Origin of the sequence: Vibrio profundi (assembly GCF_005281835.1) — a bacterium.
GTDB lineage: Bacteria > Pseudomonadota > Gammaproteobacteria > Enterobacterales > Vibrionaceae > Vibrio > Vibrio profundi.
Map to the genome: position 1 here is coordinate 884,379 of NZ_RZIS01000001.1, position 57,671 is coordinate 942,049.

Annotated in this window: 47 protein-coding genes and 2 pseudogenes (1 of these 49 only partly in view); 27 read left to right on the top strand and 22 right to left on the bottom strand. The window is 43.0% G+C overall.

Annotated features, from left to right (window positions below; all coding sequences use genetic code 11):
• Positions 1 to 357, bottom strand: partial view of an Hsp70 family protein gene (locus ELZ11_RS04065; protein WP_137356082.1) — the 5' portion only. 1,575 nt of this gene lie to the left of the window's left edge; the window shows 357 of its 1,932 coding nt (coding positions 1–357); the start codon lies at positions 355 to 357; its stop codon lies beyond the left edge, outside the window.
• On the bottom strand, positions 357 to 989 hold the full coding sequence (locus ELZ11_RS04070; RefSeq protein WP_137356083.1) for a DUF2760 domain-containing protein: 633 nt from the start codon (positions 987 to 989) through the stop codon (positions 357 to 359). Before ELZ11_RS04070 ends, ELZ11_RS04065 begins: the two co-directional genes overlap by 1 nt.
• A 329-nt stretch (positions 990 to 1,318) precedes the next feature.
• Between ELZ11_RS04070 and ELZ11_RS04075 the strand changes: the two genes are divergently transcribed.
• Both ELZ11_RS04075 and ELZ11_RS04080 read left to right on the top strand, forming a co-directional pair.
• Complete coding sequence (locus ELZ11_RS04075; protein WP_137356084.1) at positions 1,319 to 2,857, top strand: sensor domain-containing diguanylate cyclase; 1,539 nt, start codon at positions 1,319 to 1,321, stop codon at positions 2,855 to 2,857.
• Positions 2,858 to 2,946: 89 nt separating this feature from the next.
• The gene (locus tag ELZ11_RS04080; RefSeq protein ID WP_137356085.1) at positions 2,947 to 3,477 is read left to right on the top strand and encodes a 3'-5' exonuclease; all 531 of its coding nucleotides are present in this window, start codon (positions 2,947 to 2,949) and stop codon (positions 3,475 to 3,477) included.
• 154 nt (positions 3,478 to 3,631) lie between these two features.
• Here ELZ11_RS04080 and ELZ11_RS04085 read toward each other — a convergent pair whose 3' ends face one another.
• On the bottom strand, positions 3,632 to 4,162 hold the full coding sequence (locus tag ELZ11_RS04085) for a cytochrome b/b6 domain-containing protein (RefSeq protein ID WP_137356086.1): 531 nt from the start codon (positions 4,160 to 4,162) through the stop codon (positions 3,632 to 3,634).
• 183 nt (positions 4,163 to 4,345) lie between these two features.
• On the opposite strand from ELZ11_RS04085, the gene ELZ11_RS04090 reads away from it, so the two are divergent.
• The 4 genes from ELZ11_RS04090 to ELZ11_RS04105 all read left to right on the top strand — a co-directional run bounded on the left by ELZ11_RS04090 (position 4,346) and on the right by ELZ11_RS04105 (position 6,652).
• Positions 4,346 to 4,702, top strand: a complete 357-nt coding sequence (locus ELZ11_RS04090) for an antibiotic biosynthesis monooxygenase family protein (protein WP_137356087.1) — start codon at positions 4,346 to 4,348, stop codon at positions 4,700 to 4,702.
• Positions 4,703 to 4,717: 15 nt separating this feature from the next.
• Complete coding sequence (locus tag ELZ11_RS04095) at positions 4,718 to 5,395, top strand: hypothetical protein (RefSeq protein WP_137356088.1); 678 nt, start codon at positions 4,718 to 4,720, stop codon at positions 5,393 to 5,395.
• A gap of 65 nt (positions 5,396 to 5,460) precedes the next feature.
• Complete coding sequence (locus ELZ11_RS04100) at positions 5,461 to 6,210, top strand: winged helix-turn-helix domain-containing protein (RefSeq protein WP_167494618.1); 750 nt, start codon at positions 5,461 to 5,463, stop codon at positions 6,208 to 6,210.
• Positions 6,211 to 6,214: 4 nt separating this feature from the next.
• Positions 6,215 to 6,652 carry a hypothetical protein gene (locus ELZ11_RS04105; protein WP_137356090.1) on the top strand — a complete coding sequence of 146 codons (438 nt, stop codon included), beginning with the start codon at positions 6,215 to 6,217 and terminating at the stop codon, positions 6,650 to 6,652.
• Positions 6,653 to 6,693: 41 nt separating this feature from the next.
• On the opposite strand, the gene ELZ11_RS04110 is transcribed toward ELZ11_RS04105, so the two are convergent.
• The 3 genes and pseudogenes from ELZ11_RS04110 to ELZ11_RS04120 form a co-directional block, all read right to left on the bottom strand.
• Positions 6,694 to 7,143: a tellurite resistance TerB family protein gene (locus ELZ11_RS04110; protein ID WP_137356091.1), complete on the bottom strand. Its 450-nt coding sequence runs from the start codon at positions 7,141 to 7,143 to the stop codon at positions 6,694 to 6,696.
• Between the two features lie 129 nt (positions 7,144 to 7,272).
• Positions 7,273 to 9,210, bottom strand: coding sequence for a metallophosphoesterase family protein (locus ELZ11_RS04115; RefSeq protein WP_137356257.1), 1,938 nt, complete (start codon positions 9,208 to 9,210; stop codon positions 7,273 to 7,275).
• Between the two features lie 54 nt (positions 9,211 to 9,264).
• A pseudogene (locus ELZ11_RS04120) lies at positions 9,265 to 9,648 on the bottom strand (VC1380 family protein); the annotation flags it as partial.
• An 84-nt stretch (positions 9,649 to 9,732) separates the two neighbouring features.
• Here ELZ11_RS04120 and ELZ11_RS04125 point away from each other — a divergent pair.
• The 4 genes from ELZ11_RS04125 (at position 9,733) to ELZ11_RS04140 (ending at position 16,665) form a co-directional block, all read left to right on the top strand.
• Complete coding sequence (locus ELZ11_RS04125; RefSeq protein WP_137356093.1) at positions 9,733 to 11,040, top strand: MipA/OmpV family protein; 1,308 nt, start codon at positions 9,733 to 9,735, stop codon at positions 11,038 to 11,040.
• A gap of 137 nt (positions 11,041 to 11,177) precedes the next feature.
• Entirely contained in the window at positions 11,178 to 15,119 is a 3,942-nt protein-coding gene (gene hrpA / locus ELZ11_RS04130; protein ID WP_137356094.1) for an ATP-dependent RNA helicase HrpA, read from the top strand.
• 97 nt (positions 15,120 to 15,216) lie between these two features.
• A complete protein-coding gene (locus ELZ11_RS04135; RefSeq protein ID WP_137356095.1) occupies positions 15,217 to 15,714 on the top strand; it encodes an outer membrane beta-barrel protein in 498 nt (165 codons plus the stop codon).
• 432 nt (positions 15,715 to 16,146) lie between these two features.
• Positions 16,147 to 16,665 carry an outer membrane beta-barrel protein gene (locus ELZ11_RS04140; protein ID WP_137356096.1) on the top strand — a complete coding sequence of 173 codons (519 nt, stop codon included), beginning with the start codon at positions 16,147 to 16,149 and terminating at the stop codon, positions 16,663 to 16,665.
• A 131-nt stretch (positions 16,666 to 16,796) separates the two neighbouring features.
• Here the strand turns inward: ELZ11_RS04140 and ELZ11_RS04145 are convergent, their stop codons facing one another.
• Together ELZ11_RS04145 and ELZ11_RS04150 are read right to left on the bottom strand one after the other, a co-directional pair.
• On the bottom strand, positions 16,797 to 17,510 hold the full coding sequence (locus tag ELZ11_RS04145) for a hypothetical protein (protein WP_137356097.1): 714 nt from the start codon (positions 17,508 to 17,510) through the stop codon (positions 16,797 to 16,799).
• Positions 17,431 to 18,195, bottom strand: a complete 765-nt coding sequence (locus tag ELZ11_RS04150; RefSeq protein ID WP_137356098.1) for a helix-turn-helix domain-containing protein — start codon at positions 18,193 to 18,195, stop codon at positions 17,431 to 17,433. Before ELZ11_RS04150 ends, ELZ11_RS04145 begins: the two co-directional genes overlap by 80 nt.
• Before the next feature lie 327 nt (positions 18,196 to 18,522).
• Here ELZ11_RS04150 and ELZ11_RS04155 point away from each other — a divergent pair, with 327 nt between their 5' ends.
• The 8 genes and pseudogenes from ELZ11_RS04155 to pheT all read left to right on the top strand — a co-directional run bounded on the left by ELZ11_RS04155 (position 18,523) and on the right by pheT (position 30,541).
• On the top strand, positions 18,523 to 19,710 hold the full coding sequence (locus tag ELZ11_RS04155; protein ID WP_137356099.1) for a hypothetical protein: 1,188 nt from the start codon (positions 18,523 to 18,525) through the stop codon (positions 19,708 to 19,710).
• Between the two features lie 308 nt (positions 19,711 to 20,018).
• Positions 20,019 to 20,804 (top strand): TetR/AcrR family transcriptional regulator, encoded by a 786-nt coding sequence (locus ELZ11_RS04160; protein ID WP_137356100.1) that lies wholly within the window; start codon positions 20,019 to 20,021, stop codon positions 20,802 to 20,804.
• A gap of 183 nt (positions 20,805 to 20,987) precedes the next feature.
• Complete coding sequence (locus tag ELZ11_RS04165; RefSeq protein ID WP_374939796.1) at positions 20,988 to 23,405, top strand: efflux RND transporter permease subunit; 2,418 nt, start codon at positions 20,988 to 20,990, stop codon at positions 23,403 to 23,405.
• Positions 23,406 to 23,539: 134 nt separating this feature from the next.
• Positions 23,540 to 24,265: pseudogene (locus ELZ11_RS04170) on the top strand (outer membrane lipoprotein-sorting protein); the annotation flags it as partial.
• Between the two features lie 9 nt (positions 24,266 to 24,274).
• Positions 24,275 to 25,471: a hypothetical protein gene (locus ELZ11_RS04175; protein ID WP_137356103.1), complete on the top strand. Its 1,197-nt coding sequence runs from the start codon at positions 24,275 to 24,277 to the stop codon at positions 25,469 to 25,471.
• Between the two features lie 202 nt (positions 25,472 to 25,673).
• Positions 25,674 to 26,783 carry a GGDEF domain-containing protein gene (locus ELZ11_RS04180; RefSeq protein WP_137356104.1) on the top strand — a complete coding sequence of 370 codons (1,110 nt, stop codon included), beginning with the start codon at positions 25,674 to 25,676 and terminating at the stop codon, positions 26,781 to 26,783.
• A 368-nt stretch (positions 26,784 to 27,151) separates the two neighbouring features.
• Complete coding sequence (pheS, locus tag ELZ11_RS04185) at positions 27,152 to 28,135, top strand: phenylalanine--tRNA ligase subunit alpha (RefSeq protein ID WP_004741591.1); 984 nt, start codon at positions 27,152 to 27,154, stop codon at positions 28,133 to 28,135.
• 18 nt (positions 28,136 to 28,153) lie between these two features.
• Complete coding sequence (gene pheT / locus ELZ11_RS04190) at positions 28,154 to 30,541, top strand: phenylalanine--tRNA ligase subunit beta (protein ID WP_137356105.1); 2,388 nt, start codon at positions 28,154 to 28,156, stop codon at positions 30,539 to 30,541.
• Between the two features lie 81 nt (positions 30,542 to 30,622).
• On the opposite strand, the gene ELZ11_RS04195 is transcribed toward pheT, so the two are convergent.
• Positions 30,623 to 33,439, bottom strand: coding sequence for a hypothetical protein (locus ELZ11_RS04195; RefSeq protein WP_137356106.1), 2,817 nt, complete (start codon positions 33,437 to 33,439; stop codon positions 30,623 to 30,625).
• Positions 33,432 to 34,337 (bottom strand): SIR2 family protein, encoded by a 906-nt coding sequence (locus ELZ11_RS04200; RefSeq protein WP_167494619.1) that lies wholly within the window; start codon positions 34,335 to 34,337, stop codon positions 33,432 to 33,434. Before ELZ11_RS04200 ends, ELZ11_RS04195 begins: the two co-directional genes overlap by 8 nt.
• A gap of 417 nt (positions 34,338 to 34,754) precedes the next feature.
• Here ELZ11_RS04200 and ELZ11_RS04205 point away from each other — a divergent pair, with 417 nt between their 5' ends.
• The gene (locus ELZ11_RS04205) at positions 34,755 to 35,627 is read left to right on the top strand and encodes an alpha/beta fold hydrolase (RefSeq protein WP_137356108.1); all 873 of its coding nucleotides are present in this window, start codon (positions 34,755 to 34,757) and stop codon (positions 35,625 to 35,627) included.
• A gap of 126 nt (positions 35,628 to 35,753) precedes the next feature.
• Here ELZ11_RS04205 and ELZ11_RS04210 read toward each other — a convergent pair whose 3' ends face one another.
• The 4 genes from ELZ11_RS04210 to ELZ11_RS04225 form a co-directional block, all read right to left on the bottom strand.
• Entirely contained in the window at positions 35,754 to 36,044 is a 291-nt protein-coding gene (locus ELZ11_RS04210) for a putative quinol monooxygenase (protein ID WP_137356109.1), read from the bottom strand.
• Between the two features lie 95 nt (positions 36,045 to 36,139).
• Complete coding sequence (locus ELZ11_RS04215; protein ID WP_244291592.1) at positions 36,140 to 37,051, bottom strand: helix-turn-helix domain-containing protein; 912 nt, start codon at positions 37,049 to 37,051, stop codon at positions 36,140 to 36,142.
• Between the two features lie 286 nt (positions 37,052 to 37,337).
• Positions 37,338 to 38,351 carry a metal-dependent hydrolase gene (locus ELZ11_RS04220; RefSeq protein WP_137356111.1) on the bottom strand — a complete coding sequence of 338 codons (1,014 nt, stop codon included), beginning with the start codon at positions 38,349 to 38,351 and terminating at the stop codon, positions 37,338 to 37,340.
• Positions 38,352 to 38,708: 357 nt separating this feature from the next.
• Positions 38,709 to 39,617, bottom strand: a complete 909-nt coding sequence (locus ELZ11_RS04225; RefSeq protein ID WP_137356112.1) for a dienelactone hydrolase family protein — start codon at positions 39,615 to 39,617, stop codon at positions 38,709 to 38,711.
• 792 nt (positions 39,618 to 40,409) lie between these two features.
• Here ELZ11_RS04225 and ELZ11_RS04230 point away from each other — a divergent pair.
• Complete coding sequence (locus tag ELZ11_RS04230; protein ID WP_137356113.1) at positions 40,410 to 41,552, top strand: MFS transporter; 1,143 nt, start codon at positions 40,410 to 40,412, stop codon at positions 41,550 to 41,552.
• Between the two features lie 10 nt (positions 41,553 to 41,562).
• On the opposite strand, the gene ELZ11_RS04235 is transcribed toward ELZ11_RS04230, so the two are convergent.
• The gene (locus ELZ11_RS04235) at positions 41,563 to 42,018 is read right to left on the bottom strand and encodes an Lrp/AsnC family transcriptional regulator (RefSeq protein WP_137356114.1); all 456 of its coding nucleotides are present in this window, start codon (positions 42,016 to 42,018) and stop codon (positions 41,563 to 41,565) included.
• Between the two features lie 142 nt (positions 42,019 to 42,160).
• Between ELZ11_RS04235 and ELZ11_RS04240 the strand changes: the two genes are divergently transcribed.
• Together ELZ11_RS04240 and ELZ11_RS04245 are read left to right on the top strand one after the other, a co-directional pair.
• Positions 42,161 to 43,972, top strand: coding sequence for a PLP-dependent transferase (locus tag ELZ11_RS04240; protein ID WP_137356115.1), 1,812 nt, complete (start codon positions 42,161 to 42,163; stop codon positions 43,970 to 43,972).
• 237 nt (positions 43,973 to 44,209) lie between these two features.
• Positions 44,210 to 45,646 carry an amidohydrolase family protein gene (locus ELZ11_RS04245; RefSeq protein WP_137356116.1) on the top strand — a complete coding sequence of 479 codons (1,437 nt, stop codon included), beginning with the start codon at positions 44,210 to 44,212 and terminating at the stop codon, positions 45,644 to 45,646.
• 152 nt (positions 45,647 to 45,798) lie between these two features.
• Here the strand turns inward: ELZ11_RS04245 and accD are convergent, their stop codons facing one another.
• Complete coding sequence (accD, locus tag ELZ11_RS04250; protein ID WP_137356117.1) at positions 45,799 to 46,668, bottom strand: acetyl-CoA carboxylase, carboxyltransferase subunit beta; 870 nt, start codon at positions 46,666 to 46,668, stop codon at positions 45,799 to 45,801.
• A gap of 125 nt (positions 46,669 to 46,793) precedes the next feature.
• Here accD and ELZ11_RS04255 point away from each other — a divergent pair, with 125 nt between their 5' ends.
• Positions 46,794 to 47,702 (top strand): LysR family transcriptional regulator, encoded by a 909-nt coding sequence (locus ELZ11_RS04255; RefSeq protein ID WP_137356118.1) that lies wholly within the window; start codon positions 46,794 to 46,796, stop codon positions 47,700 to 47,702.
• A gap of 55 nt (positions 47,703 to 47,757) precedes the next feature.
• Here ELZ11_RS04255 and ELZ11_RS04260 read toward each other — a convergent pair whose 3' ends face one another.
• Positions 47,758 to 48,606, bottom strand: a complete 849-nt coding sequence (locus tag ELZ11_RS04260; RefSeq protein ID WP_137356119.1) for an SDR family oxidoreductase — start codon at positions 48,604 to 48,606, stop codon at positions 47,758 to 47,760.
• A gap of 99 nt (positions 48,607 to 48,705) precedes the next feature.
• Here ELZ11_RS04260 and ELZ11_RS04265 point away from each other — a divergent pair, with 99 nt between their 5' ends.
• Together ELZ11_RS04265 and ELZ11_RS04270 are read left to right on the top strand one after the other, a co-directional pair.
• Positions 48,706 to 49,608 (top strand): LysR family transcriptional regulator, encoded by a 903-nt coding sequence (locus ELZ11_RS04265; RefSeq protein ID WP_137356120.1) that lies wholly within the window; start codon positions 48,706 to 48,708, stop codon positions 49,606 to 49,608.
• A 362-nt stretch (positions 49,609 to 49,970) separates the two neighbouring features.
• Positions 49,971 to 51,140 carry a hypothetical protein gene (locus ELZ11_RS04270; RefSeq protein WP_137356121.1) on the top strand — a complete coding sequence of 390 codons (1,170 nt, stop codon included), beginning with the start codon at positions 49,971 to 49,973 and terminating at the stop codon, positions 51,138 to 51,140.
• Positions 51,141 to 51,228: 88 nt separating this feature from the next.
• Here ELZ11_RS04270 and ELZ11_RS04275 read toward each other — a convergent pair whose 3' ends face one another.
• Positions 51,229 to 51,723, bottom strand: a complete 495-nt coding sequence (locus tag ELZ11_RS04275) for a YcxB family protein (RefSeq protein ID WP_137356122.1) — start codon at positions 51,721 to 51,723, stop codon at positions 51,229 to 51,231.
• Between the two features lie 526 nt (positions 51,724 to 52,249).
• On the opposite strand from ELZ11_RS04275, the gene ELZ11_RS04280 reads away from it, so the two are divergent.
• The gene (locus ELZ11_RS04280; RefSeq protein WP_167494620.1) at positions 52,250 to 53,077 is read left to right on the top strand and encodes a substrate-binding periplasmic protein; all 828 of its coding nucleotides are present in this window, start codon (positions 52,250 to 52,252) and stop codon (positions 53,075 to 53,077) included.
• 197 nt (positions 53,078 to 53,274) lie between these two features.
• Entirely contained in the window at positions 53,275 to 53,949 is a 675-nt protein-coding gene (locus tag ELZ11_RS04285; RefSeq protein WP_137356124.1) for a Crp/Fnr family transcriptional regulator, read from the top strand.
• Between the two features lie 62 nt (positions 53,950 to 54,011).
• Here ELZ11_RS04285 and tsgA read toward each other — a convergent pair whose 3' ends face one another.
• From tsgA to ELZ11_RS04305, 4 genes are all read right to left on the bottom strand, one after another.
• The gene (tsgA, locus tag ELZ11_RS04290; RefSeq protein WP_137356125.1) at positions 54,012 to 55,184 is read right to left on the bottom strand and encodes an MFS transporter TsgA; all 1,173 of its coding nucleotides are present in this window, start codon (positions 55,182 to 55,184) and stop codon (positions 54,012 to 54,014) included.
• Between the two features lie 76 nt (positions 55,185 to 55,260).
• Positions 55,261 to 55,968, bottom strand: coding sequence for a purine-nucleoside phosphorylase (deoD, locus tag ELZ11_RS04295; RefSeq protein WP_137356126.1), 708 nt, complete (start codon positions 55,966 to 55,968; stop codon positions 55,261 to 55,263).
• 501 nt (positions 55,969 to 56,469) lie between these two features.
• Positions 56,470 to 57,273, bottom strand: coding sequence for a type I methionyl aminopeptidase (gene map / locus ELZ11_RS04300; RefSeq protein ID WP_208746676.1), 804 nt, complete (start codon positions 57,271 to 57,273; stop codon positions 56,470 to 56,472).
• Positions 57,239 to 57,463 (bottom strand): ParD-like family protein, encoded by a 225-nt coding sequence (locus ELZ11_RS04305; RefSeq protein ID WP_137356127.1) that lies wholly within the window; start codon positions 57,461 to 57,463, stop codon positions 57,239 to 57,241. Before ELZ11_RS04305 ends, map begins: the two co-directional genes overlap by 35 nt.
• Between the last annotated feature and the right edge of the window lie 208 nt (positions 57,464 to 57,671).

The following is a 57,671-nucleotide window of genomic DNA, read 5'->3' on the forward strand; positions in this document are numbered from 1 at the left end:
GCGACGATTTACGCCACCGTGACATAGCCAAGACTTAGCACTAGCAACTAAACGAATTGGTGTTTTAGCACCAAGATTACGAGCGATAGCACCCACTAAAGCTGTCGGTTCTGATGACCACGGAAGAACACGTGAAGCTGGGTTCATTTCGTGTTCATGAGGCTGGTACAAGAAAGAGCCTAATTGGCTGCGTGTTTCTACCGTACCCGGCGCTGTTAGCTGAGGGATAGGCATGACTTCAACGCGCGCATCTTCATTCGTGGTATCGATGTAAGATAGAACGCAGTGCGTAGTACCTAAATCGATACCTACGCTGAACTTAGGTGTTTGCATCGCTTCTGTAGCATGTTGATCCATTACAGTTCTACCTCTGCTGGAGCGATAACCGAAGCGTCGTAGTTTTCCGCAAGTTTAGGTAAGTTCATTTCTGTTGCTTTCCAGCCTTTGTGAACTAATGTGCCATTGAATGGTGCGTTACCTGTAACGTTACCTGTTAGGCGAACTTCTTGTGGGTTAAAGCCTTCTGCGATAGTGATACGAGTTTCCTCGTCTTCAGTGCGAATGTGAGAAAGGCTTACATAATCGTTCAATACTTTCTGACCACCAGTGTGGATTACACGAGCAGCAGCGCCAACTTCTTCGTCAGAGAAAGAAGTTAGGTCTTCCTGTAGGAAGTCAATTAAACGCGCTTCTTGTTGCATGATAGACAGAAGTTGCATTGCAGAATCAGTAGATGCAGTAGCAAGTTTAGATTCTACTTCAACAACTTTCTCGATGACTTTTTCTACTTCAACAACTTTTTCTACTTCAACGATTTTCTCTACAGGTTTTTCTACTTCAACGATTTTTTCAACCGGTTTTTCAACAACTTTCTCGACTACTTTTGATTTACGCGATACGGCAATAAGTAGTAATAAAACGCTTGATGCAGATAAACCTGCGTGCAGCATGTCAAACGTTTGTGGGATTAGGTTTAAATCAAAGTTCATGGTGATTTCTCTTTAGATTGATTTAACGGTGCATTCGATATTTATTATGGAACGCACGACACCAACAAAAGGTGTCCGATTAAGCTTAAAATATTGGGGGGATACTAGCATATTCAAGGGATAACAGCTTAATTAAATGGAACGATTCAGGGCTTGAATTGGTTTGTTAGGTGAAAAAAACAGCTAAAATACGTCAAGTTTATTGATTCAAGTTATTGAGATGTTATTTCAATCGAAGATTACGAATGACGAGCGCAATCTTTAATAGAGAATGGTATTTTGTTCAGTTATCATTTTCTTGTCATCTCTAACTGAATTTGTGCTCTCTAATGCCTACTACCGCACACTCCGTGACTCAATTTAATCGGCTAACTTACTCTCTTTCTACGTTCGTCATTTCGCTGATTGTGACGCTTGTTTGTATTGTTATCACTTACCAAACTCAGCGTACATCCACGTACAACAATATCGCTAATCTGGCCGAGCGCCAGGTAGAAAGCCTACGTGTGTTTATAGAAAATGACATTGCCTATATTGGTTCTGGTGCGAACTTTTTCCACGCGAGTAAGAAAGAAGACTGGAAGCAATTTGATCTGTTTGCAGAGCACACAATAGCGGGGTCGAATAGCCTAGTGGGTTTGCAGTGGATGGAGAAAGTAGAAAGTGAAAATATAGAGTCGCATACCGCTGAGTTACAGCGTCGATTCCCTGATTTCGAATTGTATACCGTACCTAAGGACGGACCGGTGACGAAAGGGTATATATTAGGCGATAAAGCGGCGTTCATTGCCTCTGATATTTACCCTAAAACTCCTGATAACCTTGGCCTGTTGGGCTTTTATTCTTCCCGCGAACGGTTTGATTTAGTTATTGAGAATATTCTAGAAACGCGAGAAGCGAACCTATCGGATAAAGTAAGATTGTTACAAGACGGGCATGATAAAGACACTGAAAAGTCAGGCATGTTGGTGTATCACCCGGTGTTCGATGCTGCTAATGAACATTTACTCGGCGTTGTGATTGGGGTGGTGAGAACGACTTACTATTTCGAAAATTTGATTGCTAAAACGGCGGGCGAGCAAGCATTACTGGTTCGTGTGACAGACTTAGGTTTCGATGCTGAAGACGATCCGGTCTTTTTTCAAAGTGAAGGGTTTGATGACGCTGAAGGCATGAAGATCACCCGTACGATTGAATTACCTAATCGCAGCTGGCATGTCGATTTTAAAGTTATTAAGCCGTTAACGATGAGCAACAAGTTTGTTTTGCTAAGGGTGGCGCTTGGTGGCTTGACCATTTCTCTTATGTTGTCATATATCGTAAACCTGCAAACACGAGAGAAAGAGCGACTAGCCCAAATGCTCGATGAGCGTACTGAAGAGCTGAGGTTTTTAGTAGAGCACGATAGCTTAACCGAGCTCTATAACCGACGCGCTTTCAATATTCAGTTACCGCAATGGGTTAAAGGCAAAATGAGTTTTAGTTTGGTTGGTTTCGACATAGACAAATTTAAGGCAATCAATGACCAATATGGCCACCCAGTGGGAGACGATATGTTAAAACACGTGAGTCAACTTGTGTTAGGGCAGCTACGAACTGGCGACAAGCTGTTTCGGTTGGGTGGAGATGAATTTTGTATCTTGACGACCATCTCACAGGAAAAACAACTTGATGAATACCTCAATACCATTGGGCGGTTAGTAGCAAGAAGTCCCTTACAATATGAAGACCAGTTTTTGTATTGCTCATTAAGTTTGGGTGGTTCAGTTTACCGAGGCGAAAGCAGTGAATCATTGTTGAAAAAGGTCGATGGTTTGCTATATCAAAGCAAAATGAATGGCCGAAATCGTGTTTCAATTGGAGCCTAATTGAGCACTTAAACGTTCAAGAGTCGAGATCTAGCGTTGGCTCAGGTACAATTTCCCCAAAGATATTATTAGAGTGGCTAAGGCAACGTATGAATCACAATCGAGTGGTGTGTTTCGATTTAGAAATGTGCTGTTGGAATGAAAATGGTGTGGGAACAACTGGCGAGATCATTGAAGTCGGTTTGGCTGAAATCGATTTAGTGAAAGGTGAAATCGTCAAGCGCGCACAATATTACGTAAAGCCAGAACGCGACGAAGTTTCTCTGTTTTGTGCAGAATTGACAGGCATTACGCCGCGAAAAATTGAGAAGCAAGGGCGCCCATTAGCATCGGTTATCCAGTCGATGATTAAAAATTTTGGTGGGCCAAATAAGATTTATGCGGCGTGGGGGCGTGATGACCTTATCTTACACAAAGAGTGTGAAGAGAAAGGGGTCGAGGCTCCGTTTTCAGAGTTCATCAATTTGGCGACCTTGTATCGAATCCAAAATAGGCTCAAAGATAAGCGTATTGGTCATAAAGCGGCACAAGAAGCCAAAGATATTGAATGGGAAGGTAGGCAGCACTCAGGTTATGTCGACGCCTATAACTTAGCTAAGCTGGCATTAACTATGCTCTAATCGCGTTAATAGCTAAGGCTTTCAAGAAACCAGTTTCTATGTTCAAGAAGACCATCTACCTCATACGAGATAGATGGTTTTTTTATGCCTAAACGTTGTAAGTCGGTAAGTGGTGATTCGCTTTAAAGAAAATCGTTAGCAGGTAATAAGCGAATTATCTTCCTAGCATCTTATTGAGTTTATCTCCTTTATCAAAAAAGTGATGTTTTACTGCCCCTAGAATATGTAGCAATAGTAGGATGAGAAAAGCTTTTATTAAGGAGCTATGAACGAAAAATAGAGTTGAAAATAGCTCTCTTGGAGAGTCATATTCTGGTACTAGCCAAGCGTATAATTCAAAAAGTGGTGTGTCTATTAAAGCAATGCTTAACCCTGATAGAGCAATTAATATTAAGGAGAAAGCTTGAGCCCTTTGAGTTAAAGAAGCTAATAAGCTTCTATCAGGATTTGTACTGTTTTTTGAGAACGTTCGAATGAATAGAGTAATGCTAAAAATTAAAGCAGTTATTCCCAATGCTTGATGTATGAGTATTGTTGGAGACTTTTCCGTGAATGAGAGTATTCGATTAGATACGCCTCCTAGAATAATCGTAAGTATTATTACGCATAGTAACCCCCAATGTAAAATATCAATCGTTTTAGTGTTCAAGCTATACGGCTGGTTTTCTGATTTTTCTTTGAGCATGAGGTTTTTCCAGTTGTTTGAGTGTTTTCAGTCTACCTAAACTAGTAAATAGGTATTTATTGTTGGTAAGTTTTTAATATTAATTAAACTCTGTGTTTTTAATTAATATTAAAACTAGGGCGTGATTATTGTGAGCTTGTTTCAACGTGATAAATTTCGATTACCTAAATTAAGGAGGGTAATATGAAGACAATACTGAAACTTGTTCTATCTACAACGTTATTGAGCGTTAGTGCATGGGCTTGTGCTCAGCCGGTAATACTCATCAATACGTTTTCGGTCGCAGGAGAGAAAGAGGCTGAAACGCTTGCTTATTGGGAGGAAGCTCGAGACATCCTAGAGCAGCAGCCCGGTTATGTTTCGACGAAGTTGCACCGTTCACTTAGTACCGATGCCACGTACCGCTTTGTAAATGTGGCTGTTTGGCAAACGTCTAAGCAGTTTAAAGAGGCTATAGCGAATATGCAGGCGGTGCTACCAAAGTTAGCGTTAGAAGGTGTTTCCGCCGATCCAAATTTATACGAAGTGATCCGAGACTAGGGAGAGATACGAATAATGAAACACTTACGACTATTAATTTTAGCTTTTTTTAGTTTTTCTATTTCAATGAATACTTACGCTGCTGCATACGGTGTGTCAGTGGCATGGAAGACGCAAGATGCTCAAGCAGTATTTGAAGTCATGCCTTACCAGAAGAAAGCCTTTGCGAATTTAATTGATTCCGGCTTAATCCACGATATGTTTGTGATGGAAAGTCATATTGGCGAACAGTCATTTCCTATTATTAAATTTGTAATGGAAGCCGACAGTGAACAACAAGTCCGAGAAACTATAGGGAATCTTCCATTTCAGTTTAAAGAATTAGCAGAAATAACAGAAGTAAGAGAAATTGGTAATAAGTGGCTTGATATTGATGTTGTATTTAATAACTATGCTATTGAGTTGGTTTGGAAAGAACCAGAACAAAGAATATTTGTCGATCAAGTTATTAACCAAGACCTCCAAAAAGTAGTGGATTGGAGTGCGAAAGGGATTATTACTTCTGCGTATTTGATAAATAAAGATATAACAGGTGAGGATACAGAACTTTCTATGATTCGCCCAATATATTCGATTGCCGTACTAGCGAAAGACGAGCAGCATGCCCTGGATATCGCGAATGAATTGAATGCCGTTAAATTAGAGTTGGCAGATGTTAATATTAGTGAGCTAGGGTTTAAACTTACGTTGTAATAATAATCTAAATTTGATTTATATGTTATTCTAAGGCAAGTATGATTTCATTATTAACTTGCCTTATGAATAACGATAATAAATATAAAATTCAAATTACTGGCTTGTGCGTTAACACTGATAATTGCCTTGTTAGAAATGCTAAAACTCAGGAAGAAGTCTCGCTTTCTCTATCAGAGTGCCTAATTATTCAGCACTTAATTAATCACTTTCCTCAAACCGTTGAACGAGCCTACTTGCTAGAGCATTGCTGGCCGGGCAAGGTAGTGACTGGTAGCTCATTGAATGTTGCAGTAAAGAATATTCGTACTGCTCTTGAACAACTGACTTCTGAGTGCGAGATTCTTACGATTCAAAAACAGGGCTACTGCATTCGGGCAAAGGAGGTTTTGCCTACCGTTACTCATTGCTTGGCTCCATTGAGAAAGAGGGACAGCAAAACTGCATCACAGGAAGCTAACGCTAATGAGCTGACTAGTGACGTTCAAAAGTCGTCTTTTATTCAAATCAATCCTGATATTTTGTGGTTTAGTGCCGGGGTGTCCGTGAGTCTGCTCATTATCAGTGTGTTTGCTCATTTGGCGTTTTTCATGGACTACACAAGGTATAACGGGGTGGACGTTTATCATGATGGTGTTGAGCTGAATAGCGCCTTTAAGCGTCAGCTCGATGTAACAACCAGTACAGGCACTCAGGCGATTTACTTACATAGAATTGGCCTCGATTGTTCCAACGTTCAAACGGTCATTTTGGAACAAGGGCAGTGGCAGGAAGTCACGAGTCAATTTGATTCAGTCTCTTGCGTTAAGGGGTAGAAAGGTGAAACACAAATTCTGGTTTCCGATTATGTTGACGTTATTCACCATAGTAAGTACTGGGCTTGCCTCGAGCATAATGACGAAGAAGACTTATCAGTTTGGCGTGTCGTACGACCAACTCGGTTCAGAACGCGTCATGTTACGGCTTAAAAAAGGTCGGGTGAAAATGCAATATATCGCCTATGACTTGAATGGTTCGATTGTCGAAACGAAGCACTTATTCGGCGTGTTTTTGCGTTGGGGCAGTTACTACTATCTTTACCAACTTGAGCAGGAGCATGCGAAAAGCCCACAATCGTTTAATGTGAAAAACTTATTTATCCAACAAGTGGATGACAAGCACAGCGTCATGATTTCAGATCAGCGAGGCTTGTACATCACGAAACAGGGTAACCCCATTGAGCTTAAAGGGATCCTGTATGGAAGGGCGTTGAGCTAGCGGTTATATATTTATATGTCCGTTTGTTGGGCTAGAGTGGTCTACTTGTCGCCAATCACATTGAGCTTACTCCGAATAAACTCACTGTGATTGACATAAAGAAGCTCAGCCGCTTTACGAATTACTGAATCTTCAAGTGGGTCAATCTCACCATCCGCATGAGCCACTTCCCACATTCCTTCAACTAACTGAATGCGTACTTCGTGTGAAAGCTCACGCAGTTGCGACGTGAAATCATACAAAGAAGCTGACTGTTGTACTTGTTGCTCGGCTTGCTCTAGTAGTTGAACCGCGGCTTCATTATCTAAATTAAGTAGACGCTCCACTAGATGTTGCTTGGCTTCCTTTTCTTGCTGGTTGATTTGGTTATCCGCACCAGCGACTTCGCAAAGTAAGCATGCGATGGCTAGGTTTGGCGATATGGTTGGAGATTGCCCCAGATCGTTGCCATCAATCAGTTGTTTGAAAAGTGAAGTTATTGAATTAAACATGTAGCGCTCCAAAAGATAGACATACTTTAACTATTAGGGTGTGTGGGCTATATGACAAGTCACTTTACGGAAACTTTACATTGCAATACTGCTATTAGTGCGCCCTCAAGTTGATGAGGGCACGTAGCTTTATTTATGTTCAATAAAGTTCACTTGTTTGCTCTCACCCGTCAGTATTGATATCTCGGTTGGTTTGCCTTCGCTATCCAATCTTAATTCACCAATGGCGCTCTGATTGACCAATCGATAGTAGTTCTGATTGTCAGGGCTTCGTTTTTCCACTTTAAGGCGTTTTCGCTTAGTAAATAAATTCAATGGCGAGTGGGGGCTATAAAGCAATCTGTCAGAAATATCGCAGAACTTCAGTAAAGAATCAGGGAACTGATTTTTAATGCCGCTACAAGTAATTTGGTAGATGTTTGGGCTGTTCTTTCGGTAACGAAGTTTAATGTCATAAGCAAAAGAATAGTGAACATCGCCTGATAAAATGACAAAGTTTGTTGGTGTTTTTGTATGCGTAAAAATACTGATCAGAGTGTTGGCACTACCGGGGTGCGCCATCCAGTTTTCTGCGTCGATAACCAAGGGCTGGCCAAGAGTAGTCATTGTCTTTTGTAAGGTTTCGATGAACTTAACACCAAACATCGGGGCCGCAGACACAATGATCACTTTATCTTGATGCATGAGTTCATGCTGGAACTCAATGAGCGCTTCCCAATCCATTAACCCGGATGGCTTATTCATGCGCGACTCTGAACGCCAGCGTCGAGTTCGGGTATCGAGTACCACAACTTTTGGCGAAGAGTGAATAGTAAAATGCCACTTCTCAAAGCTATTCAGGTGTTGGAGAAATTGAACCTGTTTATCGCGATTAATCTCAGTAGAGCCCTGAGGCTTGTCAGTTGGGTTAACGTATATGGCTTGCGCGTCACTAATAAATTCTTTAGAGAAATTCTTAGGTTCATTGCCCCAGCCTTGGCATAACCAATAGGCGTAAAGCCCATTGCCAATCACTTGGGTTGCAAATTCGTTTTGGTTAGCGGCGAGTTCCCAGCCGACGGTTAGGTTCCAATCGTCGGTGACATCGTGATCGTCAAAGATCATGTACGTCGGAAGATGAGCCAAAAGACGCTGAACTTGCGGCAAGCCCTGGACGAATTCGTCAATATTGGCTTTTTCTTCACGCCATTTTTGCTGTTTTGCCGGAGATAATACATTCCCAGCATGCGTGAAGTTGTTGTCTCTCAGTCGCTCTGGGTTAATCAACGCCCATAATGTCGGCGACCAGACTAACAAATACATCGCGATAAACTCAGATAGGGTGATTAAATGGTTATCACACTCCGTTGAGCTGAAAATAGGGATCCTACGATTAGGTAAGATCTTATCTATCAGCGAGTCGGTTTTGCTGTAATGCGGCAAAATATCATCACGATGATAGAAATTGTTAGGATGAGCGAATAGGTCATCACTGCTGATTAACGTGTTATCTAAGCTGTCGTTTGGCAGCGATTCTTTTGCAAGCCCAAGTAGGTCGATCACTTGCCCAATCGCATCCAGTGTTGGCCCTGCCACATGATCAGCATAAATTTGGTCGCCGCTCATCATTAGCATGTCAGGGCGATCTTCTACTCGCTGACTAGCCACTTTGGTATCTGCAGCCACTAAGCTGTCTTTACTAGAGTGGTGTGGGTTGCGGCATGAGCCATGCAGAATGTAGTCGGCTTTAGTCGAGATGCGGAAGCTAACTCGGTTATTATCACCATAAAGAATATGAGGAGCCCAATCAGCCAAACACTCTGTGCCGCTCGTTATTTGGTATTCCAGCTCAACATCGGTTGGGAATTCGCCTTTTGCGTTGATGAGCGTAACCCAAGCGTGCTTTCCGACCTGAATGGATTGTATGTCGGTTTGGCTTGATTCATAGATGGGAGAGTCATGTTTGCCTGAGTAAAGCGAAAGCGTACCTTGAAAAGGCGCGCTGGTGGTTAGCCATAGGTTGACTTCACTGGCTGTAGTTTTACGTAATATCGGGCCTGCTAACAGAAAAGGCAGAGATGATTCCATTGTGATATGAGACGACAAAGTTATACCTGATTAATCGTTATCTGAATTGGGGTCTTCTAAAATTTCGATGACTTCTGAGCTAGAAAGTTCATGTCCCATTAAAAATAGGGCAAGCATAGCGTCGGCTTTGGTTTTCGTATCTGTGTGTTCATCTAGAATTTGCTCGAATCGATGGCGTATCATCGAGACTTCATGCTCAACAAAACCACGCCCTTCTTCATCGCCTTGATCTTCTTCAGGGGCGTTATCAAACTCTAAGAAAAGTAATTCACCATTTAACTGTGTATCGACTAACCTTTCAGGTAGCCACTCTTCGCCCATCACGACTTCTGGGTCTGAGTTTTCAGGTAAACTATTTAAAAGCTTTTGTAATTCTGAGACTTTCACAATTATTTCATTTATCCGACAATATCCTTTATTGTAACGGCCAAAAGCCACTTAACCTAAGGCTTGATCGCTCAATTGAGCAATAATTGTCTATTCAGTAACATAAAATCTATCAGTAAGAGTATTGAAAACAGAATGAAGCGCAAATATTCATCATCTTTGTTGTTAGCCAGTGCACTATTATTATCGAGTAATTCCATTCAGGCTGAAGAGCAGGATTGGGGGATTGCGGCAATGTATCGTACTGCAAGTATTCCTTTTGATACTTCTGGTGGCGACCAAACGGTCAGCTCCTTTGTTCCTATGATGTTTTTTGAAAACGACTATGTGTTTTTGAATGGTACGGAAGGTGGGGTATTTTTATATCAACCAGAAGACAGTGATTGGGAAATCAACGCGCTAACCCGTATGCGTTTTATCGATATCCCAGCGTCTTCACAGAATGCGATTGAAGGTGACACTGCAGATTTCGGTGGCCAACTTAGATATAAGTTCGATGAGAATTGGGCAATTGAAACCGAAATCATGTCCGACCCTGACTTTCGTTTTCACGGTAACTTAAGAGCCAGTGGTCATTATGAATTTGGTGACTGGGAAATATCCCCAAGTGCGACTTTTAGATATAAAGACGCTGACTTTAATAGCCATTACTACGCGTTTTCTGAATTGTCAGGCGAAAAAGTTGGTGGGGCAATTGATGTCAATGTTGGTGTAGAGGCTCGTTATCATGTGATATCGAACCTGTATCTCCTTGGCTCGACGAGCGTAACACGATTAGATGACAACGCGTATAACACTGATGCGGTTGAAGACCGTTACCAAGGTGAATTCTATGTCGGATTTGGCTTTTTCCAAGACAAGTCTAAAGCGCCAAAATCGGATTTAAGTAACAAGCCTTACCTACGTATTGCACATGGTTGGGCGACGCCGTCGAACATCGGCGATATTATGAAATTTAACAGCGAGAAGGATGAGTACAATAACCAATTGACTTCATTCTTCTACGGTCATCCATTAACAGATGAACTGTTTGGGTTTCCTTTGGATATCTATTTAACGCCGGGTATTGCGCACCATTGGTCTTCTGATGTTCAATCGAGCAGTACGGAATATGTGGTCGCGATTAAGGCTTATTACACCTTTGATTGGCCTACGCAATGGCGATTTGGTGTAGCGGAAGGCATGTCTTATATCGATTCGATTACTTACATCGAAGGCTCTGAGATGGAAAGAAAAGGCTATACGCCAAGCCACCTTCTTAACTACTTAGACTTCTCATTTGATGTCAATGTGGGTGATTTGATCGGTAAGAAAGACCTCGACAACATGTGGTTTGGTTATTCGCTTCATCACCGCTCGGCTATTTTCGAAAACGCTTCGCAGTTTGGTCGAATTAAAGGCGGCAGTAACTACAACACGATTTACGTTCAGTACGAATTTTAATTCATTCCGCACAGAACAAACGAAGCCTGAAAGCGTTGTGCTTTCAGGCTTTTTTAATTTCGAAGCTAATTTAGGCGCAGGTATCAATTGTGGTACACTTGCGCCAGTTTTTGTAAGAGAAAAGAATAGGACACGCTTTGACTTCGTCCCCTGAAAAAGCAGCGAACTCTCCGTCTGCTTCAAATAATAATGCTGCATCACTTCGTAAGGCACTGAATGAGTGCATGATGCGCGACCGATTTCGTTTAAGTAAACGCATAGCTGGCGCTAATAAGATTAAAAATGAAAAATCTAAGCATGCTGTTTTCGACGAAATCGCGTTAGACATTGCTAAATCTATGATGACCGCTACCGAGCGTGCATCTCACAAGCCTACCATTGAATATCCTGAAATTTTACCTGTGAGCCAAAAGCGCGATGATATCGCGAAAGCCATTGAAGAAAACCAAGTGGTTATCGTGGCGGGTGAAACAGGCTCGGGTAAAACCACTCAGCTCCCTAAGATTTGTTCTGAGTTAGGGCGTGGTCGATTTGGTTTGATTGGCCATACGCAGCCAAGACGACTTGCTGCGCGCTCCGTTGCGAACCGTATTGCCGATGAAATGGAAACGAAACTTGGTGAGTTTGTTGGTTATAAGGTTCGTTTTAACGACCAGATTTCTGATAATACACAAATCAAATTGATGACAGACGGTATCTTACTGGCTGAAATTCAACACGATCGATTCCTGAATCAATATGACACCATCATTATCGATGAAGCGCACGAACGTAGCCTAAACATCGATTTCATCATGGGTTACCTGAAAGAGCTGCTACCAAAGCGTCCTGATCTAAAAGTGGTCATCACGTCGGCAACGATTGACCCTGAACGTTTCTCGAAACACTTTAACGATGCGCCAATCATCGAAGTGTCGGGTCGCACTTATCCGGTTGATACTCGTTACCGCCCATTAAGCGGTGATGATAGCGACTCCGATCGTGACCAAATGGAAGGTATTTTTGAAGCGGTCGATGAACTTTGCGATGAAGGCTTAGGTGACATCCTGATCTTCATGAATGGTGAACGTGAAATTCGCGATACCGCTGACGCATTGAATAAACGTAATTTACGCGACACAGAAATCGTCCCACTGTACGCAAGATTATCGGCGGGTGAACAAAACCGCATATTCCAGTCTCATACAGGGCGTCGAATCGTACTGGCAACGAACGTTGCAGAAACATCATTAACGGTTCCGGGAATTCGCTACGTTATCGACCCGGGTACTGCGCGTATTAGCCGTTATAGCTACCGTACCAAAGTACAACGCTTGCCAATTGAGCCGATTTCTCAAGCGAGTGCCAATCAGCGTAAAGGTCGTTGTGGACGTGTCGCTGAAGGTATTTGTATTCGTTTGTACTCTGAAGAAGACTTTGAGTCGCGCCCAGAGTTTACCGATCCTGAGATTCTGCGTACTAACCTAGCGTCTGTAATCCTGCAGATGACGGCATTAGGGCTAGGCGACATTCAAGCTTTCCCATTTGTTGAAGCGCCAGATAAGCGCAACATTCAAGATGGTGTAAGGCTACTCGAAGAGTTAGGCGCCATTGCTGCTGACAATAAAAAATCTCGAGACGGTGACGCGAAGAAGAAGCTGACTGCAATTGGTCGCCAGCTTGCGAAATTACCGATAGATCCAAGATTGGCTCGTATGGTAATTGAAGCGCCGCGCAATGCGTGTTTACACGAAGTCATGGTTATTGCTTCTGCACTGTCGATTCAAGATCCACGTGAACGCCCGTCAGATAAACAACAGTCTTCAGACGATAAGCACAAGCGATTCTTTGATAAAGAGTCTGACTTCATGACGTTCGTGAACCTATGGGGCTACATTAAAGAGCAGCAAAAGGCGCTTTCAAGTAATCAATTTAGAAAGCAGTGTAAGCAAGATTACTTAAATTATTTGCGTGTTCGTGAATGGCAAGATGTGTACTTCCAGATACATCAAGCGATGCGCGAAATGGACACTAAGCTTAATGATGAACCAGGTTCGTATCAAGGGATCCACGTATCGCTGCTATCTGGTTTGCTTTCTCATATTGGTATGAAAGACCAAGAGAAAAATGAATACCAAGGTGCTCGTAACGCTCGTTTCCATATTTTCCCAGGTTCAGGGCTATTCAAGAAGCAGCCTAAATGGATTATGTCGGCCGAGCTGGTGGAAACGTCTAAGCTTTGGGGCCGTATCATCGCCAAAATTCAGCCGGAATGGATTGAACCACTAGCTAAGCACCTTATTAAACGCAGTTACAGCGAGCCTCATTGGTCTAAGAAACAAGCTGCGGTGATGGCACACGAAAAAGTGATGTTATACGGAATTCCAATTGTTCCTAAGCGACTAGTGAATTACGGCTCTATCGATTCTACAGTGAGTCGTGAGTTGTTTGTTCGTAGTGCACTTGTTGAAGGTGAGTGGGAAACGAAACACGCATTCTTTAAGCAGAATCGTAAGCTTCTACAAGAAGTGGAAGAGCTGGAACATAAATCTCGTCGTCGCGACATTCTGATTGATGACGATGAGCTGTTTGATTTTTATGATCAGCGTGTAGGTGACGAGGTAGTTTCAGGCCGTCACTTCGATACATGGTGGAAGAAAGCTAGCCGTGACAACGCGGAACTGCTTAATTTCGAGAAATCCATGCTATTCAGAGGCGATGCAAGCCATGTTACTGATTTGGATTACCCGAACTTTTGGCATCAAGATGGCTTGAAACTTAAGCTGAGTTATCAGTTTGAGCCAGGGGATGACAATGATGGTGTAACGGTTCATATTCCGCTACCGATTTTAAACCAGATCGAACAAGCTGGCTTTGATTGGCAGATCCCAGGTTTACGTCATGAGCTTGTGGTTAGCTTGATCAAGTCGCTACCTAAAACGCTTCGTAGAAACTTTGTACCTGCGCCTAACTATGCCGATGCTTTCTTGTCGCGTGTGACGCCTTTAGAAGCGCCATTGCTTGACTCGTTAGAAAAAGAGCTCCGCCGGATGACGGGCGTTGAAGTGCTTCGCGAAGATTGGAAACTCGATCAGATCCCAGAGCACTTAAAAGTGACGTTCAGAGCGGTTGATCACCGTAAGCGCAAGCTGAAAGAAAACAAAGATCTGCATGAACTTAAAGAAAGCCTCAAAGATAAAGTTCAAGAAACGTTATCAAAGGTTGCAGACGACGATATTGAGCAGCAAAACCTGCATACTTGGAGCTTTGGTGAACTACCAAAAGTCTACCAACAAAAGCGTGGTGGTTATGACGTAAAAGCCTTCCCAGCATTGGTCGACACGAAAGACAGCGTTGAGATTAAGCTGTTTGAAACAGAGCAAGAGCAGATTTCAGCGATGAAAGCTGGTCAACGTCGTTTGATACTTCTGAACGTACCGTCACCGATTAAGTATTTGCACTCAAACTTACCGAATAAATCTAAGTTAGGTTTGTACTTTAACCCTTACGGTAAAGTATTAGATTTGATTGATGATTGTATTGCTTGTGGTATCGATAAGTTGATCGAAGAGAAGGGCGGTATCGTGTGGGAGCCTTCTCAGTTTGAAGCGCTAAAAGAGCACGTTCGAGCAGAGCTCGGTGATGCCGTGGTTGAAATTGCACAGCAAGTAGAAACCATCCTTACGACTGCTTTTAGTATCAATAAAAAGCTAAAAGGCCGTGTAGATTTGTCGATGGCGTTTGCGCTTTCAGATATCAAAGCACAAATTGAAGGGCTGATCTTCAAAGGGTTTGCAACGGAATGTGGTTGGAAGCGCCTACCTGATATTCTTCGTTACATGAAAGCGATTGAGCGACGTATGGAAAAACTGCCTATCGATCCGAACAAAGATAGGCTGCATATGATCAAAGTAGAGTCTGTAACGAGTGATTACAAAGAATTACTGAATAAAATTCCAAAAGGTCTAGCTGTGCCAGATAATGTAAAAGAAGTGCGTTGGATGATAGAAGAGCTTCGTGTAAGCTTCTTCGCACAGCAGTTAGGAACACCGTACCCGGTTTCGGACAAACGAGTGAAAAATGCGATAGATGCCTGCTAGGTACAAATATTGCACTCGGAATAGATATGACAAATAAATGGCAGTTTAACGTCAGTGGTTGGCCGCTTGAACTGTCAATAATATTGAGAAGGTTAGTATGAAAAAGACATTATTAGCGCTTGCGCTTATTGGTGCATCTTCAACAGCAATGGCTGATTCATGGCTCTATGGCGGTGTTGCAGGTGGACAAAACTCACTTGGTAACGAGAGCGAAACTGCATACGGTGTACATGTAGGTACAGGAATTTTACCACTAATTGGCCTAGAGGCCGGTTACTGGAATCTAGGTTCATTTGATTCTGTAGAATACGGAAACAATACTCGTACGAACCTTGATGCGACTTCAGTATACTTTGCAGTTAAGCCTAGTATTGATTTTGGTCCTCTACATGTTTATGCAAAGGGTGGCCTTCATTCATATGAGCTGAAAGGCGATAACGGTTTTTCTCAAGATGACGTAGATATCATGTACGGTGTTGGTGCTGAATACTTCATCATGGGCCCTGTATCAGTTGGTGCTAGCTACCAAAACTTCAAAATGAAAGATGATGATGCAGGTGTATTCACCTTAAATGCGACAATTCACTTGTTGTAATCATATCTCCATATACTAAAACGCCAGCTTTCGAGCTGGCGTTTTTTATTGGTACAAAAACCAAAAGTGTACGTGTATTTCTCACGTTTGATCTCTTTTACGTTTGTTGATTTTCTACTTTTCTCGTTTAGCACAAACATAGTTGTTGAAGCCAAAGGTGCGACGAGCGAAGGATTCCCTTTTCGGTACTGCTTACTACCGACCTTAATATTCAAGCCCACTTAGCCGAATCTTGCGTTATTCCCCTTCCTTTTCACTCATAGTCATCAGTCGGATAGTGAGCTCCGCGTATTTTTCGTTAAAAAGGCGGTTAAAACATTTTTTATTTCGAATTGGTATCAATATTGCATTCTGTATCAAGGTGGCAAATGAATCGCAGTTTAACGGCAATGGTTGTCCACTTAAACTGTCCATAATATTAAGAAGGTTAGTATGAAAAAGACATTATTGACGCTTGCGCTTATCGGTGCGTCTTCAACTGCAATGGCGGACTCATGGATTTATGCAGGCGGACAACTTGGTCAGTCAAACGTCGACAGTGAAAATGGTACGACTTCAGGTGTACATATCGGAACCGGTATTCTACCGTTTATCGGCCTGGAAGCGGGCTACATGAACTTCGGCGAAATCAATATTGCTTACAATAACTTAACAGCTGACGCTTCATTTTCATCTTTCTATCTTGCAGCTAAACCAAGTATTGATTTTGGCCCACTGCACGTTTACGCAAAAGGTGGTCTAAATTCGTACAGTGTTGATTACTCAGGCACTATCGGTCAGCTGTTAAGCGAAGATACGGGTGTTGGTATCATGTATGGCGTGGGTGCAGAATACTTCGTATTAGATATGCTGTCTGTTGGCGCAAGTTACCAATCGTTCGGGATGGAAATCGACGGTGACTCAGTCGACGTGACGAGCTTCACTCTAAACGCGACGGTTCACTTCTTATAATCTTTTGTAGTTTGGTTGGGCTCGAACAGAGGCTGAATTTACTAAAGTACAGATAGATAAAACGCCAGCAATGATGCTGGCGTTTTTTGTGTCTTTCTTGGTTTGCTGTATAGCGCAGGTCCTAACGATGGTTACTTTCTCGCGTCTAAAATCTGCTGGATACGTGGGTTCAAAGCTTTCCCATGTTGTTCTTCGTACTCTTCACGTTTTAGGTCGTTTAAGTTCTTTACCGAGTGCTGAGTAAGTAAATGTTGAGGAAGTTCTGTTTGTAGCATTCCTTTCTCATCTAAGCGTCTAGCTTCAAGATAATACTTCTTAAATAAACCATCGAGTTTGTTTTCAGCGACAAGCTTTAAATCGTAGAGCTTATTCTGGATGAGCCACTTTTCGATATTGTTTGATGGGCTGCGAGACAACACTCGAATACGACTATCAAGTAGCTCTTCGGCGGTAAGCGCATCTTTCAAAATCCATAACTCACCCATTTGTGGTGGCCAGCTGTTACCCAATTGAATTCGCTCATGACAGTGCATAAGAACGCGGTTTAACCCGTCTGAGTCGACAGTGTTAGCAAATTCAATAAACTTACCGCTTGGTTCACTACCGTATTGGTATTCCCACTGCGTTTCATAAACACTGAGGAAAGAACCAAATACATGAATACACCAATCGGACAATTCTAGCTCTGCTGGATCTTGCTCTACCACAGGTACCTGAGCGGGTTGAGGCTCAGGTTGAGCTGGAACTAGTACTTCTTGTTTGTTCTCAGAAGGTAGGCTTTTTGCCTTTTTGGATAAGCTGCTGCCTGAAGCGTTCAGATGGGCTAAGCTTTTGTCTATACCCATTTCCTTTAGCTTGTCCTGCATTTCCTGAATGTTGAGAGGTTTTCTGTTGTTGTCTTTCATTTTGTTTCTCGTTAATTAACCAGTACTGCAACTTAGATTCAATTCGGGAAATGGGCATAAGCTCATTAGCCTTGGCTTTGTACCAAAGGACAAACTTTTTCCACACTAAGTTGTGCTCTCCAGCTAAGCCAGAAAACTTAAATGCACGTTCAGCCCAGTTAGGAATGGTTTCTTCATCTAGATCGTGAGTCGAGATTGTGTTGCCATTCATTTGTTGGTAGTTCTGAGGCCTAACTGGTGCAGTTGACACTTGCATTGGTGCTGGTTGAAATGTTGGTGCAGGTGCAGGTGCAGGTGCAGGTGCAGGTGCAGGTGCAGAATACACCGGAATGCTATTAACCTGTTGCTTCGGTTGTTCAGCTTCGATGAGCATTTTGAACACGTGAACTTCTTGTTTGCCGCGATGCTCAACTTTTACTTTGTCTAAAAATCCATTATCGACGAGTGATTTTAAACAGTCAGCAAGGCCGTAGATAGACAAAGAAGTAAGAGCTGCCGCGCTGTTGAGGTTCAAGGTGGCAAATCCGTCATCATCTGCGTAGTCCGCTAGCATTAATAAAACCAGCTTCTCAGCTGGGCTGCTGGTATTAACTTGCCATGTGAGATAGGTGAATTTTGCGCTCAAAGTGATGCTCTTGAAAAGTAGTACAACTAATTGATCTATTGTAAGCCACGCCCACTCGAATTTATAGCGGATTCATTCAATTCATCGAAAGTAACACGCGATGTTTTAGCCAGACCATTTTTCTAACGAAGATGCCGCTCCTATTTCAAATATCCGATTCGTTTCGCACGTCTATGTGGATACTCAAGAGTTCTCATGGAATACGTCTACAATATGAGTGGTAGGCGTTGTTATAGAGTAACTGTATGATTTATAAATAGCGATAACAAACAGTGGCAGACGTTACTCAAACAATGAGTATGCTAGGGATAACGAAAAGGGAACAGTATGCCAACGAGTGTAGAGTTTTCAATGATGCCAGAAAATGGCACATCATTTACTTCAAGTGAATGGGCACTTAAAAAGAAAGAAATCGAGAAGCGTAAACCTGCGGTACTAAAGCATATCGATAGATCTATGCACATGTCTCAAGGCTTTCGCTTAGTGAACAATAAAGCTTATCAACAAGCTCTCGCAGAGCTCAAAGCAAGCTTAAAAGATCAGTCATTTCGAAAGACAGAAGAAGGGAAAGTCGCTGAGTTAATGCACTCTATTCTAACGGACGACAATGCTTTTAAAACTTATGTCAGTGACGAGCTTAAAGAAAGCATGGTGACTTCTTCTAAAGATGGAACCTCTAAGATAGTGTCGAAGGGGGCAAGCTTTAAAGCGAAAAACCAACTCGCCAATGCTCAGCTTAAGCGCAAACAGTTGTTCATGATGTATCGTGAGATCATTCAAGCGCAGGAAGAACTGAAGGAATTCTCAAAGCATGTCGTGTCCTTATTCAACGGGAAACTCTCGGTTCCACCAGGTGCGTATGGGGGGATCAAAAGCTTTAATGGCGCGCTAGATAAAATCACCAACCGAAACCCACTCGACGATGTTGGTGACCTGAAAGATTGCGCACGAATGACCATTGAATTTGAGAGCGTTAGAGCAATGTCGGCGGCGAAAGTCTTTATTTCACGAACGCAAGAGTTTAGAGACATTGAGCATTATCAATCCGCATTGAAAGACCGCTATAGCTTTGGTTCGAAGCTTTCTGGGCTAGACCGCTTCAATACAAAAGCTCAGAAATCTGGCTATAAGGACATCAAGTTCTTCCTCAAAATGAAAAACGGTACTATAGGAGAGTTGCAACTAAACATCTCCGGTATGTTGGTTGCCAAAGAGAAAGAGCACGTTATTTACGATATCTTGAGAGACGCTAAAGATGGCGCCGATTCATTCACCATCGTCAATAAAGATGTCTTGGATAAGGTAAAGCATCACATGAACGAAAGTTGGTTCAGCTTTATTGAAACCCGAATTCCAAGCGTTAAATCATCGCTGGCTGTGGTTAGAAGCATGATAACTCGCTTGAATACCGGAACAGTGACGTCGTTGTCGGTGAGTCAGAAAGAAAGTGAATCTTTGAAGAACATCAGCTTGGCTCTGTATGCTCAAGGTGAAAATGGTTCTGCGCTCTTATAGACTCATGTTTAACAGATAGGTAACCTAGGTTGCTTATCTGTTTACCTCCTTACCTCCTTACCTCCTTACCTCTTTTCTCGTTTGACCTCTAAGTGCCTTATTTCCCCTTTCAGAACAGAAAACCTCAACTCAAAACACATTCACCAAATCAATTTAATTTATAAAACCTCTTGATATGATCGATATTTGAGCTATTATGACGATGAGTCAAAAATGACGAAGTGTCATAAAAATGGTTAAGTACATGAATTTCCGATTCGTGTTACAATAATGAATAGGAGCGTTGTAGGATTACGGACTGAGAAATTATGTTTGGCTTTGGTTGTAAAAATGAGAAACAAGGTCTATTTGGCTGTAAATCGGGGTTGTCTAAAAAGCAACAATCGATAGCTGATAGAGAGGTAGAGTTGATATTGTTAGCGAAGGAACTTGTTAGAGAGCAAGGCTTCGGGAATTTAACAATGGATAAGCTAACTGCCGCTAGTTCGTATTCTAAGGGTACGATTTATAATCACTTTTGCAGTAAAGAAGACGTAGTTTTAGCCCTTTGTATTCACTCGTTAAAAACTGAAGCAGTGTTGTTTGCTCGCTCAGGTGAATTTGAAGGCAATAGCCGAGAGAAGATAGTGGCATTGCACGTTGCTTACCGCATTTATGCTCGCATGGAGCCGGTATTATCAACTTGTGCAATTATGGCGAAAAGCCCATGGGTATTAGAGAAAGCGTCTAATGCGCGTGTGGCTGAAATGAACCAACTAGAAGAGTTAGTGATTGAGCAAGCGGATTCACTCGTTAATAAAGCGGTTGAAATCGGTGACTTGAAATTCTCTTCGGGTGTTGGTGCAGACGCAATAGTATTTGCAAACTGGTCGATAGCGTTTGGTTCAAATGCTTTATCCCAGAATGCTTCAAATAGTCATTGTATCAAACGGTTACAAGATCCATACACAGTCCTGCATAACGCGAACATGATTTTAGACGGCTTGAATTGGCAGCCCCTTTCTACAGAGTGGGACTACCGAAAAACTTGGCGTCGAGTAGAGCAAGAGTTGTTCAGTGAGGAAGTTGCTTATTTAGCTTCTGTCGGGCGCTAGCTTTACTACAAACCCACAAATGTGGGTTTATTTACAACCATTTATGACGATTCGTCACTAATTATAGATTTGTCAGAGTAATACTCAGATTTTCTATGATTTTTGACTGCGAAATGTGTTTGGCCAGTGAAAACTGGCTTTTTATGACACATATATGACGAATCGTCACAAATGGAGACTGTGATGGAACATGATAACCAATCAGCCAACCCAAATAATGGCTGGCAATCGCTACCAACCACACGCTCGTTCATCGTGCTACTGGTTGTATTTTCACTCATTATCCTATCTGCACTAGGTGCAAAAAATCTCTATTTCAGAGGTGATTACAACATCTTCTTTGAAGGGACTAACAAGCAATTGATGGCGTTTGATGAAATTCAAACGACATTCGCAAAAACAGATAACTTAGCCATTGTCGTTGCACCTGCCGACGGTAATGTCTTCACTCCTGAAACGCTCACTCTTATCCAAGAATTAACCGTCGATGCTTGGCAAGTTCCTTATTCAAGCCGAGTTGATTCGTTAGCCAACTACCAGCATACCGAAGCAATAGAAGATGACCTTTTAGTTGAAGATTTGCTGTACGAGGAATATCTCTTTACCCCAGAACGCATTTCCAAAGTCAAAGACATTGCACTCAATGAGCCTCTGCTAAAAAACTCATTGGTATCGGCGAACGGGGACGTAACGGTTGTCAATGTAACGGTGCAGCTACCGGAAATAGACAAAACACGTGAAGTGCAAGAAGTGATTGTCGCGATTAACGACATGCTAGCCAAGTTCCAACAGGCTTACCCAGATGTGGAGTTCCATAAAGCTGGGATCATTGCGATGAACAATGCCTTCATGACGTCTGCTCAAGAAGACAGTTCAACTTTGGTTCCGTTAATGCTGCTTGTTGTGTTGGTGTTCTTAACCTTCATGTTGAGATCGTTCTTTAGCGTGGTTGCTACTTTGCTTGTGATCATCTCTTCCATTGTTGCCACTATGGGTCTTTCTGGCTGGGCAGGCATGTTCTTGAGCACAGCGACGGTGAACGTACCAACGCTTGTACTTACCTTAGCGGTCGCAGACTGCGTGCACGTGATTGTGACAATGAGACAAGCCATGCAAAGAGGCATGGAAAAAGCACAGGCGATTCAATACAGCATCCAACTTAACTTCATCCCAATCTTAATCACTTCTGTCACTACGGCGATTGGTTTCTTGATGATGAATATGTCGGACTCTCCGGTATTAAGAGATTTCGGTAACCTTTCTGCTTTGGGCGTGATGATCGCTTGTTTGCTGTCGGTCAGTCTGCTTCCAGCATTACTGAAAATCTTGCCAGTGAAAACACTGCCTAAAGTCTCTGAAACCTCTGATGAAGTGACTTTCATGGATAAGCTAGGTGACTTTGTTGTGAGTAATCGCAAAGCGCTATTGCCTATTTCTACGCTGGTTATCGTAGGGGCAGCAAGTCTAATCCCTTTAAACAAAGTGAACGACGAATCGGTTAAATACTTCGACAATTCTAGTGAGTTCAGACAAGCCGCTGATTTTATGGAGCAGACCATTAGTGGGATGACCAACATCAGCATCGCGATTAAATCGAATGAATCACAAGGGATTGCTGATCCTGTGTTCTTGCAAGCTATCGGAGACTTTACTGATTGGCTACGAGTTCAACCAGAAACTGACCACGTAGCGACCTTGTCTGATGTATACATGCGTTTAAACAAGAACATGCATGGCGATGATGACAGTTACTACAAATTGCCTCTGGATCGAGAGCTAGCCGCTCAGTATTTACTGCTCTATGAAATGTCTTTGCCTTACGGGTTGGATTTGAACAACCAAATTAACGTGGATAAGTCATCGATAAAAATGGTTCTGACCGTCGACAACTTAGGAAGTGTTGAGTTGGTTGAACTGGAAGAACGTATCTACGCATGGTTCGCTGAAAATGCGCCGCAATACCAAGTGTTAGCGTCTAGTCCTTCGTTGATGTTTGCCCATATCGGTGAAACCAATATGACCAGCATGCTTTCTACTTTGCCTATTACCTTAGTTCTGATTTCTGCTTTGATGATCTTTGCTCTGCGCTCTGTTCGTTTAGGTATGATCAGCTTAGTGCCTAATATCGCGCCTGCGATTATCGGGTTTGGTTTGTGGGCTTTGATTTCTGGAGAGATAAACCTAGGGCTCTCGGTAGTTGTGACCTTGACGCTCGGTATTGTCGTCGATGATGCGGTGCACTTCTTAAGCAAATACCAAAGAGCACGAATTGAAGGGAAATCAGCGGAAGAGGCGGTTCGTTACGCCTTCCACACCGTTGGCCGCGCCTTATGGATCACGACAGTAGTTCTTGTCGCTGGCTTCTCTGTTCTAGCGATGTCGAGCTTTAGACTGAATAGCGACATGGGCTTGCTAAGTGCCATTGTTATATTCATCGCGCTGGTGGTCGATTTCGTTCTTCTTCCAAGCCTACTCATGATTTTTGATAAGAAAACGCATTACAGCAAGCAACCTCAGCTTGATCCTGCTAAGTCAGTTACGACTAGCCCAGTTACGACTAGCCCAGTTACGACCAACCCAGAAACCGTTACCGCCAAATAAAGGAATAACACTGCCTGTGTCGAACAGGTAGTGCAAAGGAGTTCATTATGCTTAACCTAAACAATGTTATATCAAGCCGCCGAGTCAAAGTGTTTGCAGCGGTCGCGTTAGCCACGAGTCTACTGTCTAACATCGCAGTCGCTGATGAAACGAAAGGCTTAAAAATCGCCGAACAACGTAAAAAGCTGGATCTAGGGTGGGGTGATTCCGTCGCGACGATGGAGATGCTGCTTAAAAACGCGCAAGGTGAAAGTAGTACTCGTTTAATGAGATTGAAGTCGTTAGAAGTAGAGGATGATGGAGACAAAGGCCTGACTATCTTTGATGAGCCGAGAGACGTAAAAGGCACCGCTTTCCTCAACCATTCACACATCACTAAGTCTGATGACCAATGGTTGTATCTTCCTGCTCTTAAGCGTGTAAAACGAATCTCTTCACGTAACAAGTCGGGCCCATTCATGGGGAGTGAATTCGCCTACGAAGATTTGAGCTCCTTTGAATTAGAGAAGTACACCTTCAATTACCTTGAAGATAGCAAAGTGAATGGCTTAGATACTTTCGTGTTAGAACAGATTCCTACCGACAAAAACTCGGGTTATACCAAGCAAAAAGTCTGGCTAGACCAAGAACATTACCGCCCTTTGAAAGTTGAGTTTTATGACCGAAAAGGATCGTTATTGAAAACACTGTCATTCCAAGATTATAAGCAGTATTTAAACCAGTACTGGCGCGCGCATACTATGGCGATGCAGAACCACCAAACCGGGAAAAGCACAGTATTAACGACCACAGAACTTGCGTTTCAAACGGGTCTGAAAGACAAAGATTTTCAGAAAAATACACTTAAGCGCGCGAAGTAAGGGCTGGGTATGAAAGGTTTTGTGTCGACAGGAACGCAGTTGGCAGTCACTTCGGCCGTGGCGCTTGGTTTGTTCCAAGTGTCACTCGAATGTCAGGCTGTAGAGTTAGCTGGGCAAATGAATGTGGAACATCGGCAGTTCTTTAGTGAAGGCGCTCAGGGGCAAGACAAAGGGCAAACTTCGTTTGTGCTTCAGCCAGAACTGTATTGGGAGCAAGAAGAAGGGAATGGCAGCTTCACGTTTACTCCTTTTTATCGATTGGATAGCGATGACGATGAACGAACTCATGGCGACATCAGAGAAGCGCTCTATCTCACGTACTGGGACGATTACGAGCTCCGAGCTGGGGTAGGGAAAGTCTTTTGGGGGGTGACTGAATCTGCACACTTAGTGGATGTCGTGAATCAGATAGATTCGGTAGAATCGGTCGATGGCGAAGCTAAATTGGGTCAGCCTATGATTCAATTTACCTCAGTGAAAGACTGGGGAACGGTCGACGCAATGTTGTTACCTTATTTTAGGGAAAGAACATTTGCGGGAGAAGACGGGCGGTTACGTCCTACGGTGCCAGTAGCGGATGATGCGATCTATGAATCCTCGAAAGAAGAAAAGCATGTCGATGTTGCGCTGCGTTATAGCCAAATGTATGGAGATTGGGATGTCGGCTTAAGTTACTTGGCAGGTACAAACCGAGATCCTTACTATCGATTTGAAGGTCAAAAGCTCAAGCCTTACTACGCGCAAATGCAACACGTCGGTTTAGATGTGCAAGGTATTTTGGGCGACTGGTTGTGGAAGCTCGAAAGTGTGTATCGAGACAGCTACGATAACCATACCGCGCTAGTGTCAGGGTTTGAATATACTTGGGTTGGTGCTCTAGAGTCCTTCTGGGATATCGGCTTCATCGCAGAGTATTTGTACGATAGCCGAGGCAATAATGCTCAGAGCGTTGGCCAAAATGATGTCTTTTTAGGAGCGCGATTTGCGCTTAACGATGAAGACGGAACTGAGGTGCTAGCAGGGGTCACACAAGATCTCGATAACAGCGACGTTTACAGTGCCAAATTAGAAGCCTCAAGCCGGATCAATAACAACTTGAAATGGCGATTAAACGGTTGGTTATTTGAAAATGAAACCCCGGAAGACCTTCTGTATTTCGCTCGTAAAGATGACTTTATTGAAATGGCGATAGAGTATTATTTTTAACTGATTTTCGGGGGAGCGCTCTAAGACAGAGCGCTCAAAACTTAAAGAAATTAACCATTTAGGCTGATCGAGATCAGCTTTTTTTGGATTCGAAATCCCAATAATAACCCTGTTATGTATGATGTTTATGTTTTTATAAGTTGCTATAACTTTCATCTATGTCTTTAAATTAAATAAGACAGTTGTGAGTGCTAAGGAATCTATGAGCTCATTTACATGGGATAAGAATTTTGAAACTGGTATAGAAGAAGTCGATGAACAGCACCAATACCTCGTGGATTTTATCAACCAGTACGGCAAATTATTATCTGAAAACACAATATCGATAGACGATATTCGCGCCGCTTTGTTTGATTTAACTCGTTATGCCGAGTTCCATTTCAAAGAAGAAGAGTCTCTGATGAGAGAAGTTGGTGTGTACGAAGACCACATCGATGAACACATCAAAGTTCACCGCGTTTTCATGCAAGACATCTACAGCATGCAAGCTTTCATTCTTGAAGAAGATCAGTCGTCCGCAAGGCAGTTGCTTGATTTTCTTATCCATTGGTTGGCGTATCATATTCTCGGTATCGACCAAAATATGGCTAGGCAAGTGGCCGCGATAGAGCAAGGGGTTGCTCCTCAGTCAGCTTTTGAAGCGGAAGAAAAAGATCAAGATTCCTCTACGCTGCCATTACTCGCTGCGCTAAAAGGTTTATTTGAGCAAGTTTCTGAGCGTAACAAACAGCTACTACGATTTAATCAATTGCTTGAAGACAAAGTCGAGGAGCGTACGGCAGAACTGCGCAGAGCCAATAAGCAACTTGAAGACTTGTCGCTTACGGACTCCTTAACCAAACTTCCAAACCGTCGCTGCGCTTTAAAACGATTGGCCGTACACTGGCAAGACGCCAAAGAAAGCCAATCGCCTTTAGTGTGTATTTTGATTGATGCCGACCACTTTAAACGCATTAACGATACTTGCGGCCATGATGCTGGCGATCTTGTACTTAGAACCTTAGCGCGAGAGCTAAAAAATGCCTTCCGTAGTGATGACGTTGTGTGCCGATTAGGGGGAGATGAATTCATCGTAATTTGCCCAGATACCGATCTACGTGGTGGGCTACATGCTGCAGAATTAACTCGTCAGAAAATCACCGAACTCCAGATAGAAACTGGAAATCAGCTGTGGATCGGCAGTATTAGCGTTGGAGTCGCTGAAATGACACCTAAATTCGCTTCATTTAATGATTTGATCAAAGCGGCGGATGAATCTGTCTATCTCGCTAAAGATTCAGGGAAAAACTGCGTCCGCTCTATTCAACTATAAATAACCTGAGTTTTTTCTTAGTCGTTCGGCAGAGGGTATTGCCGAACGAGAAGCGATAATTCTATAGGTTGTTTATGGTTTTCCTCAAAAACCTCCCATTTTGTTGTGCAACTTAACTCGTTTTGAACGGGCGCTTGAACGCTCGTCATTCAGTCTGAATATTCAATCGAGTTTTTAGAAGACCGCCACTTTTGGCTGTTTTACTCCCATATCGGCTTTATCGCGTTAAATTTGCCGTGTTTTTAGTCAATAACTTGTTCTTTTAGTAATTCAATTTGGCATTGTTTGCGTGTTTGATTAGTATGTGTAGCTATCTAAAAAAACTAATCATCCGATACGGACACTACCAACTGGTAGATGAGGAAATGATGCAACATCTAGAAGAGATCATTGCTAATGCAACGACTGCTATTGATACAGCAGATTCGTTAGTCGCACTTGATGAAGTGCGAGTTCAGTATTTAGGTAAGAAGGGTGAACTAACTCTTCAACTACAAAGCCTAGGTAAACTTCCACCTGAAGAGCGTCGCACTGCTGGTCAAGAGATCAACAAAGCGAAAGGTGCTGTTCAACAAGCGATCGCAGCTCGCAAAGACGCACTACAACGTGCAGAGCTTGAAGCGAAACTAGCTGAAGAAACTATCGATGTGAGCCTACCAGGTCGTCGCATTGAAAACGGTGGTCTTCACCCAGTTACTCGCACAGTTGAGCGTATCGAACAGTTCTTTGGTGAGCTTGGTTTTAACACTGAGTCTGGCCCTGAGATCGAAGATGCATTCCACAACTTTGATGCACTAAACATCGCAGACGATCACCCAGCTCGTACTGATCACGATACTTTCTTCTTCAACCCTGATCTAATGCTACGTACGCACACTTCTGGTGTCCAAATCCGTACGATGGAAAACGGCAAACCGCCATTCCGCTTCATTGCTCCGGGTCGTGTTTACCGTAATGACTACGATCAAACTCACACGCCAATGTTCCACCAAGTGGAAGGTATGTTAGTTGATGAGAACGTAAACTTTGCACAACTTAAAGGCATTCTTAACGATTTCCTTTGTAACTTCTTTGAAGAAGAAGTTGAAGTACGTTTCCGTCCTTCATTCTTCCCGTTCACAGAGCCTTCAGCTGAAGTTGACGTGAAACGTAAAGATGGCAAATGGCTAGAAGTTCTAGGCTGTGGCATGGTTCACCCTAACGTACTTCGCTCTGTTGGCATCGACCCTGAGAAATACTCTGGTTTTGCATTCGGTATGGGTGTAGAGCGTCTAACGATGCTTCGTTACGGCGTAAATGACCTTCGTGCGTTCTTCGAGAACGACCTTCGTTTCCTTAAACAATTCAAGTAATCCGGGGCAGTCGAAACTATGAAATTCAGTGAATCTTGGCTACGCGAGTGGGTTAAACCTGCAATTAACAGCGAAGAGCTAGCTCACCAAATCACTATGGCTGGTTTGGAAGTTGACGATGTAGAACCTGTTGCTGGTGAATTCACCGGCGTTAAAGTAGGTAAAGTGGTTGAGTGCGGTCAGCACCCAGACGCAGACAAACTACAAGTAACTAAAATTGATATCGGCGAAGAAGAGCTTTTAGACATCGTTTGTGGTGCATCTAACTGTCGTCTTGGCCTAACTGTAGCAGTAGCAACAGTTGGCGCAGTACTGCCTGGTAACTTCAAAATCAAGAAAGCAAAACTACGTGGTGTTCCATCGCACGGCATGCTTTGTTCTTTCTCTGAGCTAGGTATCGACGTAGAGTCTGACGGCATCCTTGAGCTGCCTGAAGGCACAACGCTAGGTATGGACGTACGTGAGCTTCTAGAGCTTAACGACGTAACTATCGACGTAGACCTAACAGCAAACCGCGCAGACTGCTTCAGCATCCGTGGCCTTGCTCGTGAAGTTGGCGTACTAAACCGCGCAGACGTTACAGAGCCAGCAGTAGAAGCTGTTGCAACAAGCATTGAAGACACAGTATCTGTTGAAGTTAAAGCAACTGATGCTTGTCCACGTTACCTTGGCCGTGTGGTTAAGAACGTAAATGTGAAAGCGGAAACACCAATCTGGATGCAAGAAAAACTGCGTCGTTGTGGTATCCGCTCAATCGACCCAGTTGTAGACATCACAAACTACGTGATGCTAGAGCAAGGCCAACCAATGCACGCATTCGATCTAGCTAAGATCGAAGGTGGCATCGTGGTTCGTCTAGCAGAGCAGGGCGAAAAACTAACACTTCTAGATGGCAACGAAGCTGAACTAAACAGCAACACGCTTGTTATCGCTGACCACAACAAAGCACTAGCAATCGCTGGCATCTTTGGTGGTGAAGAGTCTGGTGTAACAACTGAAACTACAGACGTACTTCTAGAAGCAGCATTCTTCGCACCGGATCACATCCGTGGTCGCGCACGTGCTTACGGCCTACACACAGATTCTTCTCTACGTTTCGAGCGTGGTGTTGATTCAACACTTCAGCTAGCTGCTATGGAGCGTGCAACACAGCTTCTAGTTGATATCTGTGGTGGTGAAGTTGCGCCAGTAAACGGCAGCGAATCTGAAGCTGATCTACCAAAAGCAAACGTAGTATCTCTACGTCGCGTTAAGCTAGACAGCCTACTAGGTCACGAAATCCCATCTGAAGACGTGGTAGAAATCCTAACTCGTCTAGGCTGTGAAGTGGAAACTACGGACGCAGGTTGGACGGCAACGTCTCCATCTTGGCGTTTCGATATCGCAATCGAGCAAGACCTAATTGAAGAAGTAGGTCGTATCTACGGTTACGATAACATTCCAAACCAAGCGCCTAAAGCGGCACTTAAAATGAATGACCACAAAGAAGCTGACCAACCGCTTAAGCGCGTTCGTGATCTTCTAGTTGACCGTGGCTACCACGAAGCAATCACATACAGCTTCGTAGAACCAGAACAGCAAAAACTTGTTGTACCTGGTGTTGAGCCGCTAATCCTGCCATTCCCAATCTCTGCGGACATGTCAGCAATGCGTCTTGGCTTAATCCAAGGTCTTCTAAACACAGTGGTTCACAACCAGAAGCGTCAACAGTCTCGCGTTCGTCTATTCGAATCAGGCCTACGTTTCATCCCAGAAGCATCAGCTGAAAACGGCATGCGCCAAGAAATGATGCTTGCGGGCGTTATCTCTGGTACTCGCGGCGAAGAGCACTGGGACGTTGCAACTAACACTGTTGACTTCTTCGACCTGAAAGGCGACCTAGAAGCAGTTCTAGAGCTAACAGCGAACGAGAAAGCATACAGCTTCAAAGCCGCTAAGCACCCAGCACTTCACCCAGGTCAAACTGCGGCTATCGTAGTAGACGGCAAAGAAGTGGGTATCATTGGTACTGTTCACCCAGAACTAGAGCGCAAGTTTGGTCTTAACGGCCGTACTATCGTATTCGAAATCGAATGGGCAGCTATCAACACTCGCGTGCTTCCAGAAGCAGTAGCAGTATCTAAGTTCCCTGCAAACCGTCGTGATATCGCGGTTGTTGTTGACGAAGCAGTAGCTTCTGGCGACATCGTAGAAGCGTGTATCGCAGCTGGTGGCGAATTCCTAACAGACGCTAAACTGTTTGACGTATACGTAGGTAAGGGCGTAGAAGAAGGCAAGAAGAGCCTAGCTATCGCACTGACTCTACAGTCTGTAGAGCGCACACTAGAAGATGCAGACATCGCTGGTTCAGTAGATGCTATCGTAGCTTCAATCTCAGAGAAATTCGGCGCAGCACTTCGCGACTAATCTCTTCTGATAGATAGAAAACCAAAGGCCTCGCATTGCGAGGCCTTTTTTGTTAAACGTGTGAAGTAAAAATTAACTGACTTATGACTCGGTAATCTTTTGATATAGTTTTACGACTGCTTCATCATTATTTTTTATATAGATATCAATAATTTGTTTAGCACGATTATGTCCGTCCTGACTTAGTGATATGATATTTTTAAACATCGTCTCTAAAGGCTCAAGATCATATACATAGAAAGGCTTCGACAATGCCTCATTCCAAATATCTGCTACATCCAAGGCATAGTTTTCACTTAACCTTGCTAGCTCTTGCATAAACGACATTGCATTGTGATCATCATCTATGTACGGTGCAACAGCCATTAACCAAGGTTTAGTTTCCATATTAAGTTCTTCAATGTATTCCGCCCATAATGCCAGTTTGGAGGCTAGCGGTATTTTATTCGACTTTTCTTGAGTTATTATCTCAACAAAGTCAGGCCATAGAGCAAAAACCAACTGTTTAGCCATATCTAGGTTCTGGTCTCTTATGGACCATAAAAACCATACAACTTTGCTTAGTTCGTTTTCGTTTCGCCTTTTCAATATAAGTTTTAATAAGCTTTTATCATCGAGCTTATCCTTACTTTGAAGGTGCGCGATGCAAATATACTCTATATAGCGGCCTTTAATTTCGTCAGATAAGTTTTCTTCATCAAGCAATATAGGATAGTAGTTGTTTACCCTAAATAGATTGTGAACTTCAGGAATTAGCCACCCTACATATGAATAAGCTTGTAATGCACATCGCCATTGAAGAGAGCTTACTTTTCCAAACATTCTCTCGATATTCTGAACTGTCCACTCGTTAGAGAGGAAAAGAAAGTTACGGGCATACATTAGTGCGATAGTAATGAATTCATATTCGTCATCCGTTTTTGGTTTATGCAATTCGAGTTCAAAGGTTGACTCGTATGTTGCCCATATTTGAAGATGATCCGCTGAATCCTTTTCAACATTCCTACATTGATAAAGTGCCAACTTAATGTAGGCTTCTATGCACCGACCTCTAGGGCTGTTAATTGCAATAGAGACGGCATCTGGCTTATCGTCAAAATCTTGCCCTGATTCTTTATCGAGAATTAGCTCAAGTGTATTTTTAACAGCCTCTGATAAATCCAGATTGAAAGCTCGGTCATCTCGTTCACATCCGGCTTCAATTAACCTGCAGTAAGAACTTATAACCCAGTGCTTATCACCAATGAATTGACCGGATTTGGCATTGTCATCGGATTCCCAAAACGATTGATCATTAAACACTTGTGTAGAGAAGCTAATAATCTTAGGCCAAAGTTCACTCCATGAGCGATGAGCTTTATCAGCCCATAATTTGGAGTATGCAGAAAATATCTTTTCTAAATAATGCGGCTTGAGGCTAACAAATTTATCAAGGTTATTTAAAACTTCACAGTTGTCGAGTAAAACTAATTCTTCGAATGTTCTAATTAAGCCTTCTAGCCCTGGCTCTTTGAAGTGACCAAATTCTTTATACTCGTTCAAAAAGTCAATTAATTCATCTGTATTTTCAAGCATGACAGCTAATTCAGTTACAGATAAAGGCGAGGCGTCTACCGCAACCCCAACGCTCATATAAGACGAAAAATCTGGGTGCTTTGGTTCGACTCCGGTAATTTCAATGCAGGCTTGGTACTTCGCTTTAGTAGTTTCATTTTCATCTTTGATAGCTGAGAACCAATTAGATTGCTTGTACGAAGTGGGCTTCTCTTGGATGATTCCAGATTTATCATCAGTTACTTTCAACAATTCTATTGCTTCGATAACAGACTGTTGTTGTTCTTCTTGGAGTGAAGAAAAGTTCTTGTGTATAAAGTGCCAAAGCTCATGGCGGTATTTATCATTAAAGTGATGTGGCAGAATGACTAAGGCTATTACTGGCGGAACAAGCACATCAAAACATTCACTAGCTATATAAATGCCAACACGCTTGATGGTCTCGTACTCACTATTGATTAGGGCAATAAGTTTGTCATGAGCATTGTCATCAAGGTTTTTTGTCATATAACCTAGCAAGGTGTCTCTAAAAAGCTCTACAATAATATCATCAGTATCATTGTTCCTGCTATTTTGTGTATGTTCAGGTATTGCATTACGCCAAAGGTTCGACCACTTATCATTACGATTAATATTGAGAACTTCTTTAAGCTTCTGCTCGCATAAGTTTACTGCTGGTAAACCTAACTTTTCACCGAGCATTAAGGCGGAGTTTTCTACAAATTTGCTCGCTTGATACTCGTCAAACCTCAAAACTGCTTCTTGTTTCTTGTCTAAATATTTACCTTCAACACTTTTGATAGTAAACAATTTGTCTAACAATAAGGTGGCAAAAGAAATCGATTGTTCAGTGTTTTTTTCTATGAGTTCAACCATCCACTCGCTGATTTCTTTGCTGATTAAGTAACCATCAAACCTATCGTTGAGCCAAAAGTTCACGCAATCAAGGTCTCCGATTGATAGTACTGTTAAAGGTATATTTCGTAGGATCTTGCTGAATTGCCACCATGTTCGATAGTTAGAATACTCATTGTCAGCAGCATATTGAGTCACTTCTTTAAGTAGACTCAAATATTTTTTAGCCGTTTCTAGGTCGTTTTCTTCTTTCAGTTTTAAAGACGATGAAACTAAGTATTCTGTGATAGGCCATGAAGGAATTTGAAAAGTATTATCAGACGTCTTAATTGGAACCGGATTAAGCTTAGGTAATAGTAAGTCATTATCTTTGAAGGCATCAAACCATTTTGTATCATCAACTTTTTTGAAAAGCCAAGGTTGTAAAGCTGGATCATCTAATACTCTTTGCAAAGCACTGCGCTGCTTAGCGCTTAATTTATTACTCATCGAGATCTGCCTCTAAAGCTGCTAGCTTGTCAGCGAGAGCTAAATCTTTAAACTCCAGTTCACTACCCCATTTTTTGATAATTGCTTGCTGTTGCGCATAATCTTCATGATCTCGAGGGAAAACGATCAACTGTGCATTAAAAGATTGCTCATAATAAGCTTTTAATTTGTTAAATAATGGCTCTTCTGCATTGAAGAAACCTTGTAGTATAAAAAGTCGTTTCTCTGACTCTTCTTTTTGGTCACTAGATTTTAGTACATATTCAAGTATTTCTGTTTCTTCAAGTCCATAACCAAGAAATAAAACGACTTTACTTGAAAAAAGGTGAGTGAGAAATTTTGGAACTTCATCAGAGACATAATGTTCTAAATAATCTTTGGTCGTTACTATCATACTTGAAGGGTCATCTACACAACCATGTAAATGAATGACGGCCCCTTTTGTATCTAACTTTGCATTTAACAAATCTATGCGTTTGAAATAACGCCAACTGGTTTCAGGTTTGCTTTGGGATATGGTAGGTTTGATCAGCTTATCGTAGTTTGTCGTAACGAAGGTGCAGTTATATTTGTTAATAAAGTCGTAAACATTGCACCAAGGATTTGAGAGTTCAAATATTTTCTTGTAGTCAATTTTTGCACCGTTGTCTTCATCTAGTATTTTAGCAATCGACAGACGTTTCCTTGGATCTGGTAGGGCATTAATTAGTGACTTTTCATGATGATCAATTACTTCGTTCTTCACTAGTTGATTTACGACAGCATCTGCAAAACCATCCCAGGATGGATGACCTACCATTCTTGATATACCTGCACCTATGAATAATACTAAGTTCCCAGCTTTTGCAGCCTCAATAATCTCGTCTGGTAACTTAGGTTCTGGTCGTAGAGTTGCCATTAATCTACCTTTAATTGCTTTGTGAGTAAGTACTGCATCAGGCCTTTCAAATCTAACGTTGTCTGCAATAAAAAGGCTATGTTTCAATTGCTTAACATTATTTTTTGACTCTAATGTACATGTATATGAACTTAAAACCCTTATATCATAAAACGGATGAACAGTCCCATACAGTCCTGAATTTCTGTCTATTATTCTACTCATGGAATCATGGTTATTTTTGTCTCGACAAACTTTGATACGACTACGATGTCGTTAACCTACAATTGTTGTTGGATTTGAGACGCAACATCAATCCTTAGTCACTATGCCAATTCAATTGCCCCTTGACCTGTCTACAACTTCACACTTTATAGTGACTATATTGATTGAGAGAGGCGCTTTCTGTGTTCCCTCTAAAGTAATTAGAGAGACACTATGAAACGTTTAATTCTAAACATCACATTCTTTGTAATCATGGCGCTTGGTAGCTTTAATGCCATGGCTCATGCTTCAACGGTTAAGTACGGTATTGCGATATCTCAGGATGGTGAGCAAATTGCGTATGGCAAAAGTGGCAGTGGGGATACAGCGCTGATCTTCATTCACGGTTGGAGTTTAGACAGTAGGCTTTGGCAAAACCAAGAGAGCGAGTTTTCAAAGCAGTACCAAGTGATCACCATGGACTTTGCTGGGCACGGTAACTCGTCGTTTAACCGCGAAGAGTACACCATGGCTGCGTTCGCTGAAGACATCAAAGCAGTCATCGACAAAGAACAACTCGATTCAGTCATCTTAGTAGGTCATTCCATGGCTGGTGGTGTGATTGCAGAAGCCGCTAAACTGATGCCGAAAAGAGTGAAGGGCATTATTGGTGTCGATACATCGCAAAACGTCGCTTTAGCGGTTTCACAAAGCGATCTAGATGCAATGACCAAGCCGTTTGAAGCAGACTTCCAAGCGGGCATTACTATGTTCGTGAAAGACTCGCTACCCAAAGACGTAGACGCAGATTTACTTTACTGGGTAACGCAAGACATGGCATCAGCACCGCCAGCTATCGCAATAAACCAGTTCCGCCATTATCTAGGTCAATACGTAACAGGTGAAGCGCACCGCGTGTATGAGAACGTAAATGTGCCAGTAATATTGGTTAATGCTCGCCTATGGCCAACGGACTCAGAAGCGAACAAAAAACACATTAAGGACTACAGCATTTACTACATTGAAGACTCAGGCCACTTCCCAATGCTAGAACAACCACAGCAGTTCAACACAACGTTGATGAAAGCGGTTAAGTCAGTGAAGTAGGGCGGTTGTAATCACTCTATAGATAAAACCAAGGCCTCGCGTGTGCGAGGCCTTTTTGCAAGTGAGTAACTAGCCATTCCGAGTGCAGCACTTTGTTAAATGCTGCATTAGCGTTTACTCGAATAATTAAACTTCGACCTTGTCAAAATATTTGATGATTGGCGGTGCACTAAGAAATGAGCTCAACGCATCCAGTACACCATTATCATGAATGAAATTTAAATACTCTTGATGGCTCTCAACCGATCGCCATTCTTCGTACAAAAGCATTTCATTGTTCTTTTCGTCAAATAAGACGTTAACCTGCTTATTTCCTTTAAACCCTCTTACATTGGGTAAATTGTCTTCCAGAAATGGCAATAAGGCTTGAAATTGTTCTGGTTTTACTTGGCAATTTAAGGTGATTCTGACGCTCATTTCTTACTCCTTTTAGATAAGAATCAGAGCTCAGACTACCTCGTTAGCCACACACAAACTCCCTATAGACTGTCAAAAATAACGATTTCCAGTCATTAAGGCTGTTTTATCTGTTTTGGTGTTACACCATATTTAAGTTTGAACGCCTTAATAAAGGCCGATACATTGTCATAGCCCATAGTCATCGCGACTTCTGTAACAGACAGTTCGTTATCTAATAGAAGTTCTTTAGCCTTGAATAATTTTTTCTCATGCAGCCACTTTTTGGGTGTCATCTTGTAGCTTTCTTTGAAATCACGATTAAAGCTTGAAAGGCTCCTTCCCGAAAGGTGGGCGAGGTCGCTAACGGTGAGGTGAAGTACGTCAAGCGTTTCCAGCAAGCGAGCAAGATTACGTTTAGGAGGGACTCTTTTCTGTGTGGTCAGCAATGAGTTCAAAATGCGCTGTGGATCTTTCCAAGCAATAAGGTGAAGTAGCTCTTGGAGTTTGATGTTTAGATAAGCGGGTGTATTTATATCAGCTCGAATGGAATCAAAGTAAGCCGTAAATTCGTCGCCACCTTCCAGTTGGAAATAGGTGTCTTTACTCTCATGAAAGGCTAAGGGGCGTTTTACGTTGCTTAAATAAGCACTGATAACATCGTCGTCAAAAAACACGATATAAGCTTTAAGAGATTCTGTTTCTTTCACAAAGTCGGACTGAAGATTGAGCCCTTGAGGGAGAAATATGGAGGATCCTGCACTCAACGTGACTGTATCGTTGTTGCTATTTGTGATCACCTCTCGCCCATTTTCAATAAATATAAAACAAGGTGTGTTGGTATAAAACTCAATGTCTACTAAGTCCTGCTCAAGGTTTTTATGCATGATAGCGGAGTTACGATGGTGGCTAAGCACGACCACATCTTTCATCGCATATAGAGCTTGTGGGATCACCAAAACGTTTGATTGAGTATGCTCAAAAATCGTTTTCATTTGTCTACTTTGGGGAGTGGCTTCAGTCGTCATTTAACGCCTTGTTAAGTGGCTGTTAACATTACAATATCGCTTAAATAAGCCACCGTAAACAGGAAACCCAATTAGAAGCCATGACCATGGACTTAGCTGGGTACGGTGATTTATCGTTCAACCGTGAAGAGTACACTATGGCTGCGTTTGCCGAAGATATAAACGCAGGTATAGAGAAAGGCCAATTCGGTTCAGGTATGTTAATCAGGCATTCTATGGCGCAGTCGTGCTTACTGAATGCGGCCATTTTGGTTGACCAAAAAACGAATCAGTCGAAAATCACTTTCTATTGGCTTGGTTCAAAATCGAAGAGCATGTCGGAAAATAGTTGTCTTGATTCTGAACTATTGTCACGATGTGTCACGTATTTAACATGCTCGTCCGCACTCGCTAATGGTGACAGCTTGACGCTCCATAGTGCGTTGAATTGATTCGGTGCCATCGAATATCGTACATCTATGATATGTCGCTCGTCGTCGGGGGATCTCGCTAGAAAGCCGTTTGAAAAGTGTCTGAAACGTTCAATGTCTCTGCTTTGTTGTGAATTAAGGTCGAGCCACGGAAAATCTCGGCTTAGGTTTAGCTTTGCAATGGACTCACCGGGATATGTTTTTATTGAACGAGTCACTCGAATGGCATCAATATGGTACTTCTCCTTCGTTTCGTAAATGACCTTCCAAACCCAAATATTCGCGAAAGTCGGCTTGGCTTCTAATCGAATCGGTGTGTGTTGTCGTTCTTTCGCGAGTTGCCATCCGATCGCTTCAGCTCTGTCTCTTTGAATCATACCGAGCGTGGGATAAGTTAACGCCCAAACAACGGCAATACGTGCTAGCCAAGCGTTTCGTTTTAGCATTGCTAAGATGAGTAGCATCAATATGGGAAGGGTGAACGCAGGATCAATCACCGACACCGCGTTCCAAGCGTAACGCTCATTGGTTAAAGGCCAAAACAGCTGGGTACCATAAGAAGTACAAGCGTCCAACAATGCGTGAGTGCTATAACCGAGTGCGCAATAAAGCCAGCTCTGTTGAAATGATAGTTGGAGCTTTTTGCCGAATGGCAGGTATAAAACTAGAGCACATAGGAAACTGCCAATAGGAATAAAAAAGAGTGAATGGGTAAACTGTCGGTGAAACTCTAAAAATAGCAAAGGATCGCTTTCAGACCGGATCAAGACATCCAGATCTGGCACCATTCCAGCGACTAGCCCTAAAAAGCCAGCGGCGAGTAAGTGGCGTTTTTTGCTCGCCGATAGAGAAAGGGACGCGCCCAGTACGCCTTGCGTTAGTGGATCCATCATTAACTCATTGATTATGTATTAATTAATAGTAGATGATTCGCTAAGCTTCACCACTAAAATGCCAGTATTACGAGCAAACGCCCGCACATTGCCCACCAGCCCCGAAGCAAATGAGAAACATATTAAGACCGACCATCCTTATTACTTTGAAGATTCAGAACACTTCCCAATTCGGGATTAATCACAGTAGTTCAATACAATACTGCTGAAAGCGATTAGGTCAGTGAAATAGGGCGGTGGTAAGCGTTGGAAAGGTAAAACTAAGGCCTCGCGCGTACGAGGCCTTTTTGTTTCTGTGCGTGAAATTGGTCAGTCGCTTAGATAGAAAAGAAATCAATTCAGCAATATGACCGACTAAGAAAGCTTTTTGGTAAAGAACTCCAGTGTACGAGCCCATGCTAACTCTGCTTCTTCCTCCGCATATCGGCCAGTGGAGTCGTTATGGAAGCCATGATTCACGCCTTCATAGATATGGGCTGTGTAATCAGCTTTAATTTCTTTGAGTTCAGACTCGTAGTCTGGCCAAGTCGCATTCACACGTTTATCGTTTCCAGCGAACTGAATGAGCAATGGGCCTTTAATGTTTTTTCTTAAATCAGGAGCAGCAGGAGTACCATAAAATGGAACGCCCGCATTCAGTTGCTCTGGCATGACCGCAGCCAACATATTCACGACATAGCCACCAAAGCAAAACCCTACTGCGCCCAGTTTTCCGTTGCTTTTCTCGTGAGATTTCAGAAAGTTCGCTGCTGCTATGAAGTCTTCTTCGATTTTCTCTCTGGATAATGATTTCTGCATCGCTCGACCTTCATCATCATTACCTGGGTACCCGCCAAGTGAATAAAGCGCATCGGGTGCAAACGCAATAAATCCGGAGGCCGCGAGTCGTCTTGCTACGTCCTTTATATAGGGGTTTAAGCCTCTATTTTCATGAACAACTAAGACAACAGGCGAATTACCCGCTAGCTCTTTTGGGACTACTAAGTATCCACGACCTTCTCCGTGTCCTTTAGGTGAAGGGAATGTCTCATAGGTTGCTTTGATGGAAGGATCATTGAAAGAGACTTGCTCTGCCTTCGCATAATTTGGAATAAGTGCAGAAGTTAACGTGGTCATGGTGAATCCAAGTACCGCTAACCCAGATAGGCGCGCCATGAATTCTCTACGGTCAATTAGGCCGTGCGCATATTCGTCATACCAATCAAATGCTTCTTGAGGAATAGACCGAGTCGATGTTGATTGAGATTCGGTATTTTGATTCATAACGCTTCCTTGTAGTGAATGGTTTATCCAATCAACTATAGTGGAAATTCAAGAGGTTCGAAGGAGCGCTAAATAACTTCTGAGGTATTTTTTATCAAAGTAAAAAACGAGAGGACAGGCAGATAAGTGGTCAGTTTAAATCGATACCCTAATCCATATTTCCATACCCGTAACGACTTTCTTCATACTAGGGCAGCCTGATCCGTTCCACAAAGCACAGATGAAAGCGATTAAGTCCGCGAAGTAGGGCGGTTGTGACCTTTCGGTTGATATACCACGGAAGCGTGTGTGATGGGCTTTTTCGTTATAGGGGCGTTTAGACGAAAACTTGCCAACATCTCTGCTCAATTAGGATTCAATAAAAAATCAAAAGTACGGGAAGTCGTTTTCACTTGTTATTTGGCGAGCTGTGCTGATCTTATTTAAATCTCATCGTCAGCGAAAAATAACAATCTCAAATGAATTATCTCTAATAAATAAATCCTGATGAATATTTATCAGTTCCAAGAAATAACATTCTAGAAATGATCGTGTAACAAGTACGTAGCAATGGCTATTGTTTCTGTGTTCTGTGTTCTGTGTTCTGTGTTCTGTGTTCTGTGTTCTGTGTTCTGTGCTTTAGTGGATATCGTGGTCAGACTCTGAACATATTATTAATTTGAGGATTTGAGTATGAACGGAAAACGAATAACGACTTTATTTATGTGTGCCTATATTCAAAGTTCTTTATTAGAATCGGCGGCTTAAATGATTCTCTGGTTTCGACTTTTAACATCGCGGAGCTCATTCGCGATGTTAGTTATCATTGCTATAGCGTCAGTGATCGCGAATACCGGGTGGCGAGTCGTTATGAATAATTTCGCCGTCGATACTGCTGGTATGTCTGGTGCTGATGTGGGTGTATTGCAGAGCGTTAGGGAAATCCCTGGCTTGCTCTCATTCACTGTTTTGTTTCTATTGTTTATCGCTTCTGAACAACGAGTCGCGGTATTGTCGGTTGCAGCATTAGGGGGAGGCGTTGCGGTGACGGGATATTTACCTTCGATTTATGGCTTCTATTTCAGCACCACTATTATGTCCATTGGTTTCCATTATCTGGAAGCGGTGAACAAATCACTCTCAACACAATTGCTAGCGACTAAGAATTTTAGTGAATCCATGGGGAAGATTCGCTCCGCAGCCTCGTTTTTCTCGATGGTGACTTTTCTATGCATTGTGGTCGCGAGTTTCCTGTTTGATGTTTCAGATAAGGCTATTTTCTTTGCTTGTGGACTAATATGTTTCTCGTTGGCGGTTTATTTGGTTACGTTTAAAGATACTCGAACAGAGGTTAAGCAACACACCAAACTCATTGTACGACGAGAGTACACGACCTATTACATTTTGACTTTTTTGAGTGGGGCAAGAAGACAGATTTTTGTAGCATTTGCTGGCTTACTGATGGTGACCAAGTTTCACTATACCATTGCGATGATGGCCACATTATTCATGGTATCCAGCTTAGCTGCGATGCTTGCTTTGCCTTATATCGGGCGCTTAATCGATAGAGTAGGCGAGAAGCGAGCTTTGATCATTGAGTATGCGGCGCTAATTTTGGTGTTCCTATCCTACGCATTTGTGGATAGTCATTATGCGGCAGCAGGGTTGTACGTTGTCGATAGTATTATTTTTAGTTTTGCGATTGCTTTAAATACCTACTTTAAAAAGACGATTAGGGAAGATGAGGTGGCTGCAACGGCGAGTTTGTCATTCACCATTAACCATATTGCGGCTGTGTTCCTGCCGTTTCTGTTGGGTATAATCTGGATGTCTGGTTATCAATGGGTGTTCGTAGTAGGTGCTGTCGTCGCTTTGGTTAGCCTGCTGGTAACTTTTACTATGGGTACGCAGCTTCATCAGCGAATCAATGGATTCGACAGGCTACAGAATCAATAGCGAAACTTACTTACCTAACTGGCAGCTTGGTCTTTGTTTTCACCTGACCAAACGCAAAGCTAGATTCAATAGAAGCAATGTTGGGTAGGCGAGTTAATTGCTTGCGGATAAACTGCTCGTAGCTTTTGAGGGATTCACTCACCACATGCAGTAGGTAGTCGTGATTGCCTGTCATTAGAAAGCACTCCAATACTTCATCAATCGCTTCAATGTGCTGCTCAAAGTCTCTCATATTCTCTTCGGTCGGCTTTTCAAGCTTCACCAACACAAACACATTTACGGGTAGGCCGCACGCTTCTTGGTCGACACTGGCGTGATAGCCACGAATGATCCCTTGTTTCTCTAATGCTCGAACTCGACGTAAGCAAGGAGAGGGCGACAGTGCCACTCGATCGGCCAACTCTTGATTAGAGAGCCGAGCATTGCTTTGCAGTTCCGCCAGTATTCTTTTGTCTATCTCGTCCATTGGCATATTCCATTAATATTGGAGGTTTCTTAGCAATAATATTGCTCAAAGTGCGTAACTAACTACTCAGTTTGCAATATTTCACAAATTTATAACACTAAAATTAAAGGAGGTACAACAAGGATGGAATGATTTAGGAATTATGAATACTTCAACTCAACTTAGTCCGCTGCGTAAAACGACCAAACACGAACAGGCAGAAGCCCTTGCCGTTGAGCAAGCCAAACACTTTGGTATCGACCCAAACAGTGACTACGGCACCACGCTGATTGAACTGGCGACGACACTGTACAAAGCCAATACTAAGACACATGATCTTTGGGCATTGACGGTTGATGGCCTGTCTGAACTCGATAAGAGTGACCGTATCGCTTGGTTTAACGCCAAACGTTTCTTGTCATTCCAGATCGCTAAGATCCTCGATAACCTGCAAAACCCAATGCGCGCGACATACCAATCCATTGCGACCAACAATGGTAATTTTGCCTCAAAAGGCGCGTATCCTATTTTCGATAATGTTGCGGCTATCTTTTCAGCAAGCCCAGTGATTACGCGTACTGCGACCTATTTGTTTGCCTGTACCGAATGGATTGAAGATGCGTTCAACGGTAAAGAGCCACTGCACGATATTTACTCTCGATTACTGAACCCAACCTCAATCTCACTGGCGAACCATATGGTTGATCTTGAAGCTGGCTCAAGAGCCAACGAATATCTTGCATGGAACTTTAACTCGGGGATGGCGGCCATTGATGGCTTACTCAGCCACTTGCTAGGGCACGAAGATATTGTCTTGGCCTCACGTAACATCTATGGCGGTTCTTATCAGTTGTTGGAAGACTGGTTTGGTAAGCCGTCGAACCTCAATGTCGCAGTAGAGTGGGTGGATGGTTATTCTGGTGATGAGTTTGCGACCCGCCTTGATGAGGTCGCAGACAAGTATGCCGACCGCCTCGCTGCAGGTAAGAAGATCTACGTTTACCTTGAGTCACCGTGTAATCCACATGGCTACGTGTTAGATGTCGCTAATATCAGTAAGGCGACGCATTCCCGTGGTTGGGATGTGATTGTGGATTCGACTGTGGGTACGCCTCTGCTTCACCCTGTACTCAAGCGTGATGATGTGATGGAAAGGCCAGATTACGTGATTCATTCGTATACCAAAGAGCTGGCCGGTTCTGGCACCACCACAGCAGGTGTTGTGATTGGGCGCAACGAGACCATGTTTGTGCCAAAAGGAGAGGAAGTGACTTTCACCAAGCCCAATGGTGATGAGGCGACGATCCCTTGGAACGAAACCCTGTTTTGGAATGTGTATTACATTAAAGGTGCTTTCTTAGATGCAGACAAAGCGTTTGAAGTGCTCAACGGTATGAAAACCTATGAGATGCGTGTGGTGCAGAAAACCATCAACACGCTGACTCTAGCGAAGATTTTTGATGCTCACCCAAACATTAATGTGTCGTGTCCTGCTTTGCCAGATAGTGATAATTATGAACACTGCCAGAACAACATGTACTTAGGGCTGCCAGCCGCACTGTTTACTATCGATATGGAAGGTAACGGCAATCGTTCGCCAATCAATCGAGATGGATTTAAACAGTTCTTCGACATGCTTGAACCCGCTATCGGCATGCAAGTAAGCCTTGGGCAAACCAATACAGTGGCGCTGTGTCCGGCACTGACCACGCACTCAGAACTGAGCGACGAAGCACTCAATGAGGCGGGTATCAAGCCAACGACTATGCGTATCTCGATTGGTTTAGAAGATCCTCGCATGTTCATTGCACACATTATCGAAGCGGCAAAGTTGTCGATTGACCATAAGCACGTTGATTTCTCATCGAGCTTCCCAAGTAACGAGCACATCGATGAGATCTATATGCAAACTTATATGGACGTACACCAGAGGTTCGTGAGGAGTCTGCCCAAGTTCGGACAGCTTAGTCAGTAAAGACCTCAGTCAGTAAAGAAACTCAAAGCTTAAAGTAGCAAGTAAGGGCACCCTACAGACGCATAAGTCGGTAGGGTGCTTTTCTTTGTGTCATCGATTTGTATTCTTTACGGTTGGTTGTAAATCGCTCGGATAGCGAACTTGATCGTGTGTCATCAAATGGCAATTAATGCTTTCGGCTGGTGGTTAATATGGCGTCAGATTTCAGAGCACCATTACTAATTAAGAGAGTATTTTATGTTCAAGAAAACACTGATTGCCGCTTCTTTAGCTATGACAGCCGCTTACTCAATCGCTGCTCCAGCGCCCGTTCAGGAAACGGCACCAGTCGCTACAGAAGCGCCTCAAGTGGTTGTATTTAAGAACGTTAATGTTTTCAATGGAACTGAAAATAAACTGTACAAGAACCACTCGGTTGTCGTCACAGATAACAAGATCACCGCTATTACCAAAGGCGAGGCAGATATTCCTGCAGATGCTCAAGTGATTGATGGTGAGGGTCGTACACTGATGCCTGCCTTAATTGATGCGCACATGCACTTAACCATTCCAAAAGGTTTGCTAGGTACTGATGATATGCGCTGGACAGAGATTGCTATCCACGGCCAAGAGTTCGCAGAAATGTATTTAGATATGGGCTTTGGTACGATTCGTGATGTAGGTGGTGCTGATGGTTCATGGACTGATATGGAACGTGACGGTCGCCTGAAAGAAGTACCGCGTATTTACGCATCGGGCGCCCCAATTGCACCTATCGGTTCGCATGCCGATGTGGGTTTACAGTCTCGTCGTCTGACTGATTCGCCACAGAACTTGGAAATCCTCAATATCATGAGCAATGCGAATGGTGTTGAAGAGATCAAACAACAAGCGCGATACAACTACCGTCAGGGGGCTCAGTTCACTAAGGTGTTTCAATCGGGTGGTGTGTCTTCGAAGTTTGACCCATGGCAGTACAACTCTTACCTAGACGATGAGATGAAAGCCGCGGTGGCGATAGCAGAATCTTATGGTTCTTACGTTGCAACGCACGTGTATTCTGAGCAAGCGATGCATCAAGCGCTCGACCTAGGTGTGAAAACTTTGGAACATGGCTTTATGTTTAAAGCGGAGATGGCGGATAAGTTCAATAAAGAGGGAGCGTTCATTGCAACGAACCTCACCGCATTCTCGCCAGATCTTGCGACCATTCCAGTGGTACAAGATCCTCTGATTCAGAAGAAGCTAGCTTCGGCACAAGCGGCGTTTGGTAGCTACCAGAAAGAGATGAAAGCCGCGGAAGACGCAGGGTTTGATCGCCGTGCCTTCAACGTAGACTGTGTCGGCGTTGCAGATACGTGTGCTAAGCAGATTGCTCACGAGATTTGGTTGAACGCAGATATGTTCGGTAACTTCTCTGCACTGCGTGCAATGACATCGACATCGGGTCGTATCTCTGCCGAGCTAATGCAACCATGGATTGACCCATACTCAGATGCAAAATTGGGTGTGATTGAAGTGGGCGCATACGCGGATATCCTACTTATCGACGGTAACCCACTGGAAGACATTACACTGGTTGGTGGTCGTGATACTTGGTTTGGTGAAGCGAACGATGCCAAGAAAGATGGTTCTCACCTAACGGAAATGGACCTTATCATGAAAGACGGTAAGATCTTCAAGAATACACTTTAAGATTGAACACCAAAAAGTCTGGCGAATTCGCCGGACTTTTTTTGTTTTTGAATAATCTATAAAGCTTGATAAACCAGCTAAATAGGGGAGTATGGCGCTTTAGAAAAACTAAGACCCATATATTCGGGTCTTTTGGGTTACCTCCGATACAGTTAATTGGCTTCTGATTGAATCTGTGTGTTCGTCATCATCGCGATGAGTCTTGCCACGCGTACGCGCATATCACGCCTATCAACAATCATGTCTAATGCGCCATGCTCTAATAAGAACTCGCTCTGTTGAAAATCGTCAGGCAACTTTTCTCGTACCGTTTGTTCAATCACCCTGCGACCTGCAAAGCCTATGCGTGCTTTGGGCTCACCGATGTTGATGTCACCCAGCATAGCTAAGCTTGCCGAGACGCCGCCAAAAGTTTGATCGGTCAACACTGATATATAAGGTAATTTTGCTTCAGACAGACGCTTTAACGCTGCACTGGTTTTCGCCATTTGCATTAAGGCCATTAGCGACTCTTGCATACGTGCGCCACCACAAGCTGAAAAACAGACTAATCCGCAATTAGCCTCAATCGCCGAGTTAACCGCGTCAACAAAACGAGCGCCTACAACGCTACTCATTGACCCTGCCATGAAAGAAAACTCGAAGGCACAGGCTACAACAGGTAACCCTAACAGCTCTCCTTTCATCGCCACTAGTGCATCTTTTTCGCCCGTACTTTTTTGAGCAAGAGCGAATCGCTCTTTGTAGCGTTTCTGATCTCTAAAATTGAGTAAGTCTTGCGGTTCGTGCTGGTGGCCAATTTCAGTCCATGTCCCTTTGTCTAGAAAGCTGTTTAATCGATAACGTGCCGTCATCCTCATGTGATGGTCGCATTTTGGGCAGACCTCCAGGTTCTCTTTAAGTGCTATTTGGTACAAGACTTGATCACAAGATGAGCACTTGGTCCATACTCCTTCAGGAATTGAAGCTTTGCGGGTTGAGATTAAGTTCTTCTTATTTAATAGCTTTTCTAACCAACTCATGCGGGAACCTTATTATTGTTACTCTAATGCTGAATATTGTATAAGCCAATTAATGGTAATAAAGTGTCATTTATTGGCTTTATAATCCTATAGAATGGGATTATTAGTATGGGTGAGATAACAAGGTGCTAGATAAAATTGACCAACAATGGCTAAAAAGCTTTCACTGCGTTTATGAGAACAATAGCTTTAAACGGGCTGCTGAGTTCTTGTGTTTGCCGACTTCAAATGTCAGCCGTCATATCGCTTTGTTAGAAGGGCAGTTAGATGCTCGATTGTTTGATAGAACGACACGCCGTATTACTCCGACGGAAGCAGGGGAGCACCTGTATCTACGTACTCAGCCTTTGTTAGACAAGCTCAACGATGCGCTTACGGAAGTAACTCAACACTCTCATCAGGTGATGGGGCAGCTCAATATTCTAATGCCAAACTCACCAGAACTAGCTCAAGCCGTCGTGTCTTTTTGTGCCCAGTATCCTGCCATCTCATTGTGCTGTGATACGAGTATTAACCCAAAAGAGGACTTGCTTGATGGGTTTGACGTGATTCTGAGTTTTCACCGAGGGAAGCTTGACGATAACAATTGGATAGCGAAAGAGATCAAGCGCTGGTCGAGTGTTGTTGTCGCTTCCCCCAAACTCCTTCAAACAACCTCTAAACCCTTTCAGATTACGGATCTAAAGCATGTCCCGTGCATTAATAGTTTCACTGCATTAAATGGTACGCCGTGGGTGTTTAAGAACAAAACCGGTGAGCTGATTACTCAAAGGGTGCAATCGGCCTTTAAAGTAAATAGCGGGCAACTAGCGAAAGCCGGCGCATTAGCAGGGCTAGGTTTTGCAATACTCCCAGCTGAACTCTGTCGCGAAGAGATTGAAATAGGCAAGTTAGAGGTCATCGAGCTTGAATATCAGCCAGAAGATCTAGTGCTATACGCCTTTTATGCATCGAGAAAGCACATCGCAAAAAAGGTTCCAGCATTCATTGAGCACCTACAGAACCAAGCGAACTCGATGAATAAAAACAAATGAATGGAACAAAGGCCTCACGTTTATGAGGCCTTCGTTGTTTATCAGCCATCGCTATTTAGCTTGCCTTTAACCAGTCGGATAGGCTTGTTGGGGAAGTAAGCGGGTGATCTAAAGTGACGGGGTCGGGCTTTTCGCCAACTTTCTCTGTGTACGACAATAAATCGACCGCATCCAATAGTGTGTCATCCCCCAATTCTTTGGCGTACGCCCAAGCCTCGCTGTCAGACATATGGTGTCTCGCTAGGTTCTTTGTTTGTGCAAACAAGTCCGCTGCTTCAGTGATGGTAAGACCTTCCGGGCCTAGTAGGGTTAATCGCTTATTGTATAGTTCAGGCAGTTTGTAGCTTTGTACAACGGCTTTGGCATAGTCTTCAGCGCTGATCCACCGAATAGGCTGCGTTGACTGACCCATAGTGGTCACTGTCTCTTGGTCAACCAATAAGTTAAGGGTTTCGAAAAACCAGCTAGGTAAATATGCCATATATGGGATACCACTGTTTTTCAGTAGGTTTTCGGCTTCTAGCTTGGCTTGTGTATCGATCCTAAAGTTATTTTGTTCATACGCTGTCGCGGTAGAAATCATACTGATTAATTGTATTGATGATTTATCGACTGCATTGAGAATTTGCTTCGTTCCCTGTATGTGATTCTGGCGATAAGTCTCTGGGCTATTACCACTAAGGTTGATATGAATGGCTTCTACATGCTCCAGAGCTCTCGCTAAACTTTCATGGTCAAATAGGTCCGCTTCTACAAATTCAAATTGCGGTCCTTGAAGTAGCTTTTGAGCCTTAGATGAGTTCCTTGAAATGATGCGAACAGTATAACCTTCATGAGCGAGTGCTTTCGCAACAGGTAAACCAAGCATGCCAGTAGCACCAATTACAGCAATTGTTTTGAACATAGTAATACTCCTTGTGAATGTGTAATCAATCATAAACATCATTGATTAAGAGTATTAGTAGGATAAAATGAGCACCTGCTTGCCAAAAATGGGATAAATATGGATCTTGAAGCTAGTTTATGGTTTTCAACGGTTGTGAAAATGGGTTCTTTCTCCAAAGCTGCAACCGAGTTAGGAGTGCCTACAAGTACCGTTAGCCGACGTATCGCCAATTTGGAAAGCCAATTAGGGGCTACGTTGCTGGTTAGAAATACGCGAAGTATGCAACTCACCCAGTCTGGAACTGAATTTTTAGCGCTTACCAAGCAGCTTGAAATGGGATATCAGTCTTTAAAAGATTGGCAAGATAACCAATCGCAGGTCTCTGGCACGCTACGTATCACCGCTCCATTACAATTTGTGGATTGGCCACTCAGTGACTGGGTCATCGAATTTAAAACCATCTACCCAAAACTCAATATCGAACTGGTTGGCAGCAATGAAAATCTTGATTTCTATGAAGACAGAATTGATCTGGCGTTTCGTCAGGGCCCGCTATCAGATTCAGATTTGAAACAGCGACGTTTGTTTGAGTTGCAATACGGTATTTATGCTTCCCCTACATGGCTTGAAGAGCATGATGACCCCCAAGGTTTAGCGTGGTTACAGGCCCAAGAGGTGGTTAACATTGGTGTGAAAGGTAAGGGGTTTCCATGGCAAGTAAAGCAAGATAATAAGCCCCATGTCATTTTCCCGAATTCTGGCTTGTTATTGGAATCTCCACAGCAGGCTGTAAGAGCCGCGAAAGCGGGCTTAGGGATGATTTATGTTCCGTACTTTGATGCACATTCAGCGATTAACAATGGGGAAATAGTGCCTGTTTGTGAAGCGCTATGGCCTGACTGGACAAGCTTTTACCTTGTATTCCATGAATCGAGAACGAGATCCAAAAAGTTGTCGACGTTCATTGAATTTATCTTAGGCAAGCAGCAAGAACTGCAGCAATTCCCTGGTATTCGTTAGCGTATTTAAAGAGCCATTCTGGATAGCTTTTCCGCACTAAAAAGTCGGTTAGATTTTGGGTTTAAAGCGAATATGAGTTTCTCTGTTAATCGCAAAGAGTAGCGTTATGAGCATCGAAGTTCTTGTATAGACAAAGGCTAGTAGCATACGGCTCTTTTAGGGGCTAGGATAGAACCGTAACGCCAAGTTTGTATTTGTTCACCATTCAAGAACGACTGATGAAGCCAAGTATTTAAACCTTGAGACTATGATACTTGTCACTCCTTTCCTAAGTAAATTTCCTAATATGGTAGTAGTTACATATTCGCTCGGTGGATTGATTCCATCCTGTGTTTAGTTGGAATGATATCTAGAAGGGCAGAATGATGTTTAAGAATGGACTTTTGATAGTGTTATGCGCAATTGGGCTTTCGGCGTGCAGCTCTAGTCAACTTACAGTTTTTGATGGGCTGACCTATACCGCAGAAAATGAAGGCGGGTTTGATGACCCTGTACGTTTTTACCCGTTACAAACTACTCAGGTTAGCCTTGATGGGCAACTGAATTATAAGATTGGCGACTTGTGTTATGCCGATAGAAACCGTTCACCGATGACCGCAAACTGTTTGGCAGACAGTCTTAGAAACTCTCAATTCGAAGCCAACGTCATTGTTCATAATTATCCAATTGAAGTTGAGTCTAAAAATAAAAATACTGATCAGAAAACTATAGGTGATAAGTCTTCAAACAATAGTGTCTCTGACGTAAAAACTGCCGCGTTAAAGTTAACAAATGCACTCAGCGAAACCACTTTTACTTTGGCTACATGTGAAGGAAATGCTGATTGTAGTAAAGATATAAAGGCAAACCGAAAAGAGATAAATAAAGCTAACATTGAACTTCAAAAAGCTACCAGTGAAGTTAACGTTCGTATTTATAACTGGAGCGACAATGGATCGGTATCAGGGTCTAATAAGAGTAAGAATGTTGAAGCTTCGAGTGAGAAGACAACAGAGGGATTTACGGTAGTATCGGGCTACAAGGTATTCGAATTAAGAATGAAATGTATAAATGGAGAGCGTATTTCGGCCGAGAAATCCGATCACTTGAAAGTCGTAACCAAACTAATATCCGCTGACTCTATTTCATTTATCAATACAGAGTCGAGATTAAGCAAGTTGAAATTAAAGTTGGATGCCACTGATATTAGCGGTGGTTCAACAGCTTTGATAAAAGAACTAGCCGCGCTCGAAGCCGCACTCCAATCTGCTAGTACTATATCGAGTATGGCCAACCTAAAGAAGGAGTCTACTCAATACTATCATGAGGAATTCACTGCTATATCAGATGTACAAGCTGAGGGGGGTAAGGGTTCAGCTAAGGATGAATTGGATACTCGCGAAGAGAATTCAACTCAATTAAGAGATAAATCTAGAGAACAAGGAGGCGTGCTCCCAACTGCAAACTCTGTCTATTTAGCGGTACTGACCGACTTAGATGACCTAAAAGAGCATTATCCTGTTTGCCAAGAAGGAGCTCAAGAAGCTAGATAAAACGGTGCTCTCGAAGTTAGAGCCACTTGATAACGTTCTGGAAAAAGTAAGGCCTCGCGTTTGCGAGGCCTTTTTATGTTTGGAAACGTTAGTTTGCTTTGGATGCTGCGTGCTGCTCTAACATGAAGCTAATCGCTTCGTCGTTTAAGCAGGATTTACTTACGTATTGGCGCTGTTTACCAATATGGAGAATAAAGCCTAGGTCAGTCTGCTCAAGCTCGTCGATTTGATTCCACTCGATGGTGTTGGTGGTTTTATAGTTTTTGTAGCTCACACCGTTCAAATCACCTTTAAAAACCACTTTGCTACCATTGCCAGAGCTGATTCTTTGTCGCCATAACCACCAGGTTCTTTTACAGTAAACACTGAACGCCTCAATCACACTCAAAACAATAAAGAACCAACCCACGTAACCGCTGGGCAATAGCTCAAACTCTAATAGCACCCAACCAAAAATAAGAAACAAAAAAGCTTTTAAATAGGCTTTTGGAAATTGAGTAGGGACGCTTGTTTGATCATAACACTCTGCAAAGAAGGTCTTGTCGAGGGTGTATTCTGTGGTGAAACCGGATTCTTTAGACATGTGTGGCTACTTTAAGGTTTTCTGTGAATAGGTATTTCTGCTGCGAACGGCAACAAGCGCATTGTATCGCGTCTTCGCGGTTTCCTTTAGATATTTTGAACCTCTTTTGTAAATCAATACTACCGATAGGGGGAGGCTTCACGGCTGGCGGGGGTGCCATAAGAAACGGTAGGTGTGCAAGAATATCTGTACGCTTTAGTTTGTTGCGCGATATTGTGTGCTCTGATGAATCCATATATCTCCTCTGTTTACTCAATCAAAGCACATATGCTTCAGCTGGGTATATACTTCAAAATAGGCTCAAGTGACCAGACATCATTGTTTAATGCTGTGAACGCATGAGTTTTGCTAAATTTTTGCAATCGCTAAAGCCGTTGAATTACGGCGTATCTACAAATCAAAAATATCTACCTTACTTACAAGCTTAATAAAGCTCATGTAGGAAGGAGCGTTGGGGATATGAGAATGAGAGGAGCAGATATGATGAAAGCAGCAAAGAGAAATACCTATCTCTATGGGAGCAAAGATGGCGCCTAACTTCAGAGCTTTTAATACTCTGTTTAGGCGCACCCGCTGTTTAATCCGAGGTGCACTAAAACCAGTGATTCAGCTGGTTGTTTTCTCATTGTGTGCCGTTAGCTTTTATTCAAAAAGTGAAGTCATTAATATCTACACCGAACATTTTCCTCCTTACAATTTCCAGCATGACGGAGAGATGGCTGGCGTGTCGCTGCAGGTCATACGTGAAGTCATGGACTCGACAGGCTTCGATTACCAAATCATATTTAACCCTTGGATCCGAACCATGACGGAAGCCCGCAGAGATCCAAATGGCTTAATATTTTCAATCTCCAGACGAGCGTCGAGAGAGAACCAATTTTTGTGGGTTTCTAAACTGGTGCCGGCTACTCAGTCAGTGTTCGCGTTAAGTGAAAGGGACGACATCGTTTTAGAAACAATCCATGACATTTCTAAGTACCGAGTGACCACCGAAATTGATGATTCCAGAGAAGTTTTGCTTAAAGAGCAAGGTATCGATATCGATCAATTCATCAGACTCTCAGGGCCAAATGCTCGATTCATACAATATGAGCTACTCAAAAAAGGCAGAGCGGAACTTTGGCCTATTCCCGATGCGGTAGCGTTCTATATCGTTAAAGAGCTTGGCGAGCCGGCTTCTAGCATTGTGAAAAAGCTAGAACTCGATGGTGACGGCGATTATTACTTAGCGGCTAACCTCAACTTTCCTGAAGATAAGTTAGCAGTCATAAAAAGGTTATTGGACACTTATAAACAAACGGAACGATACGGAACTCTATTGGCCGAATGGGGGCTTGCTCAAAACGATCACTAAATTCAACGCTATTTGTAACCATGGACTAAAGGTGCTGCGTTCCTATGTAAAGCGGTGAGCTATCGTGCTTAAAGCATTGGAATTGCAGCTAAGAAGTCAAGGCATGGTTTGAGGCACATTACTGTTGATATCAGCCGTTATCGCTTTCTGTGGTAGCATGTTCCAAATATGCTGAACATAGTCTTCAAGGTAAATAAATGCAGCTACAAACCTTAGGGAAAGGACGTTTCGAAGCTGAATGGAATCAAGACAAACAGCTCATCGAACAAGCGATTCGTGAGTGCATTAGTTCGCGTCGTATCTTCGATGAAAACGAAAAGCTTCTGACTCAGGGTGAGCACGTTGAGAATCTTTATCTTGTTGAAGCCGGAAGGGTTTCCATGGGAGTCACTGCCCGGAATGGTAAAACATTCTTACTTGGAACGCTTGAGTGCGAACTGCAAGTATTTGGTGAGATGGAGTTTTTTACAGGCTATCGTTGTCAAATGGATATTGTTCCGGTCGAGCCTGTTGAAGTGGCGATCATCGATTCACAAAAATTGCAGCGTTGTTTGTTAGAGCAGCCGCGTCTCTCGCTTTATTTCGCTAGTGCTATCGCGATTGATTATCAAGATACGGTGGAAATCCTTTCTAGGCGCCTGCTTTATCCGATTACCGTTAACGTGGCGTACGACATTTACCATCAATACCTCAATGATCTTCCCGTCGATGGTTTTCAAAAGAACTATCTGGAAGCGGAACGGTTTGCTACGTCTGATCGCGTGTATCGACGCGCAGTAAAAGATCTGGAAGAAAAAGGGTTTATTGCCAAAGAAAAACAAGGGCTTCGGATTCTGGATTTAGAAGGTTTGCGAAGGTTTGTAGAAGAGTAGTATTAAAGCTCATTTGGAAAAAGGTCTGCATAATGCAGACCTTTTTTCGTTTAGTCAGCAGGTTAAGCCGCTTGAGTTTGATTTGCGTTTGTTGGCTTGTATTTCATAGAAAAAACTAACATTGCAAGGACGACGGCGTAAATCACAGGAATCGCGTACATCACGGTTTGCAAACCCACAATGCTTTCCATTACAGAGCTGATTGCAGGGCTAAACATCGCACCTGCGCTGCCGCTGATAAGAATGTAAGACACGTTTTTACTGCTCGCATTGCGTACAAAAGATACACCGTAAGCGATAAACGCGTTGTACAGCGCGGCACACGCAAATCCGTAACCGTAGGTCAGATAAGACAGCGACTCTAATTTATCTGTCGTTACGATAATGCTGGTCACTATCATCGCCAATGAAATGATCGTAAGTAGGAAGTATTGAATCTTCATACGAGACACAATCACCGTTGAAATGAGTGCGCCAATCAGAGCTGCTGACCAGTACTGAGTAATGATGTTGCCTGCTTGCTCAAATGGGATATCAAACTTTTCTTTCACGAACATTGGCGCCCAAGTTAGGAAAGTATAGAGAGCTAGCATACCAAGGAATAGGCCCACACCACCGCTGATGATACCGAAGTTCCACTCTGATTTTGCTTCTTCCTCTGAGCCACTCTCGCCACTGCATTGGTTAAAGTTAGTCAGTAGTGCGACAAACATGGTAGCTAATGCCACAACGCCAACGCTCAGGTAGCTGATGCTCCAGTTCATTGAGTTAGTCAGTACATAAGTGGTGATCATCGGGAACACAACACCTGCGATGTTGAATGTCGCATCTTGTACTACCAACATGGTGCTTTGGATTTTGTCTTTCCACAGTGAAACAACGATGGTACCAGCGATACAAAGGCCCACACCGCCACAAAAACCAATCACCGTCATGCATAGCATTACGATAAATAAAGAAGGTGCAAGATACAGGCTTAAAGCAGACAAAGCGATGGCGCCGTAACACAGCACGGTCATGCGCTTAATGCCTACTTTTTCAATTAGGAAGAATGCCGCAATGGTACCGGCAAGTGCACCACCGTTTAATAGCGAGAAAATAGACGCTACTTCATTAACATTCGCACTGAAAGCATTAGCAATTGGCTCAACTAGCATACCGAATTGGGTCGCGAAGCCAGCCATAATGAAATTGGCAAGAAAGCTTATAGCAGTGAGTATCATTTTATTGTTCATTGATGACTCCAAGAGCTTGTAGGGTAGATGTTATTAGAATAATGAAGAGCCGAGTCTATCGGCTCTTTATGTAGAGTTAAGCTTTAATTGCTGTTTCTAAGGCTATCTCTATCATATTGTTGAATGAAAGCTGACGCTCTTCTGCCGTGGTTTCTTCGCCCGTTATGCAGTGGTCAGAGACAGTTAGTATTGCCAAAGATTCAATACCAAATTGGTGAGCTAAACCATACAGGCCCGCTACTTCCATATCGACACCTAGTACGCCAAAACGCTCTAGGGCAGGGATCATGTCTTCATCTGGATCATAGTAAAGATCACCCGTAAAAACGTTACCCACTTTGACATCAATGTTTTTCTCTTTCGCCGACATATACGCGTTATGTAGTAACTCAAAGCTTGCAGATGTTGCCATGTGGTAGCCACTGCTGCGTTTCGCGTTAGTTGGTGAATCGGTACCAGCAGCTTGAGCTAAAATTACATCTCTCATGTGGACGTCTTTTTGCGTTGCGCCAACACTACCAATGCGAATAATACGTTTCACGCCAAAATCATTAATCAGCTCGTGTCCGTAAAGCACCATAGATGGGATGCCCATGCCGTGGCCCATTACCGAGATTCGCTGCCCTTTGTAGTAACCGGTATAGCCAAGCATGTTACGGATATCGGTAACTAACTTAGCGTCCTCAAGATAGGTTTCAGCGATGTATTTTGCACGTAGCGGGTCGCCCGGCATAATGACAGTAGAAGCAAAATCTTCTGCAGAGCCTGCAATGTGAGCAGTCATAATGGTTTCCTCATTCGTTCTGATGGCGTAATGATAAAGAGGAAGATAAAGAAAGTTTCAGGACAAAAGTCCGGTTTAAAAAACTGGTATCACAAATTTGAATAGCTACCGTGAACACAATACTTGCCCTGATGATATCGAGCTGAGTGTGTAGGGTTTGCAATAGTGAATAGGTGAGGGGGATCGCTCGATGATGTTGGCAAGTGCTCGATTATGTCTGCCTTACGGAAAAATGAGAGTTACGATTAAATCTTAAACAATTGTTGTATTCCAGGTTTAGTCAGACTTCATACACAAAGTAGGTGAAGAAAATCAGGAACATGAAGAAGTTTGGGCGAAGTGTGGTGTTTTGAGTGTTGAAGAGATTTTGATGATTCGCTTAAGACCTCATTTTACGAGGCCTTTATTTAGCGATAGCACCCATGATTTAGCGATAGAGCCTATCATTTAGCGATAGAACACGTCTGGTAATGGGCGAAGCGTTGTCAGCGTTACTAGGATTTATAGGGTTTCTTCGTCTCGTAGAGTTAACACTTCAAAACCATGTTCGGTTACCAGAACGGTATGTTCGGATTGCGCAGATAGCTTTTTGTCTTTTGTAACTACAGTCCAACCATCTTTTTTGGTTTTAACTTTGGCTACGCCTTGATTGACCATAGGCTCAATTGTGAATGTCATGCCGGCTTTTAATGTAAGCCCTTGGTTTGGCTTACCGTAATGGAGCACCTGAGGCTCTTCATGCATTTCTCGACCAATGCCATGCCCACAATATTCTTTTACGATAGTGTAGCCATGAGATTCCGCGTAGCGTTGAATGGCACTGCCAATGTCGCCAAGTTTCGCACCAGGTTTTACTTGTTTAATACCTTTCCACATTGCTTCATAGGTGGTTTTTACAAGCTTTTTAGCGATCGGTGACGCTTCCGGCATGACGTACATTTTACTGGAGTCGGCGATATAACCATTTTTCTCTAAGGTAATATCTAGATTAATAATGTCTTTTGGTTTTAGTAATTGAGTTGTTTTTGGAACCCCATGACACACCACGTCATTGATCGATGAATTTAAAACGAATTCATAATCATATTGGCCCTTACTGGCTGGGCGCGCCTTGAGCTCTTCCACAATGTAGGTTTCAACAAAATCGTTGATTTCCATTGTAGATACACCTGGCTTAACAAATTTGTCTAGAGCTTTAAATACTTGCGCAAGTAATCTCCCAGACTCCCTCATTAATTCGATTTCTTCATTCGATTTGATGTGCACAGAATTAATCAACGGCGACTCCTTCGTTGTTTTTGACATTGTCGGCAGATACCGATGCCGAAGACATAAGTTCAGCGACTAACTGGTTGAAGGTAAGGTGGGGGTTTAACTCCGACATCATACCTATCTTGATCCAAAACTCGGCTTGAGAGTTGATAGACCTGTTCATCGCGCCACTAGCCTTTCTTAACTCTTCATGTAAATCATCTGAAATTTTAACGATACCCATAAAATACACTTTATATATAAAACGTATATAAAGTGTATTTAAAGTGCTGGGGTAAGATCAAGCATTTTATGTCGAGAACGAATGTGAGCAGCTACCACGCCATGTGTCGATATCATGGTGAGCGAGTTTAAGTTTACAGCTCGCTTCACCTTTGTCTGTTGGCTTGAGTTGTTGAGCTAGTGGTTGCGAGAACAGCAAAGGTGATTGC

Bases quoted from the DNA above. Each gene is read 5' to 3' on its own strand.
- ELZ11_RS04110 (WP_137356091.1), bottom strand. From the start codon at position 7,143: ATGTTTAATTCAATAACTTCACTTTTCAAACAACTGATTGATGGCAAC.
- ELZ11_RS04070 (WP_137356083.1), bottom strand. From the start codon at position 989: ATGAACTTTGATTTAAACCTAATCCCACAAACGTTTGACATGCTGCAC.
- ELZ11_RS04205 (WP_137356108.1), top strand. From the start codon at position 34,755: ATGAAACGTTTAATTCTAAACATCACATTCTTTGTAATCATGGCGCTT.
- ELZ11_RS04195 (WP_137356106.1), bottom strand. From the start codon at position 33,439: ATGAGTAATAAATTAAGCGCTAAGCAGCGCAGTGCTTTGCAAAGAGTA.
- ELZ11_RS04145 (WP_137356097.1), bottom strand. From the start codon at position 17,510: ATGGGTATAGACAAAAGCTTAGCCCATCTGAACGCTTCAGGCAGCAGC.
- ELZ11_RS04270 (WP_137356121.1), top strand. From the start codon at position 49,971: ATGATGTTTAAGAATGGACTTTTGATAGTGTTATGCGCAATTGGGCTT.
- ELZ11_RS04100 (WP_167494618.1), top strand. From the start codon at position 5,461: ATGAATAACGATAATAAATATAAAATTCAAATTACTGGCTTGTGCGTT.
- tsgA (WP_137356125.1), bottom strand. From the start codon at position 55,184: ATGAACAATAAAATGATACTCACTGCTATAAGCTTTCTTGCCAATTTC.
- ELZ11_RS04200 (WP_167494619.1), bottom strand. From the start codon at position 34,337: ATGGCAACTCTACGACCAGAACCTAAGTTACCAGACGAGATTATTGAG.
- ELZ11_RS04230 (WP_137356113.1), top strand. From the start codon at position 40,410: ATGTTAGTTATCATTGCTATAGCGTCAGTGATCGCGAATACCGGGTGG.
- accD (WP_137356117.1), bottom strand. From the start codon at position 46,668: ATGAGTTGGTTAGAAAAGCTATTAAATAAGAAGAACTTAATCTCAACC.
- ELZ11_RS04240 (WP_137356115.1), top strand. From the start codon at position 42,161: ATGAATACTTCAACTCAACTTAGTCCGCTGCGTAAAACGACCAAACAC.
- ELZ11_RS04245 (WP_137356116.1), top strand. From the start codon at position 44,210: ATGTTCAAGAAAACACTGATTGCCGCTTCTTTAGCTATGACAGCCGCT.
- ELZ11_RS04210 (WP_137356109.1), bottom strand. From the start codon at position 36,044: ATGAGCGTCAGAATCACCTTAAATTGCCAAGTAAAACCAGAACAATTT.
- map (WP_208746676.1), bottom strand. From the start codon at position 57,273: ATGTCAAAAACAACGAAGGAGTCGCCGTTGATTAATTCTGTGCACATC.
- ELZ11_RS04115 (WP_137356257.1), bottom strand. From the start codon at position 9,210: ATGGAATCATCTCTGCCTTTTCTGTTAGCAGGCCCGATATTACGTAAA.
- ELZ11_RS04095 (WP_137356088.1), top strand. From the start codon at position 4,718: ATGAAACACTTACGACTATTAATTTTAGCTTTTTTTAGTTTTTCTATT.
- ELZ11_RS04225 (WP_137356112.1), bottom strand. From the start codon at position 39,617: ATGAATCAAAATACCGAATCTCAATCAACATCGACTCGGTCTATTCCT.
- ELZ11_RS04265 (WP_137356120.1), top strand. From the start codon at position 48,706: ATGGATCTTGAAGCTAGTTTATGGTTTTCAACGGTTGTGAAAATGGGT.
- ELZ11_RS04175 (WP_137356103.1), top strand. From the start codon at position 24,275: ATGAAAGGTTTTGTGTCGACAGGAACGCAGTTGGCAGTCACTTCGGCC.
- ELZ11_RS04160 (WP_137356100.1), top strand. From the start codon at position 20,019: ATGTTTGGCTTTGGTTGTAAAAATGAGAAACAAGGTCTATTTGGCTGT.
- pheS (WP_004741591.1), top strand. From the start codon at position 27,152: ATGCAACATCTAGAAGAGATCATTGCTAATGCAACGACTGCTATTGAT.
- ELZ11_RS04180 (WP_137356104.1), top strand. From the start codon at position 25,674: ATGAGCTCATTTACATGGGATAAGAATTTTGAAACTGGTATAGAAGAA.
- ELZ11_RS04260 (WP_137356119.1), bottom strand. From the start codon at position 48,606: ATGTTCAAAACAATTGCTGTAATTGGTGCTACTGGCATGCTTGGTTTA.
- ELZ11_RS04135 (WP_137356095.1), top strand. From the start codon at position 15,217: ATGAAAAAGACATTATTAGCGCTTGCGCTTATTGGTGCATCTTCAACA.
- ELZ11_RS04275 (WP_137356122.1), bottom strand. From the start codon at position 51,723: ATGTCTAAAGAATCCGGTTTCACCACAGAATACACCCTCGACAAGACC.
- ELZ11_RS04075 (WP_137356084.1), top strand. From the start codon at position 1,319: ATGCCTACTACCGCACACTCCGTGACTCAATTTAATCGGCTAACTTAC.
- ELZ11_RS04285 (WP_137356124.1), top strand. From the start codon at position 53,275: ATGCAGCTACAAACCTTAGGGAAAGGACGTTTCGAAGCTGAATGGAAT.
- ELZ11_RS04140 (WP_137356096.1), top strand. From the start codon at position 16,147: ATGAAAAAGACATTATTGACGCTTGCGCTTATCGGTGCGTCTTCAACT.
- ELZ11_RS04155 (WP_137356099.1), top strand. From the start codon at position 18,523: ATGCCAACGAGTGTAGAGTTTTCAATGATGCCAGAAAATGGCACATCA.
- ELZ11_RS04080 (WP_137356085.1), top strand. From the start codon at position 2,947: ATGAATCACAATCGAGTGGTGTGTTTCGATTTAGAAATGTGCTGTTGG.
- ELZ11_RS04235 (WP_137356114.1), bottom strand. From the start codon at position 42,018: ATGGACGAGATAGACAAAAGAATACTGGCGGAACTGCAAAGCAATGCT.
- deoD (WP_137356126.1), bottom strand. From the start codon at position 55,968: ATGACTGCTCACATTGCAGGCTCTGCAGAAGATTTTGCTTCTACTGTC.
- ELZ11_RS04090 (WP_137356087.1), top strand. From the start codon at position 4,346: ATGAAGACAATACTGAAACTTGTTCTATCTACAACGTTATTGAGCGTT.
- ELZ11_RS04280 (WP_167494620.1), top strand. From the start codon at position 52,250: ATGGCGCCTAACTTCAGAGCTTTTAATACTCTGTTTAGGCGCACCCGC.
- ELZ11_RS04220 (WP_137356111.1), bottom strand. From the start codon at position 38,351: ATGGATCCACTAACGCAAGGCGTACTGGGCGCGTCCCTTTCTCTATCG.
- ELZ11_RS04085 (WP_137356086.1), bottom strand. From the start codon at position 4,162: ATGCTCAAAGAAAAATCAGAAAACCAGCCGTATAGCTTGAACACTAAA.
- pheT (WP_137356105.1), top strand. From the start codon at position 28,154: ATGAAATTCAGTGAATCTTGGCTACGCGAGTGGGTTAAACCTGCAATT.
- ELZ11_RS04305 (WP_137356127.1), bottom strand. From the start codon at position 57,463: ATGGGTATCGTTAAAATTTCAGATGATTTACATGAAGAGTTAAGAAAG.
- ELZ11_RS04125 (WP_137356093.1), top strand. From the start codon at position 9,733: ATGAAGCGCAAATATTCATCATCTTTGTTGTTAGCCAGTGCACTATTA.
- ELZ11_RS04165 (WP_374939796.1), top strand. From the start codon at position 20,988: ATGGAACATGATAACCAATCAGCCAACCCAAATAATGGCTGGCAATCG.
- ELZ11_RS04215 (WP_244291592.1), bottom strand. From the start codon at position 37,051: ATGACGACTGAAGCCACTCCCCAAAGTAGACAAATGAAAACGATTTTT.